This is a genomic window from Halomonas sp. 328 (assembly GCF_015645095.1).
Taxonomy (GTDB): Bacteria; Pseudomonadota; Gammaproteobacteria; order Pseudomonadales; family Halomonadaceae; genus Bisbaumannia.
In genome coordinates this window covers 1-54,394 of sequence record NZ_JADOTW010000022.1, presented here as the reverse complement: position 1 = coordinate 54,394, position 54,394 = coordinate 1, and the positions used below count along the sequence as shown (strand labels likewise).

The 54,394-nt window shown below is 68.3% G+C and carries 57 protein-coding genes; 28 read left to right on the top strand and 29 right to left on the bottom strand.

All coding sequences use genetic code 11. The features are described from left to right. The first annotated feature begins 17 nt into the window (after positions 1-17). From IHD13_RS12410 to IHD13_RS12355, 12 genes are all read left to right on the top strand, one after another. A complete protein-coding gene (locus tag IHD13_RS12410; protein WP_195861367.1) occupies positions 18-1,334 on the top strand; it encodes a TRAP transporter large permease in 1,317 nt (438 codons plus the stop codon). Positions 1,335-1,396: 62 nt separating this feature from the next. Then, positions 1,397-2,959, top strand: a complete 1,563-nt coding sequence (locus IHD13_RS12405; protein WP_195861366.1) for a sulfatase family protein — start codon at positions 1,397-1,399, stop codon at positions 2,957-2,959. 362 nt (positions 2,960-3,321) lie between these two features. Then, positions 3,322-4,134 carry an IclR family transcriptional regulator gene (locus tag IHD13_RS12400; protein WP_195861365.1) on the top strand — a complete coding sequence of 271 codons (813 nt, stop codon included), beginning with the start codon at positions 3,322-3,324 and terminating at the stop codon, positions 4,132-4,134. A 73-nt stretch (positions 4,135-4,207) separates the two neighbouring features. Continuing rightward, positions 4,208-5,140 (top strand): VOC family protein, encoded by a 933-nt coding sequence (locus IHD13_RS12395; protein WP_195861364.1) that lies wholly within the window; start codon positions 4,208-4,210, stop codon positions 5,138-5,140. Between the two features lie 268 nt (positions 5,141-5,408). Beyond that, entirely contained in the window at positions 5,409-5,930 is a 522-nt protein-coding gene (locus tag IHD13_RS12390; protein WP_230086279.1) for a cupin domain-containing protein, read from the top strand. A 31-nt stretch (positions 5,931-5,961) separates the two neighbouring features. After that, a complete protein-coding gene (locus tag IHD13_RS12385; protein WP_195861362.1) occupies positions 5,962-6,795 on the top strand; it encodes an alpha/beta fold hydrolase in 834 nt (277 codons plus the stop codon). A gap of 9 nt (positions 6,796-6,804) precedes the next feature. Beyond that, positions 6,805-7,599 carry an SDR family oxidoreductase gene (locus tag IHD13_RS12380; protein WP_195861361.1) on the top strand — a complete coding sequence of 265 codons (795 nt, stop codon included), beginning with the start codon at positions 6,805-6,807 and terminating at the stop codon, positions 7,597-7,599. 9 nt (positions 7,600-7,608) lie between these two features. Further along, positions 7,609-8,406 carry an aspartate dehydrogenase gene (locus IHD13_RS12375; protein ID WP_195861360.1) on the top strand — a complete coding sequence of 266 codons (798 nt, stop codon included), beginning with the start codon at positions 7,609-7,611 and terminating at the stop codon, positions 8,404-8,406. 17 nt (positions 8,407-8,423) lie between these two features. Then, on the top strand, positions 8,424-9,890 hold the full coding sequence (locus tag IHD13_RS12370) for an aldehyde dehydrogenase (protein ID WP_195861359.1): 1,467 nt from the start codon (positions 8,424-8,426) through the stop codon (positions 9,888-9,890). A 34-nt stretch (positions 9,891-9,924) separates the two neighbouring features. Next, complete coding sequence (locus IHD13_RS12365) at positions 9,925-11,556, top strand: thiamine pyrophosphate-binding protein (protein ID WP_195861358.1); 1,632 nt, start codon at positions 9,925-9,927, stop codon at positions 11,554-11,556. Between the two features lie 158 nt (positions 11,557-11,714). After that, on the top strand, positions 11,715-12,929 hold the full coding sequence (locus IHD13_RS12360) for a DcaP family trimeric outer membrane transporter (RefSeq protein WP_195861357.1): 1,215 nt from the start codon (positions 11,715-11,717) through the stop codon (positions 12,927-12,929). Between the two features lie 151 nt (positions 12,930-13,080). After that, on the top strand, positions 13,081-13,848 hold the full coding sequence (locus tag IHD13_RS12355) for a helix-turn-helix domain-containing protein (RefSeq protein ID WP_195861356.1): 768 nt from the start codon (positions 13,081-13,083) through the stop codon (positions 13,846-13,848). Positions 13,849-13,956: 108 nt separating this feature from the next. On the opposite strand, the gene glnK is transcribed toward IHD13_RS12355, so the two are convergent. The 3 genes from glnK to IHD13_RS12340 form a co-directional block, all read right to left on the bottom strand. Further along, positions 13,957-14,295 carry a P-II family nitrogen regulator gene (gene glnK / locus IHD13_RS12350; RefSeq protein WP_146801703.1) on the bottom strand — a complete coding sequence of 113 codons (339 nt, stop codon included), beginning with the start codon at positions 14,293-14,295 and terminating at the stop codon, positions 13,957-13,959. A gap of 104 nt (positions 14,296-14,399) precedes the next feature. Continuing rightward, the gene (locus tag IHD13_RS12345; protein WP_195861355.1) at positions 14,400-15,722 is read right to left on the bottom strand and encodes an ammonium transporter; all 1,323 of its coding nucleotides are present in this window, start codon (positions 15,720-15,722) and stop codon (positions 14,400-14,402) included. A 53-nt stretch (positions 15,723-15,775) separates the two neighbouring features. Continuing rightward, on the bottom strand, positions 15,776-16,114 hold the full coding sequence (locus IHD13_RS12340) for a P-II family nitrogen regulator (protein WP_195861354.1): 339 nt from the start codon (positions 16,112-16,114) through the stop codon (positions 15,776-15,778). A gap of 272 nt (positions 16,115-16,386) precedes the next feature. Between IHD13_RS12340 and IHD13_RS12335 the strand changes: the two genes are divergently transcribed. Beyond that, on the top strand, positions 16,387-16,713 hold the full coding sequence (locus IHD13_RS12335; protein ID WP_195861353.1) for an accessory factor UbiK family protein: 327 nt from the start codon (positions 16,387-16,389) through the stop codon (positions 16,711-16,713). Positions 16,714-16,773: 60 nt separating this feature from the next. After that, on the top strand, positions 16,774-18,282 hold the full coding sequence (locus tag IHD13_RS12330; RefSeq protein ID WP_195861352.1) for a YifB family Mg chelatase-like AAA ATPase: 1,509 nt from the start codon (positions 16,774-16,776) through the stop codon (positions 18,280-18,282). Between the two features lie 34 nt (positions 18,283-18,316). Here the strand turns inward: IHD13_RS12330 and IHD13_RS12325 are convergent, their stop codons facing one another. Together IHD13_RS12325 and IHD13_RS12320 are read right to left on the bottom strand one after the other, a co-directional pair. After that, positions 18,317-18,802, bottom strand: a complete 486-nt coding sequence (locus IHD13_RS12325; RefSeq protein WP_195861351.1) for a hypothetical protein — start codon at positions 18,800-18,802, stop codon at positions 18,317-18,319. Continuing rightward, positions 18,799-19,755: an alpha/beta hydrolase gene (locus tag IHD13_RS12320; RefSeq protein WP_195861350.1), complete on the bottom strand. Its 957-nt coding sequence runs from the start codon at positions 19,753-19,755 to the stop codon at positions 18,799-18,801. Before IHD13_RS12320 ends, IHD13_RS12325 begins: the two co-directional genes overlap by 4 nt. Before the next feature lie 215 nt (positions 19,756-19,970). Here IHD13_RS12320 and IHD13_RS12315 point away from each other — a divergent pair, with 215 nt between their 5' ends. Together IHD13_RS12315 and IHD13_RS12310 are read left to right on the top strand one after the other, a co-directional pair. Continuing rightward, positions 19,971-22,151: a malate synthase G gene (locus tag IHD13_RS12315; protein WP_195861349.1), complete on the top strand. Its 2,181-nt coding sequence runs from the start codon at positions 19,971-19,973 to the stop codon at positions 22,149-22,151. Positions 22,152-22,298: 147 nt separating this feature from the next. Next, the gene (locus IHD13_RS12310) at positions 22,299-22,712 is read left to right on the top strand and encodes a PaaI family thioesterase (RefSeq protein ID WP_195861348.1); all 414 of its coding nucleotides are present in this window, start codon (positions 22,299-22,301) and stop codon (positions 22,710-22,712) included. Here the strand turns inward: IHD13_RS12310 and IHD13_RS12305 are convergent. Further along, positions 22,709-23,098 carry a DUF423 domain-containing protein gene (locus tag IHD13_RS12305; RefSeq protein ID WP_195861347.1) on the bottom strand — a complete coding sequence of 130 codons (390 nt, stop codon included), beginning with the start codon at positions 23,096-23,098 and terminating at the stop codon, positions 22,709-22,711. The two genes, IHD13_RS12310 and IHD13_RS12305, sit on opposite strands and share 4 nt — an antisense overlap. A 99-nt stretch (positions 23,099-23,197) precedes the next feature. Here IHD13_RS12305 and thiS point away from each other — a divergent pair, with 99 nt between their 5' ends. From thiS to trmB, 3 genes are all read left to right on the top strand, one after another. Then, positions 23,198-23,398: a sulfur carrier protein ThiS gene (gene thiS, locus IHD13_RS12300; RefSeq protein ID WP_195861346.1), complete on the top strand. Its 201-nt coding sequence runs from the start codon at positions 23,198-23,200 to the stop codon at positions 23,396-23,398. Positions 23,399-23,465: 67 nt separating this feature from the next. Beyond that, the gene (locus IHD13_RS12295; RefSeq protein ID WP_195861345.1) at positions 23,466-24,263 is read left to right on the top strand and encodes a thiazole synthase; all 798 of its coding nucleotides are present in this window, start codon (positions 23,466-23,468) and stop codon (positions 24,261-24,263) included. Positions 24,264-24,290: 27 nt separating this feature from the next. Further along, on the top strand, positions 24,291-25,037 hold the full coding sequence (gene trmB / locus IHD13_RS12290; RefSeq protein WP_195861344.1) for a tRNA (guanosine(46)-N7)-methyltransferase TrmB: 747 nt from the start codon (positions 24,291-24,293) through the stop codon (positions 25,035-25,037). Between the two features lie 474 nt (positions 25,038-25,511). On the opposite strand, the gene IHD13_RS12285 is transcribed toward trmB, so the two are convergent. Beyond that, positions 25,512-26,423 (bottom strand): AEC family transporter, encoded by a 912-nt coding sequence (locus tag IHD13_RS12285; protein ID WP_195861343.1) that lies wholly within the window; start codon positions 26,421-26,423, stop codon positions 25,512-25,514. Positions 26,424-26,530: 107 nt separating this feature from the next. Between IHD13_RS12285 and IHD13_RS12280 the strand changes: the two genes are divergently transcribed. Beyond that, a complete protein-coding gene (locus IHD13_RS12280; RefSeq protein WP_195861342.1) occupies positions 26,531-27,124 on the top strand; it encodes an SCO family protein in 594 nt (197 codons plus the stop codon). A gap of 49 nt (positions 27,125-27,173) precedes the next feature. On the opposite strand, the gene IHD13_RS12275 is transcribed toward IHD13_RS12280, so the two are convergent. From IHD13_RS12275 to IHD13_RS12245, 7 genes are all read right to left on the bottom strand, one after another. Beyond that, the gene (locus IHD13_RS12275) at positions 27,174-28,229 is read right to left on the bottom strand and encodes a PHB depolymerase family esterase (protein WP_195861341.1); all 1,056 of its coding nucleotides are present in this window, start codon (positions 28,227-28,229) and stop codon (positions 27,174-27,176) included. Next, a complete protein-coding gene (locus IHD13_RS12270; RefSeq protein ID WP_195861340.1) occupies positions 28,219-28,920 on the bottom strand; it encodes an FKBP-type peptidyl-prolyl cis-trans isomerase in 702 nt (233 codons plus the stop codon). Before IHD13_RS12270 ends, IHD13_RS12275 begins: the two co-directional genes overlap by 11 nt. A gap of 143 nt (positions 28,921-29,063) precedes the next feature. Beyond that, positions 29,064-29,504 carry a universal stress protein gene (locus tag IHD13_RS12265; RefSeq protein ID WP_195861339.1) on the bottom strand — a complete coding sequence of 147 codons (441 nt, stop codon included), beginning with the start codon at positions 29,502-29,504 and terminating at the stop codon, positions 29,064-29,066. Positions 29,505-29,528: 24 nt separating this feature from the next. Then, positions 29,529-30,812, bottom strand: coding sequence for a TRAP transporter large permease (locus IHD13_RS12260; protein WP_195861338.1), 1,284 nt, complete (start codon positions 30,810-30,812; stop codon positions 29,529-29,531). Between the two features lie 28 nt (positions 30,813-30,840). Continuing rightward, a complete protein-coding gene (locus tag IHD13_RS12255) occupies positions 30,841-31,419 on the bottom strand; it encodes a TRAP transporter small permease (protein WP_195861337.1) in 579 nt (192 codons plus the stop codon). 202 nt (positions 31,420-31,621) lie between these two features. Beyond that, on the bottom strand, positions 31,622-32,638 hold the full coding sequence (locus tag IHD13_RS12250) for a TRAP transporter substrate-binding protein (RefSeq protein ID WP_195861336.1): 1,017 nt from the start codon (positions 32,636-32,638) through the stop codon (positions 31,622-31,624). Positions 32,639-32,729: 91 nt separating this feature from the next. Then, the gene (locus IHD13_RS12245; protein WP_230086278.1) at positions 32,730-33,302 is read right to left on the bottom strand and encodes a TIGR02444 family protein; all 573 of its coding nucleotides are present in this window, start codon (positions 33,300-33,302) and stop codon (positions 32,730-32,732) included. A gap of 71 nt (positions 33,303-33,373) precedes the next feature. Between IHD13_RS12245 and IHD13_RS12240 the strand changes: the two genes are divergently transcribed. Together IHD13_RS12240 and bamE are read left to right on the top strand one after the other, a co-directional pair. Next, positions 33,374-35,320, top strand: coding sequence for an ATP-binding cassette domain-containing protein (locus tag IHD13_RS12240; protein ID WP_195861335.1), 1,947 nt, complete (start codon positions 33,374-33,376; stop codon positions 35,318-35,320). A gap of 18 nt (positions 35,321-35,338) precedes the next feature. Beyond that, positions 35,339-35,599 (top strand): outer membrane protein assembly factor BamE domain-containing protein, encoded by a 261-nt coding sequence (gene bamE / locus IHD13_RS12235; protein WP_230086277.1) that lies wholly within the window; start codon positions 35,339-35,341, stop codon positions 35,597-35,599. Positions 35,600-35,610: 11 nt separating this feature from the next. Here the strand turns inward: bamE and dtd are convergent, their stop codons facing one another. The 3 genes from dtd to thiD all read right to left on the bottom strand — a co-directional run bounded on the left by dtd (position 35,611) and on the right by thiD (position 37,874). Next, positions 35,611-36,048, bottom strand: coding sequence for a D-aminoacyl-tRNA deacylase (dtd, locus tag IHD13_RS12230; protein ID WP_195861334.1), 438 nt, complete (start codon positions 36,046-36,048; stop codon positions 35,611-35,613). 95 nt (positions 36,049-36,143) lie between these two features. Then, complete coding sequence (locus IHD13_RS12225) at positions 36,144-36,989, bottom strand: universal stress protein (RefSeq protein WP_195861333.1); 846 nt, start codon at positions 36,987-36,989, stop codon at positions 36,144-36,146. A 72-nt stretch (positions 36,990-37,061) separates the two neighbouring features. Continuing rightward, positions 37,062-37,874, bottom strand: coding sequence for a bifunctional hydroxymethylpyrimidine kinase/phosphomethylpyrimidine kinase (gene thiD, locus IHD13_RS12220; protein ID WP_230086276.1), 813 nt, complete (start codon positions 37,872-37,874; stop codon positions 37,062-37,064). 59 nt (positions 37,875-37,933) lie between these two features. On the opposite strand from thiD, the gene IHD13_RS12215 reads away from it, so the two are divergent. Beyond that, positions 37,934-38,371, top strand: coding sequence for a YqaA family protein (locus tag IHD13_RS12215; protein WP_195861332.1), 438 nt, complete (start codon positions 37,934-37,936; stop codon positions 38,369-38,371). A gap of 33 nt (positions 38,372-38,404) precedes the next feature. On the opposite strand, the gene IHD13_RS12210 is transcribed toward IHD13_RS12215, so the two are convergent. From IHD13_RS12210 to IHD13_RS12190, 5 genes are all read right to left on the bottom strand, one after another. After that, positions 38,405-39,808: a TRAP transporter large permease gene (locus tag IHD13_RS12210; RefSeq protein ID WP_195861331.1), complete on the bottom strand. Its 1,404-nt coding sequence runs from the start codon at positions 39,806-39,808 to the stop codon at positions 38,405-38,407. After that, a complete protein-coding gene (locus IHD13_RS12205) occupies positions 39,808-40,368 on the bottom strand; it encodes a TRAP transporter small permease subunit (protein ID WP_195861330.1) in 561 nt (186 codons plus the stop codon). Before IHD13_RS12205 ends, IHD13_RS12210 begins: the two co-directional genes overlap by 1 nt. Before the next feature lie 83 nt (positions 40,369-40,451). Continuing rightward, positions 40,452-41,273 carry an endonuclease/exonuclease/phosphatase family protein gene (locus tag IHD13_RS12200; protein ID WP_195861329.1) on the bottom strand — a complete coding sequence of 274 codons (822 nt, stop codon included), beginning with the start codon at positions 41,271-41,273 and terminating at the stop codon, positions 40,452-40,454. A 4-nt stretch (positions 41,274-41,277) separates the two neighbouring features. Next, complete coding sequence (locus tag IHD13_RS12195; RefSeq protein WP_195861328.1) at positions 41,278-41,916, bottom strand: thiol:disulfide interchange protein DsbA/DsbL; 639 nt, start codon at positions 41,914-41,916, stop codon at positions 41,278-41,280. Between the two features lie 163 nt (positions 41,917-42,079). After that, positions 42,080-42,694, bottom strand: a complete 615-nt coding sequence (locus tag IHD13_RS12190; RefSeq protein WP_195861327.1) for a c-type cytochrome — start codon at positions 42,692-42,694, stop codon at positions 42,080-42,082. A gap of 374 nt (positions 42,695-43,068) precedes the next feature. Between IHD13_RS12190 and yihA the strand changes: the two genes are divergently transcribed. Continuing rightward, positions 43,069-43,677, top strand: a complete 609-nt coding sequence (gene yihA, locus IHD13_RS12185) for a ribosome biogenesis GTP-binding protein YihA/YsxC (RefSeq protein ID WP_195861326.1) — start codon at positions 43,069-43,071, stop codon at positions 43,675-43,677. A gap of 6 nt (positions 43,678-43,683) precedes the next feature. Here yihA and IHD13_RS12180 read toward each other — a convergent pair whose 3' ends face one another. The 7 genes from IHD13_RS12180 to argH are packed head-to-tail and all read right to left on the bottom strand — an operon-like array spanning position 43,684 to position 49,713. Next, positions 43,684-44,430 (bottom strand): HAD family hydrolase, encoded by a 747-nt coding sequence (locus IHD13_RS12180; RefSeq protein WP_195861325.1) that lies wholly within the window; start codon positions 44,428-44,430, stop codon positions 43,684-43,686. Beyond that, complete coding sequence (locus tag IHD13_RS12175) at positions 44,427-45,347, bottom strand: tyrosine recombinase XerC (RefSeq protein WP_195861324.1); 921 nt, start codon at positions 45,345-45,347, stop codon at positions 44,427-44,429. Before IHD13_RS12175 ends, IHD13_RS12180 begins: the two co-directional genes overlap by 4 nt. Further along, complete coding sequence (locus tag IHD13_RS12170) at positions 45,334-46,062, bottom strand: DUF484 family protein (protein WP_195861323.1); 729 nt, start codon at positions 46,060-46,062, stop codon at positions 45,334-45,336. Before IHD13_RS12170 ends, IHD13_RS12175 begins: the two co-directional genes overlap by 14 nt. A 28-nt stretch (positions 46,063-46,090) precedes the next feature. Next, positions 46,091-46,924 (bottom strand): diaminopimelate epimerase, encoded by an 834-nt coding sequence (dapF, locus tag IHD13_RS12165; protein ID WP_195861322.1) that lies wholly within the window; start codon positions 46,922-46,924, stop codon positions 46,091-46,093. After that, positions 46,924-48,192, bottom strand: coding sequence for a diaminopimelate decarboxylase (lysA, locus tag IHD13_RS12160; RefSeq protein WP_195861321.1), 1,269 nt, complete (start codon positions 48,190-48,192; stop codon positions 46,924-46,926). The genes dapF and lysA overlap by 1 nt, the downstream gene beginning before the upstream one ends. 1 nt (position 48,193) lies before the next feature. Continuing rightward, the gene (lptM, locus tag IHD13_RS18230) at positions 48,194-48,319 is read right to left on the bottom strand and encodes an LPS translocon maturation chaperone LptM (RefSeq protein WP_230086275.1); all 126 of its coding nucleotides are present in this window, start codon (positions 48,317-48,319) and stop codon (positions 48,194-48,196) included. Beyond that, the gene (argH, locus tag IHD13_RS12155) at positions 48,319-49,713 is read right to left on the bottom strand and encodes an argininosuccinate lyase (protein ID WP_195861320.1); all 1,395 of its coding nucleotides are present in this window, start codon (positions 49,711-49,713) and stop codon (positions 48,319-48,321) included. Before argH ends, lptM begins: the two co-directional genes overlap by 1 nt. Positions 49,714-49,938: 225 nt before the next feature. Between argH and hemC the strand changes: the two genes are divergently transcribed. The 4 genes from hemC to IHD13_RS12135 are packed head-to-tail and all read left to right on the top strand — an operon-like array spanning position 49,939 to position 54,307. After that, positions 49,939-50,880, top strand: a complete 942-nt coding sequence (gene hemC / locus IHD13_RS12150) for a hydroxymethylbilane synthase (protein ID WP_326838350.1) — start codon at positions 49,939-49,941, stop codon at positions 50,878-50,880. Beyond that, entirely contained in the window at positions 50,880-51,674 is a 795-nt protein-coding gene (locus tag IHD13_RS12145; RefSeq protein ID WP_195861319.1) for a uroporphyrinogen-III synthase, read from the top strand. The genes hemC and IHD13_RS12145 overlap by 1 nt, the downstream gene beginning before the upstream one ends. 6 nt (positions 51,675-51,680) lie before the next feature. Beyond that, entirely contained in the window at positions 51,681-53,087 is a 1,407-nt protein-coding gene (locus IHD13_RS12140; protein WP_195861318.1) for a uroporphyrinogen-III C-methyltransferase, read from the top strand. Further along, on the top strand, positions 53,084-54,307 hold the full coding sequence (locus tag IHD13_RS12135; RefSeq protein ID WP_195861317.1) for a heme biosynthesis HemY N-terminal domain-containing protein: 1,224 nt from the start codon (positions 53,084-53,086) through the stop codon (positions 54,305-54,307). The genes IHD13_RS12140 and IHD13_RS12135 overlap by 4 nt, the downstream gene beginning before the upstream one ends. Positions 54,308-54,394: the final 87 nt, after the last annotated feature.

Here is a 54,394-nt window from a genome sequence, read left to right as displayed (position 1 = left end):
CCCTGTGGAGGTATGTTATGGATTGGTGGCTAACGCTATCGCTTATTCTCGGCGCCCTGCTGGTATTGATGATGCTGGGGCTGCCGGTGGCCTTTTCCTTTCTGGCGGTGAACCTGGTGGGCGCCTATGTCTTCCTGGGCGGCACCTCCGGTATCGAGCAACTGGTGATCAATACCACCGATGCCCTGACCAGCTTCACCCTGGTGCCCATCGCCATGTTCATGATCATGGGCGAGGTGATGTTCCGCTCCGGCATCGCCAATGACCTGATGGACACCCTCGACAAGTGGTTCGGCAAGCTCAAGGGACGCCTGGCCTTTATGGCGGTGGGCGGTGGGGTGCTGTTCTCCACCCTCACCGGCAACAGCATGGGCGCCATCGCCCTGCTGGGCTCCAGCCTGACCCCGGAGATGGAGCGCCGCGGCTACAAGAAGCCGATGTCGCTGGGGCCGATCATCGGCTCCGCGGGGCTGGCGATCATGATTCCCCCCAGCGCCCTGGCCGTGGTATTGGGGGTGGTGGCGGAGATCTCCATCGGCCGGCTGTTGATCGCCATCATCCTGCCGGGGCTGCTGATGGCGGTGCTCTATTCGCTCTATATCTGGGGACGCTGTACCCTGCAGCCGGACCTGGCGCCCTCCTTCGACGTGGAGCCGACGCCGCTCAGGGTCAAGATGGAGGCGGGGGTGCGCAATATCCTGCCCATCGGCTTTATCGTCTTCGCCGTGGTCGGGGTGATCTTCCTGGGCCTGGCCACGCCCACCGAGGCGGCGGCCTCAGGCGCCGTGGCCACCATCCTGCTGGCCCTGGCCAAGCGCCGCCTGACGCTGGAGAACTTCCGGGTTTCCATGTTCGAGAGTGCCAATATCTCGGTGATGGTGCTGCTGATCGTCGCCGGGGCGGTGGCCTTCAGCCAGCTGCTGGCCTTCACCGGCACCACCTTCGGCATGATGGACGCGGTGCTCTCCCTGCCGGTCAACGACCATATGATCGTGCTGGCCATGGTGCTCACCGTGGTGCTGCTGGGCATGTTCATGGGGCCGCTGCCGATCATGCTGATCACCCTGCCGATCTTCGTGCCGGTGGTGGATCAGTTGGGCTTCGACACCATCTGGTTCGCGGTGCTCTTCCTGCTGGCCATCGAGACCGGCTCCACCTCGCCGCCGCTGGGCGCGGCCCTGTTCGTGATGAAGGCGGTGGCGCCCCAGGGCACCACCATGGGCAGCATCTACAAGGCCGCCATCCCCTTCCTGATCTGCGACTTCCTGGCCATCGGCATCATCTTCGCCTTCCCGCAGATCGTCACCGTGCCGGTCGGCTGGATGTTCGGCTGAATCCCCCTCCCCGGGTCAGGCGTGCTGCCGGGTCCGGGAGGGTGGGTCGTGGAGAGATTCCTATGCGACGCCCCAGTTTCGTGATCTTTATCACCGACCAGCAGCGTGCCGATCACCTGGGCTGCTACGGCAACCCCATGGTGAAGACGCCGCATATCGACGGCCTGGCCGCGGCCGGAGTGCGCTTCACGCGCTTCCACGTGGTCACGCCGATCTGCCAGCCCAACCGGGCGGCGCTGGTCACCGGTCAGATGCCCTCGGTGAATGGGGTGCGCCAGAACGGCATCCCCCTGGGACTCGATAGCCTCACCTTTGCCGAGGTGCTGCGCGGGGAGGGGTACCGCACCGGCTATATCGGCAAGGCGCACTTCCAGAACGTCACCGATATCCCGGCGCCGCCCCGGACCCCGGGGGGGGAGGGCGACACCCCGGGGCTCGCCCTGGCACGACGCGATCAGCGCCAGGGTGACGACTACGGCTGGGAGGTGCGCCGCCGCTGGGCCGAGCAGCCTGGGCTCGCGCTGCCCGGCCCCTACTATGGCTTCGAGCACGCCCGGCTGTGCATCGGCCACGGCGACCTGGTGGATGGCCACTACACCGCCTGGCTGCAGGCGCGCCACCCCGATCCGGATTCTCTGCGCGGCCCTGCCAAGGCCCTGCCGTCCACGGTGACGGCCCCCCAGTGCTGGCGCACCGCGGTGCCCGAGGCGCTCTATCCCACCGCCTATGTTCAGGCGCAGGCCTGCGAGTTTCTCGCCGATCAGGACCCCGAAACGCCCTTCGTGCTGGTGGTCTCCTTTCCCGATCCCCATCACCCCTTTACCCCGCCGGGGCGCTACTGGTCGATGTACGACCCGGACGCGGTGGAGCTGCCGGCCTCCTTCCACCATCCGGTGGAGGCCATCCCGGGGCTGCCCGAGTCCGCCCTGGAGGCCTATCGCTGGGGCGCCGAGGATCCGCAGAGTCACTGGCCCTTCGCGGTGAGCGAGCGCCAGGCCCGGGAGATCATCGCCCTCAACTACGGCAGCATCAGCATGGTGGACGATGCCGTGGGCGAGGTGCTGGCCGTCCTGAAGGCCCGGGGCCTCGCCGACGATACCGTGGTGGCCTTCACCTCGGATCATGGCGACTACATGGGCGATCACGGCAGCATGCTCAAGATGGGCCTGCACTTCCAGAGCGTGCTGCGGGTGCCGCTGATCTGGCATGACCCGCGGCGACCAGGCGAGGGTGAGGTCTGCGGGCGCCTGGGCAGCGCCATCGACCTGGCGCCCACGCTGCTGCAGCGGGCCGGCCTCAAGGTGCCGATCGGCATGCAGGGCCTGGACCTGTTCGGCGCGGCGCCGGCGCCGGACGTGCTGGTGGAGGACCCGGGCATCCAGGTGTTCCGCGACAGCGAGGCGCGGGCGAGCATCATCAGCCTGGTCACCGAGCGCTGGCGGCTGAGCCTCTTCGAAGGCGAGGCGGGGGGCGAGCTCTATGACCTGGTGTCGGACCCTCACGAGCTCAGCAACCGCTGGGACGATCCCGCTTGCCGGGCGGTGCGCCTCGACCTCCAGGCGCGGTTGAGCCAGCGCCTGATCGCCCTGCGCGACCGCAGCCTGGTGGCCACGGCCCGCGCCTGATCCTTCTCCGCCTCTCCCTTCCTCCCCGGTTTTTCTCACAAGCCCTCGGTCATCGCCGGGGGCTTCTATTAATCGCTATATAAATCAGTCAATTACGCTTGACATCTTGCGCCATGGCGAGCCTTGACAAGGGCCCGATAACCACCTATCTTGGTTGTATCAAATAATAAATCGTATTTCATATTTGAAATTATCGAAACGGGCCGCGAGGCCAACCGAGACACCGGACGAGATCGACTCTCCCAGGGCCATGGCCGCGGAAGCGACTCGAGGTGCCAGACGACCGAAGCGCGCAGACATGCCGCGCGACAGAGGCAGGGGTATGCTGGTACCCGAATGGCCAACCAAGGAGAGCACGCCCTATGAGCAATAAAGACGAGCGCAAATACCTGATCCCCGGCCTGGAGCGGGGCCTGACGATCCTGATGGAGCTGAGTCGCAACCACCGCGAGATGAGCTTCGCCGAGATCGCCAAGCGGGTGGACATTCCCAAGGCCACCGCCTACCGGGCCATCCAGACCCTGGAATACATGGGCTTCCTGCGTCGTCACCCCACCACGGGACACTACTCCCTGGGGGTCAATGTGCTGCGCCTGGGCTTCGAGTACGTGGCCTCCCTGGACGTGGTGCAGGTGGGGCAGCCGGTGATCGAGTCGCTGCGCGATGCCACCGGCTGCTCCAGCCATATCGCCATTCGCGATGGCCAGGACGTCATCTACGTGGCTCGGGTCAGCGCCGCCAATGCCACGGTGCGCCGGGTCAGCGTCGGCACCCGGTTGCCGGTGCACCGCACCTCCCTGGGGCGGATGCTGCTCACCGGGCTGAGTCGCGCCGAGTTCGAGGCCCTCTACCCGGATGACGACCTGCCGGATGCCAAGCCGGGGGCACCGGACAGTCGCGAGGCGCTGTGGGAGCTGGTCCAGGAGGATCGCCGCCGGGGCTATGTGGTGGCGGAGTCCTATTTCCAGTTCGGGATCTCCTCCATCGTCTACCCGATCCGCAATGCCGACGGCGAGATCGAGGCGGTGGTCAGCATCATGGTGCCGGTGCATGAGATCCCCGCCGAGGAGCGAGAGCGCCTGCGCGGCCATGTGGCCGAGGCCTCCGAGACCATTTCCGGCCTGCTGGGGTACCAGGGGGATGCCGCCGGCCGGAGCCAGGGGCAGGAGCCCTAGCACGAGAGACAAGGGCCGGCGTCAGACGCCGAGCCACGAGACAACCAGCGCGTCGAGGACGCAGGAGAGAGCGATGAGCATCGTGGGTATCGAAGAGTTGGAGTTCGGCGTCGAGGATCTCGAGGTCGCCAAGCGGTTCCTGGAAGACTTCGGCCTGAGTGCCGCGGGCAGTGATGCCCAGGGGCGGGATGCCTTCGAGACCCTCAATGGCGCGCGCCTCAGCGTGGCCGGCGTGGATCATCCCAGCCTGCCCGCCGCCTTCGAGGAGGGCTCCACCCTGCGCCGCATGACCTGGGGGGTCGTCGATGCTGAGGCCCTGGAGGCCCTCAAGGCGCGCCTGGCCGACCGGCCCGGCTATGTGGACCAGGGCGACGCCATCCAGTGCACCGACCCCAACGGCATGACGGTGCGCATCCGCGTCAGCGCCCTGCGCGACGTTCAGCTCGAGGTGACCCCCATCAACCAGTGGGGCGACATGCGCCGGATCGATGCGCCGAGCCCGGTCTACGAGCGGGCCACCCCGGCCTCCATCGGCCATGCGGTCTTCTTCGTCGATGACCTGGAGGCCACCGAGGCCTTCTATCGCGACACCCTGGGCTTTGCCGTCTCCGATCGCTATACCGATCGCGGTGTCTTCCTGCGCATGCAGGCCCGGGGCGGCCACCACAACCTCTTCCTGCTCAAGCTGCCGCATCGCGGCCGGGGCCTCAATCACGTGGCTTTCACGGTACGCGATATCCACGAGGTGATCGGCGGCGGCCTGGCCATGAATCGCAAGCAGTGGAGCACCTTCCTGGGCCCGGGGCGCCACCCGATCTCCTCCGCCTACTTCTGGTACGTGAACAGCCCCCTGGGCGGGGCCTTCGAGTACTACACCAACGAGGACTACCTCACCGAGGCCTGGGTGCCGCGGGAGATGCAGCACTCGGTGGAGTCCTTTACCGAATGGGCCATCGAGGGCGGCATCGACGCCGAGACCCGGCGCCAGAAGAAGGCCGAGGCATAACGCCGCAATCACGAATTAATAACGACCCTGGCGAACAAGAAAGTACCGACTCGATAACGAGGCAATAACGACCCAGACACTTATTCAAAAGCCTTGATCATTGATTAATGAATAAGCCGATTGCCACTCCGTGGGTGATCAGGGGATGCCTTTGTCTCGAAAAACACGAAAGTGCGGTGAGCCAACACCCGAGTCGTGATGGATAGACCCTAAGGGGTCACGATATTTCCCGGAAACGTCCGTGGACACCGATAAAGAGGAAACGATGATGTCAGAGATGCTCGAAACCTGGAAAAAGCCCGACGACCTCTCCTTCCAAGAGTGGATGGAGACCCGCGTGGCCCGCTTCAAGGGGCGCAAGTACGACTGGAACGCCCTGAAGTTTCAGGCCGACTTCGACCCCAAGTATCGCCGTGCCCAGATGCGTTATATCGGCACCGGTGCCACCGGCGTCAAGGCGGATACCAATACCATTCCCGCCGAGCACTTTACCTTCTCCACCATGGTGCTGCCGGCCAAGTGCGAGGGGCCACTGCATGTGCATGACGATGTGGAAGAGGTCTTCTTCGTGCTCAAGGGCACCATCACCCTCTTCCTCAAGGATGGCGACAATTATATGGAGACGGTGCTCGAGGAGCGTGACGTCATCTCGATTCCGCCGCGCATCTATCGGGGCCTGTTCAACCATGGCGAGGAAGAGGCGCTGATGTGCGTGATGCTGGGGACGAACAAGCCGCAGATCCCCACCTATCCGGAGGATCACCCCCTCTCCAAGGTCAAGCGCAACTAAGCCCGCCATCGGCCACCCGAGGAGGACCACCGTGGACGCCAAACGCCTCAACCTCGACAGCGGAGTCCAGTGCTACCGCGAGCAGACGCGGCCCGAACCGGCCCCGACCCTGGTGCTGCTGCATGGCATCAGCTCCGGCGCCGGCTCCTGGGAGACGCTCGCCGCGCAGTTGCCCGGCTATCGCCTGCTGGCCTGGGACGCCCCGGGCTACGGCGAGAGCCGGCCACTGGAGGCCAAGGCGCCCCGCGCCGCGGACTATGCCGAGCGTCTGGAGGCCTGGCTGGCCGGGCTCGGCGTCCAGCGCTGCGTGCTGGTGGGCCACTCCCTGGGGGCCATGATGGCCGGCGCCTACCTGGCCGCCCATCCGGGCCGTGTGGCCGGGGTGGTACTGGCGGACCCGGCCCAGGGCTATGGCGATGCCGATGAGGCCAAGCGTGACGAGGTCTATCGCAGCCGCTGGACGCAACTGATGGAGCAGGGCCATGGCGCCTATGCCAAGGCCCGGGCGCCGCGGCTGCTGCGCGAGGGCGCCGATCCGGCGGAGATCGCCCGGGTCGAGGCGGAGATGGGCAAGCTCCATGTGGAGGGCTTCGCCCAGGCCGGCTGGATGCTGGCCAATGACCAACTGGGACGCTACCTGGCCGGCACGCCGGCGGTGCCGACCCTGGTGCTGTGCGGCGACGAGGATCGCATCACCCCGCCCGAGGATGCCCGAGCCCTGGCCGATCGTCTGGGGCTGCCCTACCGCGCCATCCCGCGGGCCGGCCACGCCAGTTATATCGATGCCCCCGCGGCCTTCGCCGCGGCCCTCGACGACTTCGCCCGTCCGCTGCTCGGCGCGGCGAATGCCTCAGAGACCCCTTAGGAGAGTCCCATGAGTTTCCTGATCGAACGACGCGTCGCCGTGGTCACCGGCGGTTCCTCCGGCATCGGCCTGGAGGCGGTACGCCTGCTGCTGGCCCAGGGCGCCCGGGTGGCCTTCTGCGGCCGCAATACCGAGCGTCTCGAGGCGGCCCGGGCGGCACTGCTGGAAGCGTTTCCCGACGCCGAGCTGCTGGCCGAGCCTTGCGACGTGCTGGACGAGGCCTCCTGCGCCGACTTCGCCGCCGCGGTGGCCGAGCGCTTCGGTGGCGCCGACATGCTGATCGCCAATGCCGGCCAGGGCTATGTGGCCCACTACGACGACACCCCCAAGGAGGCCTGGCTCGCCGAGGCCAACCTCAAGCTGTTCGGGGTGATCAACCCGCTGAACGCCTTCCGCGCCCAGCTGGCTGCCTCCGAGATCGGCTCCCTGACCTGCGTCAACTCGCTGCTGGCGCTGCAGCCGGAGCCCCACATGATCGCCACCTCGGCGGCCCGGGCGGCGCTGCTCAACCTGACCCACTCCCTGGCCCATGAGCTGATCGACGAGGGCATCCGGGTCAACTCCATCCTGCTGGGCATGGTGGAGTCGGGCCAGTGGCGGCGTCGCTTCGAGGCCCGCGATGACCGCTCCTTGAGCTGGGAGCAGTGGGTCGCCGGCATCGCCGCCAAGCGCGGCATCCCCATGAAGCGCCTGGGGCGCCCCGAAGAGCCGGCCCGCGCCCTGGTGTTCCTGGCCTCGCCCCTGGCCTCCTTCACCACCGGCGCCGCCCTGGACGTTTCCGGTGGCTTCAACCACCACCTCTGAGGACGCGCAATGACCAGCAAACGCTTGATGATCATCGGCTACGGGGCCATGGCCCGGGAAGTGCACCGGCTGCTGCCGGCCGGCCTGGAACTGGCCTGGGTGGTGGTGCCCGAGGCCCAGGTGGCCACCACCCGTGAGCTGCTGGGCAGCGGTATCGAGGTGTTGAGCCGCGTCGACGACTGCGGGGAGCGCCCCGACCTGGTCGTCGAGTGCGCCGGCCAGCCGGGGCTCGCCGAGCACGGCGAGGCGGTACTCTCCCGGGGCCTGACCCTGGCCATCGTGGCCACCGGCGCCCTGGCCGATGAGGGCCTCTATGGCCGCCTGCGCCAGGCCGCGGAGCGCGGCGAGGGACGCATGCTGGTGCTCTCCGGCGCCGTGGCCGGCATGGACGGCCTGGCCGCCGCCCGGGAGGGGGGCCTGGACAGCGTGACCTACGAGGCCTGCAAGGCACCCAAGAGCTGGAAGGGCAGCCATGCCGAGCAACTGGTGGACTTGGACGCCCTGACCGAGGCGACGGTCTTCTACGAGGGCACCGCCGGCGAGGCCGCACGCCTCTTCCCGGCCAACGCCAATGTGGCGGCCACCATCGCCCTGGCCGGCATCGGCATGCAGGCCACCACCGTGCGCCTCACCGCCGATCCGGCAGCCACGCGCAACACCCACCGTATTCATGCCCAGGGGCGCTTCGGCGAGTTCCGTATCGAACTCAATGGCCGGCCCCTGGAGAGCAACCCCAAGACCTCGATGCTCGCCGCCCTGTCGGTGGTTCGCGCCTGTCGCCAGGTGCTGGACCCGGTGACGGTGTGAGCGAAAGGAGCACTCCCATGACGCAACCGATCTTTCTCGCCGGTGAATGGCGCCAGGGCCGCGGCGACCCCATGGCCTCGGTCTTCCCCGCCGATGGCTCCGTCACCGCCCGGCTCAACGCCGCCAGCCTCGAGGACGTGGAAGAGGCCATCGAGGCCGCCGACGCCGCCTGGCGGCGCCCCGAGTGGCGCGACCTGGTGCCCCACCAGCGGGCGGCCATCCTCTACCGGGTGAGCCAGCTGATCGAGTCGCGTCTCGAGGAGCTGGCCGCCCTGCAGACCCGCGACAACGGCAAGCCCCTGGCCGAGACCCGCGCCCTGGTGGCCAGTGCCGCCGGTACCGCCCGCTATTTCGCGGCGGCCTGCGAGACCCTGGAGGGGGAGCTGCCCACTCCGCGCAGCAGCGACCTGATGACCCTGAGCACCTACGAGCCGCTCGGCGTCATCGCCGCCATCACCCCCTGGAACTCGCCCATCGCCAGCGAGATGCAGAAGATCGCCCCGGCCCTTGCCGCCGGCAACGCCGTGGTGGTCAAGCCCGCCGAGGCGACGCCGCTGCTGGCCCTGAAACTGGCCGAGCTGTTCGAGGAGGCGGGCCTGCCCAAGGGGCTGCTCAGCGTGCTGCCGGGGCGTGGCCGGGTGATCGGCGAGGCCATCGTGCGCCATCCCAAGGTGCGCAAGATCTCCTTCACCGGCGGCACCAACACCGGCCGTCACCTGGCGCATATCGCCGCCGACAAGCTGATCGGCACCTCCCTGGAGCTGGGCGGCAAGTCGCCGACCATCGTCTGCGAGGACGCCGATCTGGAAGAGGCCGCCCAGGGCATCGCCTATGGCATCTTCAGCTCCGCCGGCCAGGCCTGCATCGCCGGCTCGCGCCTCTTTATTCCGCGTCGCCGCTACGACGAGGTGATGACCCGCCTGCTGGAGATCACCCGGGGCCTGCGTATCGGTCACCCCGAGACCCCCGGCACCCACCTGGGGCCGCTGATCAGCGAGGCCCATCGCGACAGCGTCGCCGCCTACGTCGACCAGGCCCGCGCCGAGGGCGGCCGGGTATTGTGCGGCGGCCAGGCCCCGCAGGCCCCCGAGCTGGCCGAGGGCAGTTACTACCTGCCGACCATTATCGAGGGGCTGCCCCACGACAGCGCTGTCTGCCAGGAGGAGATCTTCGGCCCGGTGCTGGTGGCCATGGCGTACGACGACGAGGACGAATTGGTGGGGCTGGCCAACGACAACGTCTTCGGCCTGGCCGCCGGCATCTGGACCGCCGACTACCGCCGCGCCCTGCGCCTGGCCGCTCGGCTCGAGGCGGGTACGGTGTGGATCAACACCTACAAGAAATTCGCCATCTCGACCCCCTTCGGCGGCTTCAAGGAGAGCGGCCTGGGGCGCGAGAAGGGGCGCCAGGGCATCCAGGCCTACATGCAGCAGAAGAGCCTCTACCTGGGGCTGGGCAGCGCCCCCATGGGCTGGGCCAACTGACGCCGCGCCGGCAACCACAACAAAGGAAGTCACCATGAGCACCATTACCGTCGGCGAAGCGATCGCCCGTACCCTCGAAGCCTATGCGGTCTCCGCCGTCTATGGCGTGATCTCCATCCATAACCTGCCGATCGCCGACGCCATCGGCCGCCGCGACAAGATTCGCTTCGTGCCGGCCCGTGGCGAAGCCGGGTCGGTGACCATGGCCGACGCCCATACCCGGGTAGGCAGCCTGGGCGTGGCCCTGACCAGCACCGGCGCCGGCGCCGGCAATGCCATCGGCGCCCTGCTCGAGGCCCTCAACGCCGGCACGCCGCTGCTGCATCTCACCGGCCAGGTGGAGAAGGATTACCTGGACCGGGACGCCGGTTTCATCCACGAGACCAAGGATCAGCTCACCTTCCTCAAGGCCAGTTCCAAGGCCGCCTATCGGGTCTGCACCCCGGAGCAGGCGGTGCCTTTGCTGCATCGCGCCATCCGCGAGGCGATGACCCTGCCGCGGGGCCCGGTGAGCCTGGAGATTCCCATCGATATCCAGGCCAGCCCGGTCGAGTGGGTAGAGACCGCCCCGGTGGTCCCGGCCACTCCGGCCCCGGCCAGCGATGCCGAGATCGATGCCCTGGCCGAGCGGCTCAAGGCGGCCAAGCGCCCGCTGTTGTGGATCGGTGGCGGCACTCTGGAGGCCGGGGACGCCGTCGGGCGCCTGGCGGATCTCGGTATCCCGGTGGTCTCCAGCACCCATGCCCGGGGTGTGCTGCCCGACAGCCACCCGCGCAGCCTGCGCGCCTTCCATAACGCCGCTTCGGTGGAGGCGCTGTTCGCCGAGAGCGACCTGATGCTGGTGGCCGGCTCCCGGCTGCGCAGCAACGAGACCAAGACCTACTCCGTGGAGTTGCCGCGCCCCCTGGTGCAGATCGATATCGATCCCGCCGCCGCCCACCGCAACTACCGGGCCGACGCCTTCCTGTGCGGCGACTGTGGCGACGTGCTGGCACGCCTGGCCGAGCGCCTCGAGGGCCGCGAGCCGGATGCCGCCTACGACGCCGCCGTGGCCAAGGCAGTGGTCGAGGCCGAGCAGGCCCTGCGCACCCAGGTGGGCGAATACGCCAAGCTCAGCGACGCGGTACGCGCGGCCCTGCCCGAGGACGGTATCTTCGTGCGTGACATCACCGTCTCCGGCAGCACCTGGGGCAGCCGACTGCTGCCCATCGAGCGGCCGCTGACCAATATCCACTCCCTGGCCGGGGCCATCGGCCTGGGGCTCGCCCATGGCATCGGCTGCGCCGTGGCCCAACCCGAGCGCAAGGTGGTCACCCTGGTCGGTGACGGCGGCCTGGCACTCGGCGTCGGCGAACTGGCGACGATGGCCCAGGAGCACCTGGACATGACCCTGATCGTGATGAACGACGGTGGCTACGGGGTGATGCGCGGCATCCAGGAGAAGTACTTCGAGGGGCGCCAGTACTACAACGAGCTGCATACCCCGGACTTCCAGCAGCTGGCCGATGCCATGGGCATCAAGCGTTGGAAGGTCAGCCACGGCGATGAGTTCGCCGCGGTGCTGGCCGAGGCGGTGGATTATGCGGGCCCGGCCCTGGTGGAAGTGGACATGCCCAGCGTCGGTGAACTCAAGTTCTCCGGCCCGCCCCAGAAGAAACTCTATTAACCCCGGTATTGATCGGTAAGGCCCGGCCACCGGAGGCGAGTCCTTTATCCGGTGGCCGGATATTCCCCGGAAGATTAACGGAGGTAAAACGACAATAACGACTCGGTTAATTCCATAACAACAGCACGAATCCATCATCGTTAAAGGGATAGACTCCAATGAAAACCAACAAGATCTTCGCACTGGCCGCGATGCTGCCGGTGGGGCTGGCTGCTGCCGTGACTTCTCATGCCTTCGACGTGGTTCCCGCCGGTCAGCCGGTGGTCACCGGGGAACCGAGCCGCGTGGGGGCGCCCTGGAATCATCGCTCCACCTTCAATATTCCTGGCACCAATACCGACGTGGCCTTCGGCGGTTACGTGAAGCTGGACGCCTTCTACGACTTCGATTATGACCAGGGGGACGCCACCGACCCGCTGGCGTTGCTCAATCCTGGCAACCGCACCGACGGGCGCACCAACTTCACCGCCTATGAGTCGCGGATCAACTTCCGCACCCAGACCCGTACCGACTACGGCACGGTGAGCACCTTCCTGGAAGGGCACTTCCTGCCCGACGGCAAGTTCAACCTGCGCCACGCCTATGGCGAGTATGGCCCCTTCCTGGCCGGCCAGAGCTGGACCAACTTCATGCACTTCCTGGGCACGCCGCGCAGCCTCAAGCTGGGTGGCCCCATCGGCTATGCCACCGGTCGCCCGGCCCAGGTGCGTTATACCCATAGCGCCGGGCCCAATACCTTCGCGGTCTCCCTGGAGGATCCCTCCTACGCCCTGTCGCCCATTGGTAGCGCCGGCGTGGAGACCGAGAATCGCCTGCCGACCCTGACCGCCCGCTATCAGTTCGGGCGCAATTTCGGCATCTCGGCCCTGGTCAGCGAGTTCTCCACCAACGAAGCCACCACCGGCATGGACGAGAGCACCACCGCCTATGGCGTCGCGGCGCAGCTGGCTCTGCCCCTGGGGGATGCCACCACCTTCAAGGCCAATGCCACCGTCGGCAGCGGTCTGGGCAGCTACCTGAGCTATGTGCCGGATGGCGTGGCCGGGGCGCGCACGCCGGACGCCTATATCGATGCCAACGGCTCCCTGGAGAGCGTCGACTCCCAGGCCTTCGGCGTCTCCCTGGAGCACAACTGGAACAGCGACTGGTCCAGCGCCATCGGCACCGCGCGCTTCAGCCAGGACCTGCCGGACGATATCGCCGGCTTCCAGACCGGGCTCGATCGGGTCCAGTACTCCTTCGTCAACCTGATCTGGGACGTCAATCAGCGCCTCTCCACCGGTATCGAGTACCAGCACTCCGATATCAAGCGCCTCAACGGCGAGTCCGAGGATGCCAGCCGGATTCAGGCCAGCGTGCAGTTCCAGTTCTAGGCGACTCGCCTAGCCGAGGCCGGGGAGGACGCACCGCTCGCCCAGGCGTTGCCCCGGCCGGGCGCCCGGATATCTCGATATGATGCAGTGATTGTGCCGATGGTCTCCATCGGCACTTTTTTATTGATAGGGCGCCGATGAAGGGGGGGAGATGACGACGATTCGTGCCCTAAGGCGTGGGCTGGCGGTGGTCGATTGCCTGGCCGGGCGTGAAGAGCCGTGGAGTCTGGCCGAGCTGCATCGGGCGAGTGGCATCGACAAGAGCACCCTGCTGCGGCTGCTGGCGACCCTGATCGAGCAGGGCTGGGTCTGCCGTGGTTTGGGGGATGGTCGCTATCGGCTGACCACGGCGCTGGCCGCCCTGGGGCAGGGGCTCTCGGAGGACGCGTCCTGGCTGGCATCGGCGACGCCGTTGCTGGCCGAGCTCCACGCTACCCTGAGTTGGCCCTCGGACCTGGCGTTGGTAGACGAGGCAAGCCTGCGGATCATCGAGACCTCGCGCCCCCTGAGCCGACGGATCCGCCATCGCGAGGTGCTGGGCTTCCGTCCCAGCCCATTGCGCTCGGCCCTGGGGCGGGCCTGGCTGGCGGGCAGCGAAGAGAGACGCCGGCAGGCCCTGCTGGAGCGGCTTGCGCGGGGGGCCGGCGAGGCGGCCTGGCTGGCCCGGGACAAGGACTATCTGGCCCGTCTAACCCGGGAGTTCGACGCGCTGGGCCATGCCCGCCGTGACCCCGCCGAGCGCTTGATGGTCTCCGCCGAGGAGCCCGGCTACGCCGCCATCGCTCTGCCCATTCGCCGGGGCGGCGAGGTGCTTGCCTGCCTGAGTGTGGTCTTCGTGCCCGGCGAGGCCGAGGAGACCCCGCTGGCTCAGGGCCTGCGCCGTGTCGTCACCGCCCTCGAGACCCCGGCTTCGCCGTGAGCCGCCAGGACTGCGTCCGGAGCTTGAAGCTGGAAGAAAAAACCGCCTCCGAGGTCTTGCCTCGGAGGCGGTGTTATTTAGGCTGCTATCCAGCTTCCAGCTTCCAGCTTATACGGCGTCCTTGTCGGTTTCGCCGGTACGGATACGGATGACCTGCTCCAGGGCAGAGACGAAGATCTTGCCGTCGCCAATCTTGCCGGTATTCGCGACCTGGGTAATCGCATCGATCACCTGCTCGGCCATGGCATCGTCCACCGCCACTTCCAGCTTCACCTTGGGCAGGAAGTCGACCACATACTCGGCCCCCCGGTAGAGCTCGGTGTGGCCCTTCTGCCGACCGAAGCCCTTGACCTCGGTGACGGTGATGCCCTGTACGCCGATCTCGGAAAGTGCCTCGCGAACGTCGTCGAGCTTGAACGGCTTGATGATGGCGGTCACCAGTTTCATGGTCTGTCTCCTCGCATCCTAAGGGTCGGTCGGCGGTTGCCGGACTTGGCACAAGCATACACCAAGAAAAAAGGCCCCCGAAGGGGCCAGGGGAGCACGCCAGCTCACTCGGTTCGCGTCGACAGACGCTGTGACTGGGTCAGGCCGTCGCTCTGGGGGCGGCCGCTGCCGCCACCGCGCACCTTGGCGACGGTGAATTCGGGGTAGGCCTCCAGGCCGCACTCGGCCAGGTCGACGCCTTCATACTCTTCTTCCTCGCTGACGCGAACGCCCATCACCGCCTTGATGATCAGCCACACGGCCAGGCTGGCGGCGAAGACCCAGACGAAGATGCCGATGATGCCGAGGAACTGGGCGCCGAAGGTGGCATCGCCATTGGTCAGCGGTACCGCCAGCAGGCCCCAGATGCCCACCACGCCATGCACCGAGATGGCACCCACCGGGTCATCGATCTTCAGCTTGTCCAGGCCGACGATGGCGGCCACCACGATGGCACCACCCACGCCACCGATCAGGGTCGCACCCAGGGCGGAGGGAGCCAGGGGCTCGGCGGTGATGGCCACCAGGCCGGCCAGGGCGCCGTTGAGGGCCATGGTCAGGTCGGCCTTGCGGAACCAGAGCTTGGCCAGGATCAGGGCGGCGATCACGCCACCGGCGGCGGCGGCATTGGTGTTGACCAGCACCTGGGCCACGTTATTGGCGGACTCCACATCGGAGACCTTCAGCTCGGAGCCACCATTGAAGCCGAACCAGCCCATCCACAGGATAAAGGTGCCCAGGGTGGCCAGGGGCATGTTGGCACCGGGGATGGCGTAGATGCTGCCGTCCTTGCCGTACTTGCCCTTGCGCGGGCCGAGGATCAGCACGCCGGCCAGGGCGGCGGCGGCACCCGCCATGTGCACGATGCCGGAACCGGCGAAGTCGGAGAAGCCGGCGGCGTCGAGCCAGCCACCGCCCCAGGTCCAGTAGCCGGAGACCGGGTAGATGACGCCGGTCATCACCACCGCGAAGGCCAGGAAGGCCCACAGCTTCATGCGCTCGGCCACGGCCCCGGAGACGATGGACATGGCGGTGGCCACGAACACCACCTGGAAGAAGTAGTCGGCGCGCATGGAGTAGTAGGGGGCGTCGTCACCGCCGGCCAGCACCGCATCGACGCTGTTCTCGCCGCCCAGCAGGAAGCCGAGGTTGGGCAGGAAACCGCCTTCGGCGCTGGAGTACATGATGTAGTAGCCCACCAGCAGGTACATGGTGCAGGCGATGGCGAAGAGGGCGATGTTCTTGGTCAGGATCTCGGCGGTGTTCTTGGAGCGCACCATCCCGGCTTCGAGCATGGAGAAGCCGGCGGCCATCCACATCACCAGGACGCCGCAGATAAGGAAATAGAAGGTATCGAGCGCGTAACTCAGCTCTACTAGATCGGTCATGGTCGGAACTCCTGAGCCAGGCGGGCTGACTGGAAGGGGAAAGAGGGGCGAACTCAGACGGCGTCGGCGCCGCGCTCACCGGTGCGGATACGGATCACATCCTCCAGGCTGGTGACGAACAGCTTGCCGTCACCGATCTTGCCGCTATTGGCGGCGCCGCGGATGGCATCCAGCACCGTCTCGACGCGGGCATCATCGATGGCCACCTCGACCTTCACCTTGGGAAGGAAATCGACGACATATTCGGCGCCGCGATACAGTTCGGTATGGCCCTTCTGCCGACCGAAGCCCTTGACTTCGGTGACGGTGATGCCCTGGACGCCGTTGTCGGCCAGGGCTTCGCGAACGTCGTCGAGCTTGAAGGGTTTGATGATGGCGGTGATGAGTTTCATCCCGGACTCCCTACATCGAAGTTGTCATTGGCGTGCAGCAGGCGGGTGCCTGACTAGTGCAGTGCGCAAAACATGCCAACGAGGGAGTTTTTCCTTGTAAAGCAGATGGCTAGACGACATTCTTCCGCCTCGTCGGGCGAAGGCGAGGCCGCGTCATGCACCAAGCTGGTGCCTGGCGTCCAGGCCGGTGCTTCCTTGGGGCGCATGCGTCCGGGGCTCGCCTTGCGTATCCTGTAGGGCAGTCCATGGCGTTTTTCAGGAGTCGATCAGCGATGATCAATAACGAGCGGATCGGGCGCCTCGCCCAGCAACTGGGCGAGCGCCTGCAGGGAGCCTCCCAGGCCCCGGAGGAGCTGCAACGCAGCGTGCAGCAGGTGGTCAAGGGCGCCTTCGATCGCCTGGAACTGGTGTCCCGGGAGGATTTCGACATCCTGATGGAGGTGCTGCAGCGCACCCGTTCCCGGGTCGAGGCCCTGGAGGGCCAGGTGGCCGAGCTGGAGCGGCTGCTGCAGGCGCGCCTGGAAGCCGAGGCCTCGCCATCGGCGGCGGAGGATGCCGGCGGCGGCGAGACCCAGGACGAGACGCCGCCCCGGGCGTGAGTGGCGTCCTGGCGGCCCTGAGCTAGGGTTAAGGAATCCTCCGCTGCTCAGGGACGAGTCATGACGCTGGCGATCGTGACCACCCGTGCCGCCCTGGGGCTGGAGGCCCCGGAGGTGCGGGTGGAGGTGCATCTGGCCAATGGCCTGCCCGGCATCACCCTGGTGGGGCTGCCGGAGACCGCCGTTCGCGAGAGTCGAGAGCGGGTGCGCAGCGCCCTGCTCAATGCCAATTTCGAGTTTCCCACCACCCGTCGTATCACCCTCAACCTGGCCCCCGCCGACCTGCCCAAGGAGGGCGGGCGCTTCGATCTGCCCATTGCCCTGGGTATCCTCGCCGCCTCCGGCCAGGTGCCCATGGAGGCCCTGAGCGAGGTGGAGTGCCTGGGCGAGCTGGCCCTGGACGGCCGCCTCTGCCCGGTGAGCGGGGTCCTGCCGGCGGCCCTGGCGGCCAAGCGCGCCGGGCGGCGACTGATCCTGCCTCGAGAAAACGCCGCCGAGGCGGCCCTGGTGGAGGGGCTGACGGTCTTGCCGGCGGCGCATCTGCTGGAGGTGGCGGCCCATCTCTGGGGACGCGAGCCATTGGCCCCCCAGCCCGGCACACGCCCCGCCCAGGGCCATCTCGAGATCGCCGACCTGGCCGAGGTGCGCGGCCAGCACCAGGCGCGCCGGGCCCTGGAAGTGGCTGCCGGCGGCGGTCACAACCTGCTTTTCGTGGGCCCGCCGGGCAGCGGCAAGACCATGCTGGCCAGCCGCCTTCCCGGCATCCTGCCACCGCTGGAGGAGGACGAGGCCCTGGCGTTGGCGGCCATTCGCTCGGTGGCGGGGTTGCCGCTGCTCGCCGACTGGGGCCGGCGGCCATTCCGCGCGCCGCATCATACCGCCAGCGCCGCGGCCCTGGTGGGCGGGGGTTCCTCGCCGCGTCCCGGTGAGGTCTCCCTGGCCCACCAGGGGGTGCTCTTCCTGGATGAGCTGCCGGAGTTCAGTCGCAGCGTGCTGGAGGTGCTGCGTCAGCCCCTGGAGGCGGGCTGGGTGGACCTGGCCCGGGCCAAGGTGACGCGGCGTTACCCGAGCCGCTTTCAACTGGTGGCGGCGATGAATCCCTGCCCTTGCGGTCACCTGGGCGACCCTCGCCGCGACTGTCGCTGTACCCCGGGACAGGTACAGCGCTACCAGTCGCGGCTATCGGGCCCCCTGCTCGACCGTATCGACCTGCAGGTGGAGGTGCCGGCACTGCCCGCCGAGCAGCTGACCGCGACGACGGCGGAGGAGGGCTCGGTGCGGGTACGCGAGCGAGTAGTGGCGGCGCGGGCTCGTCAGCGGGAGCGGGGCGGGCTCAATGCCGCCCTCCCCGTGGCGGCCCTGGAGGCGGCCTGCGCGCTGGACGCCGCGGATCGCGCCTGGCTGGCCCAGAGCCTGGAGCGACTGCGCCTCTCGGCCCGGGCCTATCATCGGGTATTGCGGGTCGCCCTGACCCTGGCGGACCTGGGAGGCCTGGAGCGGCCCGGCCGCGATCAGTTGCTGGAGGCCATCGGCTATCGTCAGCTGGAGCGTCTACTGGGACGCCAATAAGGCGTGACGTGCGTGGCCGGGGCGTCGGTAATGGCTAAAGGGCATCCGCATCGAAGGCGCCACTGATGGCCCGTTCCCAGCGTGGCTGGCTGTCTTCCGGGCGGCGCAGGCGGAGTTCCAGCCGGTAGGGCAGCAGGGCGCGATCCGAGAGGCGCAGCTCGGGGCCATCCGCCACCAGGCGGGCATCCAGCAGCCACTGGCCGGCGGGGGCGGTGACATTGCTCATCTGCGGCCGCCAGTCGATCACCTGGGGGCCGGCCGGGTAGGCGAGCAGGGCCCGGGTCAGGCTCTCCTCGAAGCGCGCCTGGCCGATAGGCAGGCTCTCTTCGACCTCGGCATGGGAGAGCAGCAGGGTGATCTCCCTGGCCTCGAGGTCCCAGGCCGGCTCCTCGATCAGCAGGCGGGTGGCTTCTTCGCTGAGCCCCATCAGCGCCTGGCGCAACTGGGTGGGGCGATCCGGCGGGCTGGCGCAGGCCGTCAGCAGGGTGATCATCAGCCATAGGATTGCCAGGCGCCTCATTCGGGCCGCTCCCGGCGTGCCAGAAACGCATCGAGCTCATCGAACAGGGCCTGGCGGATCGGTGCCGTCTCGTTGACCAGGTGGTGGCGGGCCTCCGGGTGGCGATGGACCTCGGCATCGGGAAACTTGCGGGCCAGGATATCCAGGTTCCATTGCCAGTCCACGGTCAGGTCCTGCTCGCCCTGGAGGATCAGCACCGGCAGCTGTGCCGGAGGCAGGGCCAGCAGGCGGGGTATCCAGCGGCGCATGGCGCTGATCCAGGTCACCGAGAGACGGTCCGGCTGCAGGGGGTCCTGCTCGCGGAGGAAGGTGGTGAAGTCATCATCATTGGAGTTGGAGCGGTACTTGCGTGGCAGGCTGCGGATAAAGGGGCTGGCCACCAGGTGCAACCAGCTGGACTGGTTCCAGCCCCAGGGGCGCACCAGCGGCGCCAGCAGGGCCAGGCCGGCCCACTGGCTCTCGTGATTGCGGCTCAGGGCGTCGGTGGCGAGGATGGCGGCGCCGGTACTCTGGCCGATGCCCACCCAGGGACGGGGGGCCAGGCCCTCCAGGCTCAGGCGCTGCTGCAGGGCGGCCAGGCAGCGACCATAGTCGTCGAAATCATCGATGCAGGCCCGCCGTCCGGTGGAGAGCCCGTGTCCCGGCAGGTCCCAGAGCACCACTCGCCAGCCGCCCGCCAGCAGACGCTCCAGCAGGTGGCGATAGAGGCCCAAGTGGTCGAAGTAGCCGTGCACCACGAAGGCGGTGCCGCGCGGCTGGGCCGGGCTCCACACCTGGGTCCAGAGACGGAAGGGCTCGGCCTCGGTGTAGCCCACGTGTAGCCCCACCCGGTCGCCGAACAGCGGCATCAGGCGGTAATGGGCGAGATAGTCTTCCAGATGCGGCAACGCCTGAGGGGCATGCCCGGCGGGCATGATGGGTCCCAGGGTGGTGAGTGGCGTGAAGTCGGTCATGAAGGCCTCCCGTCAGGCGCCAATCCTAGCGTTATGGGCCCCTCCAGGCCATATTGCCGGGAGATGGATTCATCATTTGGTCGAGGCGGGCAGACCAGGCGCCCAAAATCGGGTAGCATATGGAAGGTATTTCCACAAATATATACTGGTTTCGTATTCGAGATAACGATAAGCAGCCGGCGCATGCTGCCGTCTGCAGCGCATCAGGAGGCCCCATGACCGACCGAGTCACTCGCCACCGTCTCCAGGTGGCCAGCGAGCTGGACCATTTCATCAATGAGCAGGCCCTGCCGGGGTCCGGTATCGATGCCGAGGCCTTCTGGTCCGGCGTGGATGCGCTGTTCCACGATTTGACCCCGAAAAATCGTGAATTGCTCGCCGAACGCGAGCGTCTGCAGCGTGAGCTGGATCGCTGGCACCGCGACAACCCTGGCCCGGTGCGTGACATGCCCGCCTATCGCCGCTTCCTCGAGGAGGTCGGTTACCTGGCCGAGGTCCCGGCCAAGGTCGCGGTCAGCACCTCCAAGGTGGATGCCGAGCTGGCCTCCCAGGCCGGCCCCCAGCTGGTGGTGCCGGTGAGCAACGCCCGTTATGCGCTGAATGCGGCCAATGCGCGCTGGGGTAGCCTCTATGATGCGCTCTATGGCACCGATGCGATCAGTGACGACGGCGGCGCCGAGAAGGGCAAGGCCTTCAATCCCAAGCGTGGGGCCAAGGTGATCGCCTATGCCCGCGGGGTGCTGGACCTGGCCGCGCCCCTGGCCACCGGCTCCCACCGTGAGGCGGTCAAGTATGCGATCCGTGACGGCCACCTGGTGGTCACCCTGGAGGGCGGTCGCGAAACCGGCCTCAAGGAGGCCGGCAAGCTGGTGGGCTATCGCGGCGAGGCGGCCTCTCCCGAGGCGGTGCTGCTCAGCAACCACGGCCTGCACCTGGAGATCCAGTTCGATGCCGAGCACTTCATCGGCAAGGACGATCCGGCGCATATCAAGGACCTGCTGATGGAGGCGGCGCTCTCCGCCATCATGGATTGCGAAGACTCCGTGGCCGCGGTGGATGCCGAGGACAAGGTCGGTGTCTATCGCAACTGGCTGGGCCTGATGAAGGGCGATCTGGAAGAGCGTTTCGAGAAAGGCGGCGAGACGGTGGTGCGTCGCCTCAATCCGGATCGTCGTTATACCACGCCGGATGGCGGCAGCCTGACCCTGCCGGGCCGCTCGCTGCTCTTCGTGCGCAACGTGGGCCATCTGATGACCACGCCGGCGGTACTGGACGCCGAGGGCAACGAGGTGCCCGAGGGCATCCTCGACTGCGTGGTGACCAGCCTGATCGCCCTGCGCGATCTGCAGAAGGGGGGCGACGAGCCGCGCAACTCCCGCGAGGGTTCGGTCTATATCGTCAAGCCGAAGATGCACGGTCCCCGGGAAGTGGCCTTCGCCAACGAGCTGTTCGGCCGTGTCGAGGCGCTGCTGGGCATGCCCCGCGATACCCTGAAGATGGGCATCATGGACGAGGAGCGCCGCACCTCCACCAACCTCAAGGCGTGCATCAGCGCCGCCGCCTCCCGGGTGGTGTTCATCAACACCGGCTTCCTCGATCGCACCGGCGACGAGATGCATACCGTGATGCAGGCGGGCCCCATGGTGCGCAAGGGCGACATGAAGCATGCCGCCTGGATCCAGGCCTATGAGCGCAACAACGTGCAGATCGGCCTGGCCTGTGGCCTGCGTGGTCGCGCCCAGATCGGCAAGGGCATGTGGGCCATGCCGGACCTGATGGCCGCCATGCTGGAGCAGAAGGTGGCCCAGCCCAAGGCCGGTGCCAACACCGCCTGGGTGCCGTCACCCACCGCCGCGACCCTGCATGTGCTGCATTACCATCAGGTCGATGTCCAGGCGGTCCAGCACGAGCTGGAGGCCCAGGGCGAGCCCGACTACCTGGACGATCTGCTGACCGTCCCGGTGGCACAGGACCCGAACTGGTCCGATGACGAGATCCAGCAGGAGCTCGACAACAACTGTCAGGGCATCCTCGGCTATGTGGTGCGCTGGGTCGAGCACGGCGTCGGCTGCTCCAAGGTGCCGGACATCCACGACGTGGGCCTGATGGAGGACCGTGCCACCCTGCGGATCTCCAGCCAGCACGTGGCCAACTGGCTGCACCATGGCGTGGTCAGCGCCGAGCGGGTCCGGGAGACCCTGGAGCGCATGGCCAAGGTGGTGGACGAGCAGAACGCCGGCGACCCGCACTATGTGCCGATGAGCCGCGACTTCGCCGCCTCCACCGCCTTCCAGGCGGCCAGCGAGCTGGTCTTCAAGGGCCTCGAGCAGCCCTCCGGCTACACCGAGCCGCTGCTGCACCACTGGCGGGCGGTGCACAAGGCCCGCGCCATCTAAGGGGCCTTGCCCGGCCCACTAGCACAGCGCCCCGGCGGCCCTTGGGCCCCGGGGCGTTGGTGGTTTCGGGCTGGGCCCGGAGGCGGCCTTGCGCTATCTTGTGGCGCAACGCTTGCCACCGTTTCGCCCGCCGCAGGGAGCGCCGCCATGACCGTGATGACCGCCGCCGCCATCGAGGAGTTTCTCGACGAGGTCTTTCCCCATCGCCAGGGCACCATCGAGGGTGTCGACGAGATGCGCGCCACCATGAGCCTGGCCATCGAGGACGAGCACCTCAGGCCAGGGGCCTGCGTCTCCGGGCCGACCCTGATGGGGCTGGCGGATGTCTGCCTCTATGTGGCGATCCTGGCGCAGATCGGCCCGGAACCCATGGCGGTGACCACCGACCTCAACTGTCACTTCCTGCGCCGCGCCCGGGGGGACCGGGATCTGATTGCCAATGCCCGTGTCCTCAAGCTGGGGCGGCGCCTGGCCGTGGGGGAGGTGCAGCTCTTCTCCGCCGGGGACGAGGCGCCGGTGGCCCTGGTAACCGCTACCTATGCGCTACCGGATAGCGACTAGTCGGGCGTCGTGGGGCGAGCGCGCAGCACGCAGGCCCCCAGGGCCAGCCAGCCGCCGATCATCGCCAGGCCACCCAGGGGGGTAATCCACCCCAGGCGCCCCAGGCCGCTGAGCGCCAGGGCATAGAGGGAGCCGGAGAAGAGCGCGATGCCCAGGGCCCAGAGGCCCAGCACCAGGCGTTGGCCGGGTAGCGGCATGGCCGCCCGCCAGGCCAGGACGCCGAGCATCGCCAGGGTATGCCAGGCCTGATAGCGCACCCCGGTCTCGAAGGCCGCCAGCAGGCGCGGCGTCAGTCGTCCCTCCAGGGCATGGGCGCCGAAGGCGCCGGCGATGACCAGCAGGGCTCCCGAGGCGGCCACCAGCAACCACCAGTTGCGATCACGCATCGCTTGTCTCCCGACCATTCATGGCAGGCGCTACCGTACCCCGTGAGGGCCGAACAGGCTACAATATGGCCCCTGCCATCCTGCTATCGAGAGGACGCCATGCAGATCCAGCTCAATGGAGAACCCCAGCCGCTCGATGGCGAGGTGACGATCCAGCAACTGCTCGAGTCCCTGGGGCTCGCCGGGCGGCGCATCGCCGTCGAGGTCAACGAAGAGATCGTCCCCCGCAGCATTCACGCCGAGACTCGCCTCGCCGAAGGCGACCGCGTCGAGATCGTGCACGCCATCGGCGGCGGCTAAGCCCGCGGCGCCCGCATTCGACGACCCGACGCCCTGCGATCCGCGGCCAATCGAGGAAGCCAGACCCATGACTCAAGTACTCAGCGACCAGCCCTTCGTGGTGGCCGGCCGCCCCTTTAATTCCCGCCTGCTGGTGGGCACCGGCAAGTACCAGGATTTCGACGAGACCGCGGCGGCCATCGACGCCAGTGGCGCCGAGATCGTCACCTTCGCGGTGCGGCGCACCAACCTGGGGCAGGACGCCTCGGCGCCCAATCTGCTCGACGTGATCTCGCCGCAGCGCTATACCCTGCTGCCCAACACTGCCGGCTGCTATACCGCCAAGGACGCGGTGCGCACCTGCAAGCTGGCCCGGGAACTGCTCGACGGCCACAACCTGGTCAAGCTCGAGGTGCTGGGCGACGACACCACCCTCTACCCCAATGTGGTGGAGACCCTGAAGGCCGCCGAGGTGCTGCTGGCCGATGGCTTCGACGTGATGGTCTATACCAGCGACGATCCCATCGTGGCCAAGGAGCTGGAGCGCCTGGGTTGCTGCGCGATCATGCCCCTGGGCTCGCTGATCGGCTCCGGCCATGGCCTGCAGAACCCGCACAATACCCGCCTGATCGTGGAACAGGCCGAGGTACCGGTGCTGGTGGACGCGGGCATCGGTACCGCCTCCGACGCCGCCCTGGCCATGGAACTGGGCTGCGATGCGGTGCTGATGAATACCGCCATCGCCCACGCCCGCCAGCCGGTGCTGATGGCCCGGGCCATGAAGCAGGCCGTGGAAGCCGGGCGTCAGGCCTATCTGGCCGGGCGCATGCCGCGTCGCCAGAGCGCCGATCCCTCCTCGCCCTTTGCCGGCCGCATCAACGGCTGAGCCCGACCCAGGAATCGAACGAGGCGTATGAACGACGAACGTACCCCCGAGCCGGAGGCCCAGGCCGCCGGCGAGGCCAATCAGGACACGCTCTACAAGCGTGGTATCAAGAGCTATGTGCTGCGCGCCGGTCGCATGACCGGGGCCCAGACCCGCGGCCTGGAGGAGGTCTGGCCGCGGCTGGGGCTGACCCTGGAGGGTGGGCGCCTGGACCTGGACGCTCTCTTCGGTCGGCGGGCCCGGCGGGTGGTGGAGATCGGGTTCGGCATGGGCGCCTCCCTGATCGAGCAGGCCGAGACCCATCCGGATACCGACTTTATCGGCATCGAGGTGCATGCCCCCGGCGTCGGCAAGCTGCTCGACGAGGCGGACAAGCGAGGCCTCACCAACCTGCGGGTGTTCCGCGAGGATGCGGTGCGGGTGCTCGACGAGTGCTTCCCGCCGGACAGCATCGATACCCTGCAGCTGTTCTTCCCCGATCCCTGGCCGAAGAAGAAGCACCACAAGCGGCGCATCGTGCAGCCCGCCTTCGTGGAGCTGATTCGCCGCCGCCTCAAGGTGGGCGGCACCCTGCATATGGCCACCGACTGGGAGAACTATGCCGAGCATATGGCCGAGGTGATGGCGGCGGCGCCGGGCTACCGCAATACCGCCACCGCGGAGACCGCCCCCTATGTGCCGCGGCCCGAGTTCCGGCCCCTGACCAAGTTCGAGGCCCGCGGCGAACGCCTGGGTCACGGCGTCTGGGATCTGATCTTCGCGCGCAGCGAGTAAGCGAAAACACCGGCCGCGGCCCTGTGCCGCGCCCCGGCTCTCCAGCACCCTGACCGCTGACCCAGTTCGAGGCCCGCGGCGAACGCCTACCAGCAACAAAAGGTTCTTCGCAGATCGGCGTGAAGCCACGACCTGGGAAAGCACCAGTTTGCTAGTGTGGGAGTTTGGCTATGCCGAACGATTGGGCGACGAAGTCGCCCCTAGTGGCAGCCAGAATCGCCCTTCGGGCGATATCGCGCGGAATCCGCGCTCCCACGGCGGCATTCACGCCAGAGTGCGAAGAACCATAAAAAAGCGGCGACTCCGTGGGAGTCGCCGACAAGGACCGTGACTAGCTTGATGAGGAGAAACCATGGCAGGGAACCTGACATTCCCTGCGATGGGTATGGCGTCTGGCCGACGCCATGCAGACAAGATAATCATTCGCATCTGATGGGTCAATAGAAAACGAGAATATTTTTTGTTTGCGGCCTATCAAGCCGTCAGACTCAGCCATAGGGGCAGGCTCAGCATGGCCAGCAGGGTCTGTCCGGTGATCAGCGCCGCCATCAGTTCGGCGTCGCCCCCCAACTGGCGGGCCAGGATATAGGCCGAGGTGGCGGTAGGCAGGGCGGCGAAGAGCAACGCGACGTCGCGACTCACCCCGTCCAGCCCCAGCGCCCAGGCCAGGACCAGCACCAGGGCCGGCATCAGCAGCAGCTTGACGGCATGGGTCGCCCAGACGGCGCGGTCCCGACGCAGCAGGGCCAGGGGGCGCAGCGCCACGCCCACCGCCACCAGGCCCAGGGGGAGGGCGGTACGTCCCAGCAGTTCCATGGCGGGGGCGCTCCAGCCCGGTAGCCCGGCCCCGGAGAGGTTCAGGGCGATGCCGCCCAGGCAGGCCAGGATCAGTGGGTTGCTGGCCAGGGCCCGCAGGCTGCGGCTCAGGCTGCCGGGGCCCAGGGTGCCGGCACCGATAAAGCAGAGCACGCAGAGCACATTGACCACCGGCACCATCAGCGCCACGGCCACCGCCGCCGTGGTGGCGCCAAGGCTGCCGTGCAGGGCGGCCCCGCCGGCCACCCCCACATAGGTATTGAAGCGCAGGCTGCCCTGAAAGAGCGACGTGAAGGTGGCGGCCCGGGGCGCGAGCCGTGGCCGCTGCCACCAGAGCGCGGCGGCAACGATCAGCATGCTGCCCAGCAGCACCAGGGCCAGCCGGGCCACCGGCACCCGGTCGATCTCCGCCTGGGCCAGGGTGCTGACCAGCATGGCCGGGAACAGCAGGTAGTAGATCAGTCGTTCCAGGCGTGGCCAGAAGTCGCCGCCGGGCAGGTCCAGGCGTCCCAGCAGGGCGCCCAGCAGGATCAGCAGGAAGAGCGGCCCCAGGGCGTCGAGGATCTCCATGGTGCGACAAGGCTCCAGGTCACGGTCGTTGGCGAGTGCTGATAAGCTTACCCTGATAGAGACATGGCCCGCGATGGCCGAGACGGAGACGACGAGGGGAGGAGACGATGACGGCGAAGGTCCGCTGGTTAAGCGTGGCATTCCTGGGGCTGGTGCTGCTGGCCCTGGGGACCTGGTTCTGGCTGCCGGGGGGCGACGAGAGCGGGGAGCCCCAGGGCGGCGAGATCGCCCTGGCCTCGACTCAGGGGGAGTTCGCGCTCTCGGCACTCGACGAGGAGCAGTTGGCGGCGATTTACTTCGGCTACACCTACTGTCCGGATGTCTGCCCCATGACCCTGGCGGTGGTGCGCCAGGCCCTGGGGCAGCTGGCGCCGGCGCTCGCCGAGCGGGTGGTGCCGGTGATGATCAGCGTCGACCCGGAGCGGGACACCCTGGAGCGGCTCGAGGAGTACATGGGCTACTTCGGCGAGCGTTTCGTGGGCGCCCGGGGCAGCGAGGCGCAGCTCGAGGATATCGCCGAGCGTTACGGGATCTTCTGGCGCCGGGTGGAGATGGAGGAGTCCGCCATGGGCTATACCGTGGATCACAGCGCCTCGCTCTATCTGGTCGACCGGCACGGGGAGATTCGCCGGCGGGTGCTCTATTCGCCGACGCCCCATGCGCTGATCGAGGCGCTGCGCCAGGAGCTGGGCGATGGGTAGGTCGGATAAACGAGCCTAAGGCGAGCGCATCCGACGCTCCCGGGTGACGTCAATCGCTCGCCTCCGGCGGGCTTAGCAGGCGTTCCACCATGGCGTCCAGGGCCTGAAGCTGGCGGCCGTCACGGCTGTCATGGGCCGGGTCGGGGCGCCAGCTGTTCTCGTCATGACCCCACCAGTCCCAGCAGCCCTGGGGATTGCCCATGCTGCTGCCGGCCTGGGGGTAGAGCACCGCCAGCCGGTGCACATCGGCCCAGGCATTGAGCCCGGCGTAGCGGGCGAAGGCATCGTCGACCTGCTCGCGGCCCATGGCGCAGCCATGCAGGGCCACCACCAGGCCACAGGCCCCGCCGGCCTCACACCCCGGCGGCAGATAGAGATAGCCCCGCTCGTCCAGCTGGCGTGCCCCGCTGGCGACCTCCTGGGAAACGCTGACTAGCTCCCCCGCGGCGGCGTCCGGCGCGGATACCTCGGCCTCGCCATAGAGCCAGGCCAGGGCCTCGCCGGCGCCGTCGTACCCGCAATCGAGCAGGTAGGGGCTGCCCCCCGCCGCGCAATTCACCAGGGGGGCCGAGGAGGGGGCTCGGTCCGCGGCCACCGGCCAGCCGTGGCCGGCGCCCGGCTGGACGACCCGGCGCAGCTGGTCATCGGCATCCGCCAGCCAGCCGCGATACTGCTCGGCGAGCCGCTCCCCCAGCACCGGTAGGACGGTCCCGTCCGCCTCGCCGTGCCACAGGAAGACCCGCTGGCGAGCCAGGTCGGCAGGGTCGCCGACCCGGCCCTCGACCAGATAGGCGGCGTGGCGGCTTGCCAGCTCGTCCAGGTCGGGAATGCCCCGGTGAGTCAGCATGCACTGACCCAGGGCGCGCCCCAGGCTGCCCTGGGCGCAACCCCAGGGGCCGGCGGCGAAGACCCCCAGCCGTCCATAACGCTCGGGATAGGCCACCGCCAACTGGGTGGCCATATAGCCCCCGGAGGAGACCCCCAGAACCGCCAGGCGCTCGCCATCGAGGCCGAGCGCCGGCAAGGGGGGCGGAGTGGTGTCGTCGGCCAGGGCGGCGCCGGAGAGGGCCAGCGCCACCAGCCAGGGGGCGGACTTACTCGGCATCGGGCTCTGCATCGACGCCCAGCAGCTCCACCTTGAAGGTCAGGGTCTCGTAGGGGCCAATGGGGCCGCCGGTGCCGGCCTCGCCGTAGGCCAGGTCGTAGGGCAGGTAGAGCATCCAGGTGTCGCCCACGCTCATCAGCTGCAGGGCCTCCTGCCAGCCCTCGATGACCTGGTCGACCCGGAAGCTGATCGGTTCGCCGCGCTCGTAGGAGCTGTCGAAGACGCTACCGTCCAGCAGGGTACCCTCGTAGTGCACCTCGACTCGGGCGTCGGAGCCCGGGGAGGCGCCATCGCCGGATTCGATCACCTTGTACTGCAGGCCGGAGTCGGTGACCACCACGTCCTCGTTCAGGGCATTCTCGGCCAGGAAGGTCTCGCCGGCCTCGCGGGTCGCCTCGGCCTGGCGCTGGGCCGAGGCCTGACGCTCGGCCATGGCCTGCTGCTGGAACTGCATCAGCGTCGCGGCCATCTCCTCTTCGCTCAGGGCCAGCTCCGCATCGGCATAGACATCGCGGATCGCCTGGGTGAAGGCCTCGATATCCAGGTCATCCACGTCCTGCACCAGGCTCTGACCCAGGGTCACGCCCAGGCTGTAACCGAGCCGTGACTCCTCGCTCTCCAGGTCGGCCAGGGCGAAGGGGGCGGCACACAACAGCGAGCCCAGGGTGGCGGCGCGAACCAGTGTCTTCATGCAGAATCCTCTATCGATGGGGTCATCAAACATCCCTCGGACTCTATCAGGAGTGCTCGGGTTCCGCACCCGCCCGGCCGCCATGAAACGGCAGCGGGCCGGGGGCCGGCACGCTGACTCAGGGAAGGTTTGTTGACGGTGGTTCAGACCACCAGGGTGGGGCACTTGGCCATGCTCGCCACCCGCTGGGAGACGCTGCCCAGCAGGTAGGAGGTCTTGTCGCCGTTGGTGCCCTGGGAGCCGATCACGATCAGGTCGATATCGCGCTTGCGGGCGAAGCGCACGATGGTACTGGAGGGGCGCCCGCCCTTGACGAAGGCGCGCACCTTGGGCGCGCCCCGCTCCAGGGCATCGTGCTTGGCCTGGACGGCGATCTCGGTGGCGTACTCCTTGAGGGCGTCGTCGGGAATATCCAGCTTGTTGGGGCGGACCATGGAGAGGGAGGCCTCCAGCAGGCTGTGGTGCTTGAAGACGCAGAGGATATAGAGCTCGGCGCCGGTCAGCTTGGCCAGGTCCACGGCCTTCTCCAGGGCCTTGAGGGCACCCTTGGAGCCGTCAACCGGCAACAGGATTCTTTCGAACATCGTCGTCTCCTCCTTGAGCCAGGATCAGCGGAACGCCAGATCCCGGAGGAACAGGGCGATTTGCGGGAAGATGATGATCAGGGCGGCGGCCAGCACCAGCATGAAGACGAAGGGCGGCGTGCCACGGATCACCTCCCAGTAGGGGCGCTTGAAGATGGCGATGGCGGTGAAGATATCGCAGCCGAAGGGTGGCGTCGCCGAGCCGATGGCCACCTGCAGGGTGATCAGCACCCCCACCAGCACTGGGTCGAGCCCGGAGGCGGCGATGGCCGGCGCGAAGATCGGCGTCAGCACCAGGATCACCACGATGGGGTCGACGAACATGCAGGCGATAAAGAAGGCCACGCAGATGGCGATCAGCACGCCCACGGGCCCCGCCTCGTTGATGCCTGCGGCCCCCAGCACCGCCTGGGGAATCTGCGCGAAGGAGATGATCCAGGAGAAGCCGTTGCCCGCCGCCACCAGGATAAAGACCACGGCGGTGATCAGGCCGGTGGACTTGGCGATGGCATAGATATCCGGCAGCTTCAGGGAGCGGAAGATGGCGAATTCCAGGATCACCGCATAGAGCACGCAGGCCGCCGCCGCTTCGGTGGGGCTGAAGATGCCGCCATAGATGCCACCCACGATCAGCACCGGGAAGCCCAGCGGCCAGAGGGCGCCCTGTACCGCCAGGGCGCGCTCCTTCCAGCTGCTCCTGGGTTCGGTGGGGACCTTGTTGATGTAGGCGTAGGCGATGCAGTAGACCGAGAACATCGCCAGGATCAGCAGGCCCGGGCCGATGCCGGCGATAAAGAGCTCGCCGATGGAGGTGCCGGAGATGACCCCGTAGATGATCATGCCGATGCTCGGCGGGATCAGGAAGGCGATATCACTGGAGTTGATGATCAGCGCCAGGGTGAAGGGGTCCTTGTAGCCGGCCTTGAGCATGCGCGGGCGCAGCGGCGACCCCACCGCCACCACCGTGGCCTGGGTGGAGCCGGAGACCGCACCGAAGAGGGTGCAGGAGGCGGCGGTGGAGACCGCCAGGCCGCCCTTGATATGGCCCACGAAGCTCATGACCATGTTGATCAGGCGGTTGGCGGACTGGCCCCGGGTCATGATGTCGGCGGCCAGGATAAACATCGGCACGGCGATCAGCGCCGTGGGGCGGATGCCGCCCATCAGCTGTTGCACCAGGGTCTCCATCTGACCGGTCCCGCCGAAGGTCATATAGAAGCCCACGAAGGCCGCCGTCAGCAGGGGCACCATCATGGGAAAGCCCAGCAGCAGCAGCACGATCATGATGGTCAGGATAGTGGCTGTCATGGTTGTGAGTCCTCGCTAGCGTCCGGCATCAGACTTCCGTTTCCGTGTCCTTGTAGCCATCCACCACATGGGTCGAGATATAGACGTCCCGGGAAGTGAGGTTCTTGATGGCGGTGAGCAGGTACTGGATGCCGGTGATGGCGAAGCCCACCGGGACCCAGACGAACATCATCCAGACCGGAATGCTCAGCGAGGGCAGCACCCGGCCACGGCTATAGGTAGTCTGGATATAGCCGATGGAGTAGTAGCAGAGCACGAACATCACCAGGGCGGTGAAGGTGCAGATGATGATCATCAGCCAGCGCCGCCCGCCGGTGGGCAGGGCGTCATAGATGGCCGACATGCGGATATGGCGCCCATGGCGGGCCGCATAGCCGATACCGGCGAAGGTGATCATCACGATCAGGATGCGATTGATCTCCTCGGAGAAGTGCAGACTCTCGCCGAGGGCGAAACGACTGACCACATTGGCGATGGTATTGATGGCCATCAGGATGACCCCCATGGCCAGTATCACCGCCTCCGCCTTGCTGATCCCTGTGTCTATCCAGCCGAGGGGGCCGGGCAGGGTCGAGCGGTAGTTCTTTTCGGATTCTTCTTCGGTCATGTGCCCATGCTCCTGTGGTCTTCCCTGGGCGTTGCGCGCCGCCTGCCCCTCAGGGTATGGCAAGGTCCGTGGCGACGACCTTGCGGTCCGCCAACGCTGATTGGCCGGCGAGCCGAATCGGAGAAGCGGGTGGGAGGAAACAAGCGGGGCAGCCAAGTGGCTGCCCCGGATTCCTCGTGTGACGATCAGGCGCCGGTGGCGCTTAGTCGCCGCTCACGGCTTCCAGGTCGGCCTTGAACTGCTCCAGCAGGGCCGCACCGCGCTCGCCGGTCATCTCGACGAAGCGCTCCTCCACCTGGGGAGCCCGGGCGCGGAAGGCCTCGATCTGCTCCTCGGTGAGGCGTGTCACGGTGACCTCGTCGGAGGCCTCCTGGATCTTGGCCAGGGAGTCGTCCGCCAGCCCGGAGATATGCTCCAGGGTGTGCTCGTAGGCGTGCTGGGCCGCGTCGCGCACCAGTTGCTGCTCATCCTCGGAGAGGCCGTTGAAGAAGTCCTGGTTGGCCATCATGGCGGTGGTGAACCAGCCATGGCCGGTGAACACCAGGTTGGGAGAGACTTCATAGAGGCCGCCGGACTCGATCCAGAAGATCGGGTTCTCCTGCCCCTGGATGATGCCGGTCTGCAGGCCGCCATAGACCTCGCCCCAGGGCAGCGGCGTCGGGGTCGCCCCGAAGGCGCGATAGGTTTCGGAGAGCAGCGGGTTGGTCATGATGCGGATGTTCTTGCCGCGCAGGTCCTCGGGCGCGGTGAAGGGTTCATCCAGGGTGACCACCATCTCGCCTTCCGGGTACATCTTGAGCAGTTCCAGGCCCTGTTCGGCATAGAGCTCGGGGAAGTCCTCGTGGATCGCCTTGCTGTTGTTGAAGAACTCGACGACGGTCTCTTCGTCGGTGGGCAGCAGGTAGGGCACGAAGAAGATCTGTGCCTCGGGAATCAGCGAGCCGGTGAAGCCCGGAGACTGGTTGACGAACTGCAGGATACCCGCCTGGGCCTGCTCCATGATGTCGTCGGATTCACCCAGTTCGCCGAAGCGATAAACCTGTACGGTATTGTCGGAGTTCTCCTCGATATACTCCTTGAAGGCGACGGCGAAGACGTCCTGAACGTCGCCCTCGAACTCCTCGTGGGCATAGCGCCAGTTTGCGGAGTGAGCCGCGGCGGACATGCCCAGCAGCAGGGCGCCAATGCTCGCGGATGTCAGCAGTTTGGTAGCCTTCATTCTTATTTCCCCTTGGCAGTTTCTGGCCGGTCACTCGACCATGATGAGCGGATGAAATTGAAGTAAATCAAGACGCTCCACTCTCTTGAGGCTAGCCGTCGGCGGATAGGGGGTCAAGTTGGGTTTCTAGGGTTTGCAGCGCCCAGAGTTGCGTTTTTTTCTGCATAAGTCCGGCATTTATGAGCCGTTCCGCCAGGCTGGATTCCCCCGTCTGGAGGGGGCGAATGGCGCCGCCGCCAGTGGCCAGGTCGGCCAGTCGGCGCAGGGTTTCCCGTTCGGCCAAGAGTTCGGCCCGCTGCAAGGCTTGCCGTAGCTCGGCGAGTGTCGGGTCGGTAAGGGCTAACTCCTTGAGGGCGCGTCGGCGGTCGCGCAATGGCCGGGTCATCTCGGCCTGCCAGGCGCGAATCGGGGCCAGGTGCGTGGGGGCATCGTCGTCCGGGGTCAAGCCGTGGCGTTCGAGCCAGCAGGCCCAGAGCAGTTCGCAGACATCGACGCCGGCCTGGTCCTGCAGGGCCAGGCAGGCCGCCTCCACGCCGGGGCGTGCATAGAGGGCGAGGGCCTGATCCCAGAGCGACAGGGCCCAGGGGCCGGCCCGGGCGGTCACGCCATGGCGGGCCAGCCAGGCCCGCAAATGGTGGCGCAATTGGGTAGAATGCATGCTCATCGAAGGCTGCTCCTGCGCTAGCGTCCCCGGAGGCGGCGAGGCGGCCCGCCATTCCCGTTATCGGAGCCGGCATGATTGCATTCCGTCAACTCGCCCTGCAACGCGGCACCCAGCCGCTGATCGAAGACGCCGACCTGACCCTGCACGCCGGCCACAAGGCCGGTATCGTGGGGCCCAATGGCGCCGGCAAGTCGAGCCTGTTCAAGCTCCTGCTGGGCGAACTGGCCCCCGACAAGGGGGAGGTGGAGCTGGCCGGCGGGGTGCGCATCGCGCATATGGCCCAGGAGGTGGAGGCGCTGGATCGCCCCATCGTCGACTATGTACTGGATGGCGACCGGGCCCTGCGCGCCACCGAGGCGGCCCTGGCCGCGGCCCAGGACGCCGGCGACGCCCATCGCGAGGCGGAGCTGCATGGCCAGATCGAGGCCCTGGACGGCTACAGCGCGCCGTCTCGGGCCGCCCAGCTGCTGGTCGGGCTGGGCTTTGCCCAGGCCGACCTGTCGCGCCCCCTGGCGGATTTCTCCGGGGGCTGGCGGATGCGCGTCAACCTGGCGCGCACCCTCTTCATGCCCTCCGACCTGCTGCTGCTCGACGAGCCCACCAACCACCTGGACCTGGATGCCCTGCTATGGCTGGAGCAGTGGCTGATCCGCTACCCGGGCACCCTGCTGTTGATCTCCCACGACCGCGACTTCCTGGACGCGGTCTGCGACCATATTGTGCACTTCGACCGGCGCCGCCTGGTGCTCTATCGGGGCAACTACAGTGCCTTCGAGCGCAGCCGTGCCGAGAAGCTCGCCCAGCAGCAGGCCGAGGCTGCCAAGCAGCAGGCCCGTCGCGAGGAGATCGAGCAGTTCGTGGCGCGCTTCCGGGCCAAGGCCACCAAGGCGCGCCAGGCTCAGAGCCGCCTGAAGATGCTCGAGCGCATGGAGACCATCGCCGTGGCCCATGTGGACTCGCCCTTCCATTTCACCCTGCCCGCCGCCGAGAAGACCTCCCACCCCTTGCTGGTGCTGGACGAGGCGCGCCTGGGCTACCGTAGCGAGGCCGGCGAGACGGTGCAGCTCGACGAGGTCAAGCTGAGCCTGCTGCCGGGGCAGCGCATCGGCCTGCTGGGCCCGAACGGGGCCGGCAAGTCGACCCTGATCAAGTCGCTGACCGGCGAGCTGCCCCTGCTGGGCGGCACGCGTATCGAGGGGGAACACCTGGCGGTGGGCTATTTCGCCCAGCATCAGCTGGAGGGGCTGGATCTCTCCGCCTCACCCTTCCTGCATGTGCAGCGTCTCTCGCCCCGGGCCAGCGACCAGGAGATCCGCAACTTCCTGGGCGGCTTCGGCTTCCGCGGCGACGATGCCTTCGCCGAGGTGGCCAACTTCTCCGGCGGCGAGAAGGCGCGCCTGGCCCTGGCCCTGGTGGCCTGGCGGCGTCCCAACCTGCTGCTGCTCGACGAGCCCACCAACCACCTGGATCTGGAGATGCGCGAGGCCCTCACCGAGGCCCTGGCCGGCTTCGAGGGGGCGGTGATCCTGGTCTCCCACGATCGCCACCTGCTGCGTGCCACCGTGGACGAGTTCTGGCGGGTGGCGGATCACCGCCTCGAGCCCTTCGATGGCGACCTGGAGGATTACCGGGCCTGGCTCAAGGCGCGCCTGGAGGGAGAGCGCCGCGAGGCCCGGGCCGAGAAGGGCGAGCGCCAGGCGGAGGCCGCGGCCCCCAAGGAGGACCGCAAGGCGGCCCGCCGCGCCGCCGCCGAGCTGCGCGAGAAGCTGCGCCCGCTGAAGCGCCAGCGCGACAAGGCGGAGCAGGCCATGGAGAAGGCCCAGGCCGCCCTGGGCGAGGTGGAGGAACGCCTGGCGGATGCCACGCTCTATACGGAGGCGAGCCGCAAGGCGGAACTCACCGAGTTGCTGGGCCGCCAGGGCGAGCTCAAGTCGCGCCTCGAGACGCTGGAAGCGGAGTGGCTGGCCGCCGAGGAGGCGCTGGAGGCCATGGAAGCCGAGCTGTTGGCGGCGGAATAACTCCCGAGGAGGTGCCCCATGATCCTGCGATTCGTGCCGGTCGCGCTGCTGTTGGTCGCCCTGGTCGGCTGCGCCAATCCGCGACTGACTCTGGACAACTACCAGCGCCTGGAGGTCGGCATGAGCCGGGCCCAGGTCGAGGCGATCCTCGGTTCGCCCAAGGAGTGCCACGGCGCCCTGATGGTGGACCTCTGCACCTGGGGAAGAGGGGCGCGGACCATCCATGCCCAGTTCCTGGGTGGCGAGGCCCTGGCCTTCCAGTATCAGGGGCTCAACTGAGAGGGCCCGGCTCAGCTCTCCAGCAGGAAGGTCACCGGGCCGTCATTGATCAGCTCCACCTGCATCTCGGCGCCGAACTCGCCGGTGGCGACCCGTGGCCAGGCGGCCCGGGCCTGGCTCACCAGGTAGTCGAACAGCGCTTCGCCCTCGGCGGGGGGCGCGGCGCTGGAGAAGCTGGGACGCAGCCCCTTGCGGGTATCCGCGGCCAGGGTGAACTGGGAGACCAGCAGCAGGCCGCCCGCCACCTGCTGCAGGTCGCGATTCATCTTGCCGTCGTCGTCGGCGAAGACCCGATAGTGCAGCAGCTTGTGCAGCAGCTTGTCGGCTCGAGCCCGATCATCGCCCTTTTCCACCCCCACCAGGGCCAGCAGGCCCTGGTCGATGGCGCCCACTTCCTGGCCCGCCACCACCACCCGGGCGTGGCGTACCCGCTGAATCAAGGCTCGCATTGGCTCTCCTCCTGAGTGTCGGCGCAGGAGGGTAGCATGCTCATCGATCAGCGGCCCAGCAGGGCTCGAAATGGAATAAGGAATAACGGCCTACTCTACCAGGCGCGACACACCATGATGTCGCAATGGGGTTCGGCGAGCAGTTGAGCGGTCAGGCGGCGCTGCTGGCCGCGACGCCCGCGGTAGCCCAGGGCCAGCAGGTCCGGGGGCTGGCGCCGCAGCCGGGTCAGCAGCACCTCCAGGGGGTCGCCCTGCTCCAGCTCCAGGCTCAGCTCCGGGACCGACTCCACCTCGTTCATCAACTGATCCACTTCCCGCTCGAGCTGTTCGCGCAGCCGGGCCAGCTCGCCATCCCGCCAGCGGGCGAAGTCGCCGCTGGAGCCCAGCTCCCGCTCACCGGGGATATCCCAGGCGTGCAGCAGGGTCAGCCGTGACTCGGGGAAGCGCTTGAGGGTCTCGCGCAGGGTATGGCGACAGGTCAGCGAGAAGTCCACCGGTACGAGGATATCCCGCCACTCCTGGGTCACCGGGTGGATGGCCGAGATCACCGGGCAGGGGGCGCCACGGATCACCCGGGCCAGGGTGGTACCGGCCACCAGTTCCGGTTCGCCGCGCTTGCGATGCCCGCCGAGCAGGATCAGGTCGGCCTGGCGTTCGTGGGCCTCGCGGATGATCTCCTCGAAGGGCGTGCCGGCCACGGTCTGCAGCAGCACCTGGGGGGCGGGCAGCGCATAGTCTTCGCGGATATCGGTGAGCAGGCGCTCCATCTCCGCCACCACCGCCGGCTCCAGGTCGTGCAGCGCCTGGCGCGGCAGGTGGGGGTCGAGCACGTGCAGGGCATCGAGGCGGGCCCCGCTGTCCACCGCCAGTTGGATGGCTCGGCCGAAGGCGGCACGGTTCTCCGCCGACAGGTCACAGGCGAACAGCAGGGTGCGGGTCATGGTCTCTCCCTCCCTCGGGTAGTGGCGATGCCTCACCTCAGGATGGTGGCTTAACCGCTCCCCCGCAAGGCGTTACCACCAGGCGTGGAAGTGGTGCACCGGCCCCTGGCCGCGGCCGACGCCCAGCCGATGGCTCTCGGCCAGGGCCCGCTCCAGCCAGGCCTTGGCCTCGGTCACCGCCGCCAGGGGGGCGTCGCGATGGGCCAGGCAGGCGGCGATGGCCGAGGAGAGCGAGCAGCCGGTGCCGTGCAGGTTGGGAGTGGCGATACGTGGCCCATCGAGCCACTGGGCGCCATGCTCGTCCACCAGCAGGTCCGGGCAGCGCTCGCCGCGCAGGTGGCCGCCCTTGAGCAGCACCCGGGGGGCGCCCAGGGCCTGCAGCCGGGGCAGCAGCGCCTCCATGCCTTCGGCGTCGTCCGGGACCGGGGCGTCCAGCAGCACCGCCGCCTCCGGCAGGTTGGGGGTGATCAGGTCGGCCAGGGGCACCAGCAGCTCGCGTACCGCGCGGATGCCGGCGTCATCCACCAGCACATCGCCGCTCTTGGCCACCATCACCGGGTCGAGCACGACCCAGCGCGGGCGCCGTTGGGTCAGCGCCGCGCGGATCGCCTCGGCCACCTCGCGGCTGGCCACCATGCCGATCTTCACGGCGTCGATGGCGATATCGTCGAGCAGGGTCTCCAGCTGGGCGGCGATAAAGTCCGCCGGCACCGGATACACCCCGGTCACCCCCTGGGTGTTCTGGGCGGTCAGGGCGGTGATCACGCTGGTACCATAGGCACCCAGCGCCGAGAAGGTCTTGAGGTCGGCCTGGATGCCGGCGCCACCACTGGGATCGGAGCCGGCGATGGTCAGCAGCTTGGGAATCGGGGGAGTGTCGTTCATGGGGAGGTCTTGTCGTTGATGTCGCGGTCTAGCCTACTGCAAGGGGTGGGGGGCTCGCCATGCTGAGCCTCTTTTTAGTGGCCCTGGTCAGTGCCACCCTGCTGCCCGGCGGCTCCGAGGTGTGGCTGGCCCGGCTCTGGTGCATCGGCGAGCCGGCCCTGCTGCTCTGGGCGGTGGCCACCGCCGGCAACACCCTGGGCAGCCTGATCAATGTGTGGATGGGGCGCTATGCGCGGCGCTTCCAGGATCGCCGCTGGTTTCCCGCCTCGCCGGCGGGGCTGGCCCGGGCCGAGCGCTGGTATCACCGCTTCGGCGAATGGAGCCTGCTGCTCTCCTGGGCGCCGGTGATCGGCGATCCACTGACGGTGCTGGCCGGGGTCTTTCGCCTGCCCTGGTGGCGCGCCATCCTGCTGATCACCCTGGCCAAGGGCACCCGCTACGCGGTGGTGCTGCTGCTGGCCCAGCAGTGGCTGGCACCGCTTTGCGGCGGCGCCTGAGGGAAGCGGGGCCGGCAGCGCCGGCCCCACGGCTTACAGAATCGAGGGCAGCCAGGTGGCCAGTCCCGGGAAGGCGGCCAGGGCCAGCAGCATGCTGAGTTGCAGCAGGATAAAGGGAATCACCCCGCGATAGATGGCCGAGGTGGGGACCGAGTCCGGCGTCACCCCGCGCAGGTAGAAGAGCGCGAAGCCGAAGGGCGGGGTGAGGAAGGAGGTCTGCAGGTTGATGGCGATCATCACCCCCAGCCAGATGGGGTCAATGCCCATGGCCAGCAGCACCGGGCCGACGATGGGCACCACCACGAAGGTGATCTCGATGAAATCGAGGATAAAGCCCAGCAGGAACATCACCAGCATCACGATCAGCATGGCCCCCACCACGCCGCCGGGCATCGCCTCGAACAGCTCGGTGACCAGCTCCTCGCCACCATAGGCACGGAACACCAGGGAGAAGAGGGTGGCGCCGATCAGGATCAGGAACACCATGCTGGTGACCTGGGTGGTGGTGCGGGCCACCTCCTTGAGCATGGTCGGGGTCACCCGGCCCTTGACCCCGGCCAGTACCAGGGCACCGAAGGCCCCTACCGCCGAGGCCTCGGTGGGGGTGGCGAAGCCGCCGAGGATCGAGCCCAGCACGGCGACGATCAGCACCACCGGCGGTACCAGGCCCTTGAGCAGCAGCGGCCAGATGCTGCCGCGGTGGCCGAGCTCCTGCATCAGCGCCTGGCGGTCGGCGGGGGGCGCCAGCTGTGGCTTGAGCCAGGCGGTGATCGCCACATAGGCGATATAGGCCACCACCAGGATCAGTCCCGGGACCAGGGCGCCGACGAAGAGGTCGCCCACCGATACCGTCTTGGGGCTCCACACCCCCATGGAGAGCTGCGCCTGCTGGTAGGCGTTGGAGAGCACGTCGCCCAGCAGCACCAGGGCGATGGAGGGGGGGATGATCTGGCCCAGGGTGCCGGTGGCGCAGATGGTGCCGGTGGCCAGTGCCGGGGAGTAGCCGCGCTTGAGCATGGTGGGCAGCGACAGCAGGCCCATGGTCACCACGGTGGCGCCGACGATGCCGGTGGAGGCGGCCAGCAGCATGCCGACCAGGATCACCGCGATGCCCAGGCCGCCGCGCAGGGCTCCGAAGGCCAGGGCCATGGCATCGAGCAGGGTCTCGGCGACCCGCGACTTCTCCAGCAGCACCCCCATCAGCACGAAGAGCGGTACCGCCAGCAGGGTCTGGTTGGTCATGATGCCGTAGACCCGGTTGGGCATGGCGGCGAGGAAGTTGGATTCGAAGTGCAGCGCCACGCCCAGGGCCTCCAGGCCCAGGCCGAGGCCGGCGAAGGCCAGGGCGGTGCCGGCCAGGGCCAGCGCCACCGGGTAGCCGAGCATTAGCACGATGCAGATGGTCGCGAACAGGAAGAGCGGCATGTAGTCGAGCACTAGAGCACCTCCTCGTGCTCGGGGTCAGGGGCCGCCAGGCGGCCGCGCAGGATCAGCACCTGGCGAATCAGCAGGGCGATGCCCTGGATCAGCAGCAGCAGGGCCATCAGCGGAATCAGGCTCTTGACCAGGTAGACCACCGGCAGGTTGGCGTCCGAGGTGCGTTCCAGGATGGCCCAGCTGCTGCGCACGTACTTGAGGCTGCCGAGGCCGATGAAGAGCACCACCGGAATCAGCAGGAAGAGGGTGCCGGCCAGGTCGATCCAGGCGCGGCCCTTGGCGGAGAGGCGGCGATAGAAGATGTCCACCCGCACATGGCCGTCATGCTTGAGGGTATAGGCGGCCCCCAGCATGAAGACGATGGCGTGCATGATCATTACCGACTCCTGCATGGCCATGCTGTGGATGCCCAGGGCGTAGCGCATCACCACTAGCACGAACTGCACCAGCATCATCGCCAGGGTCAGCCAGGCGATGGCCCGGCCGAGGGTCTCGATCACGCCCTCGATCCACCCGAGCCACACCGGTTCGCGGCCCGTCGGTTCGCGAGTCGTTGTCATGGGAAGGTCTCGTTATTGTTCAACGGAAGGCGGCATCATCGCCGATTCGACGCCGGACGTCATCCGCTGCCCTCAACGAGGTATCAGTTCTTGGTGGCCTGGATATGCTGATAGAGGGCGAGCTGGCAGGCGTTTGGCAGGTGAACGTCCACCGCCACCGGCAGGTGATCCGAGAAGAGGTGATCCAGGACGCGCACCTCCTCGGCCACCAGGGAGTCGGATAGCAGAATATGGTCCAGGGCCCGGCGGGGCTGCCAGGAGGGGTAGCTGAGCAGCGGCTTGACCGGATGCAGGGGCAGGGCCGCGCAGAAGTTGGGGTGGGCGTGGATCTGGTCCGGGGTGCAGTTGAGATCCCCCATCACCACCACATGGCGCAAGGGGGTAATCAGCTCGCTGAGGTAGTCGAGCTGGCGCATGCGACCGCGGTGACTCAGGGCCAGGTGAGCGACGAAGAGGTGCAGGGCGTCGGGGCCCTCGCCGTAGCGGGCATGGATGGCGCCGCGGCCGGGCAGGGTGCCGGGCAGGCGGTGCTCCTCGATATGCGCCGGCGGCAGCCGCGACAGCAGGCCGTTGCTGTGCTGGGCGAAGCGTCCCAGGTTGCGATTGAGCTGCTGGAAGTGGTGGGGGAAGCCGGCTCGTTGCGCCAGGTACTCCACCTGATTGATCTGGCTGGAACGGAAGCTGCCCCCGTCGACCTCCTGGAGGCCGACGATATCGAACTGCCCGAGGACCTCGCCGACCATGTCCAGGCGCCCCCGCCGCTTGGGGTGGGGCAGCAGGTGCTGCCAGCTGCGGGTCAGGTAGTGGTGATAGGCCGAGGTATGAATGCCCACCTGCATATTGAAGGTGAGCAGGCGAAGATGGTCCGGCTGATGGAAGGGTCTCATGGCCTCGGCCTGGGTCATGGGGTTACTCGCCTCGCTCCTGACGCACCTTGTCGATCAGGGCCTCGGCGATCTGCGGCATGTTTTCCAGGCTGCCCGCGCTGGAGGGGCTGACCAGGTAACGACCGTCGATGATCAGGGCCGGGACTCCCATCAGGCGCATGGCGCGCATGCGGCTATGGGCCTGGTTGACCCGGGAGCGGACGCCGAAGGAGGTCAGCGCCTCTCGAGCCTCCGCCTCGTCGACCCCATGCTCGGCGAAGAAGGCGGCCACGTCGTCGGTATCGGTGAGGCGTTTGCCCCGCTGGTGGATGGCGTCGAAGATCTCGGCATGCACCTCGTCGAGGATGCCCAGGGCCTCGGCGGCATAGTAGACCCCGGCGTGGAGGTTCCAGTCGCCGCCCATGGTGGCGGGCATGTGCACCACGCTGACGTCGTCCTCCAGGGTGGGGTACCACTCGCTCACGCTCGGCTGCAGGCGATAGCAGTGGGGACAGCCATACCAGAAGGCCTCGGTGACCTCGATCTGCCCCTCGTCCACCACCGTTTCCACCGGGCTGGGCAGCCGCTCGTAGTGCTGGCCCTCCACCAGGGGGGTGGACTGGGCCTGGGCCAGGCCGGCCAGGCCGAAGATCGCCAGGGATGCCATCAGGGGCTTGAGCATGCGAGAACTCCTTGGAGCATGAATAGGGGTAAAGGTAACAGGATTCGCCGCCCCTTGCCGGGCGCGTCGCTGGGTTTGAGCGCGATGGGGCGGCGGGGTTCCCAAACGACCGGGGGCGGCCATCTGGCCGCCCCCGGTCGTGAAGCGCTAGGCCGGCACGGCCTCAGTGCAGGCCCAGCACATAGTTGGCCACCGCTTCCATGTCGCGGTCGCTCATCTTGGCGGCGATATCGCGCATGATGCCGTTGGGGTCATTGGCGCGCTCACCGCGGGCGAAGTCCTGCAGGGTGGCCACGGTGTAGTCGGCGAACTGGCCGCTCAGGGCCGGGTAGACGGCGGAGCCGATGCCCTGGCCGGTGGGGGTGTGGCAGGCGGCACAGGCCGGGATGCCCTTGCCCATGTCGCCGGCACGGTAGAGCTCGCGCCCACGGGCCACCAGCTCCTCGTCCGGGTCGGCCTGCCCCAGGTTGGCGTCCTGCTGGGCGAAGAAGGCCGCCACGTCCCAGGCATCCTGGTCGCTGAAGTTGTCCACCTGACCGGCCATCTGCGGCACCGGGCGCTCGCCGTCACGGATATCCATGATCTGCTTGGCCAGGTAGGAGGCCTGCTGGCCCGCCAGGTGCGGGAAGGCCGGAGAGGGGCTGATGCCCGTCTGGCCGTGACAGGCGGCGCAGGTCTGCGCCTTCTCGCGACCCGCGGCGGGGTCGCCCTGGAGGTCGGCGTGGGCCACGCCCACTGCGCCCATGGTCAGGGCCAGGCTTGCCAGTAACTTTCTCATCGCTAATCCACTATGCCGTTGATTGTTGACCGGAACGTATCCTGGGCGCCGCCCGCTGTCCATGCTGCGCCTCTATCGGGCGCGGTTCGTTGTCGGCGAGAGCAGGGTGGTACACTAACGTGCCCCAGGTCGCTGAAAAATACAGGGCATTATAACGACTCGCCGGGGTGAGGTGAATCTGTGCCCGACCTGCCACCTAAAGGAAACACCGCATAAATGGCTGCACGGGTGAATCACTGCGTTGCGCGGTGCTCGAAATCCTCACCTATACCCCATAGGCTCCGGTTTCTGTGCGCCGTGCGCCTTGTGCTTCATTCCGCTCGCCGATTTATTCAATGTTTCCCCTAAGCCGAACTTTCGCCAGGATCCCTTCCATGCCGTCTCTTAACTACCAGACCGCCCGCTTTCTCACCAGTGCGCCGACCCTGGCCCAGTGCCCGCCGGACGAGGGGCGCGAGGTGGCCTTCGCCGGCCGCTCCAACGCCGGAAAGTCCAGTGCCATCAACACCTTGACCCAGCAGAAGGCACTGGCACGCACCTCCAAGACCCCCGGGCGCACCCAGTTGATCAACTTCTTCACCCTGGGGGAGGAAACCGGACGGCGCCTGGTGGACCTGCCCGGTTACGGCTTCGCCAAGGTGCCGGAGAAGGTCAAGCTGGAGTGGCAGCGCCACCTGGGCGAGTACCTGCGCGGGCGGGCCTGCCTGGCCGGCCTGGTGCTGGTGATGGACGTGCGCCACCCGCTCACCGAGTTCGACCAGATGATGCTGGGCTGGGCCGACGAGCAGTCGATGCCGGTGCATATCCTGCTGACCAAGGCCGACAAGCTGAAGAGCGGTGCCGCCAAGGCGGCCCTGCTGCAGGTGCGTCAGCGCCTGCGCGAGTGGGAGGACCTGGTCAGCGTGCAGCTCTTCTCGGCCCTCAAGCGCGAGGGCGTCGAGGAGGCCCGGGCACGGCTGGATGGCTGGTTGGCGGCCGAGTAACGGCCGTCAGGCCTGGCCCTGGAGCCGGGCCAGCAACGCCGGCAGCTCGCGCACATGGGTGAGGCGGTGGACCCCCGCCGGCAGCGCCTCATCCGCGGCCTGGCCATGACGATCGATCCAGGCCACCCGCATGCCCAGGCGGCGTGCCGGCAGCACGTCTTCCTTCCAGGAATCGCCCACGTGCAGGGCCCGTGATGGGGCGCTGTCGAGTCGCGCCAGGGCGGCCAGGAAGGGGCGGGCGTCGGGCTTGGGGGCGAGCAGCTCGCCGGCGATGATCGACACCGGGAAGTGACGCACCAGGGGCAGTCGATTGAGGTCCACGTTGCCGTTGGTGATGGTGGCCAATCGGTATTCTCCCGCCAGTGCCTCCAGCAGGCCATCCACTTCTGGGTAGGGATCGAGGCGGTGGCGCAGTTCCAGGAAACGCTCCATGGCGGCGGTGGCCCACATCTCGGCTTCCTGGGAGGCGAGGCCATAGGCCTCCAGCAGTTCATAGAGGCTACGGCGGCGAATCCAGGTGAAGTCGCCGCGGCGCAGCGGGAAGCGCCGCGCCACCTCGCCGCGATGCTGTACATAGGTGGGCAGCGGGAAGCGCTCGCCATAGCGACCCAGCTCGGCCAATCGGGCCTCCAGCCAGGTGCTCAGGGCGCTGTCCAGCCAGTGGTAGTGGCCCTGTTCTGCGTGCTCCATCACCGGGCCGTTGTCCCACAGGGTGTCATCCAGATCGAAGGTCAGGGTATCGAGGCGCGTCATGGGTCATCCTGGCCGCCCTCGGGGCGGCGGCGTGCGCGTGGGTGGGCGGCATCGTAGCTGGCGGCCAGGTGCTGCCAGTCGAGGCGGGTATAGACCTGGGTGGTGCTCAGGTTGGCATGGCCCAGCAGTTCCTGCACCGCGCGCAGGTCCTGGCTCGATTCGAGCAGGTGGCTGGCGAAGGAGTGACGCAGGCGGTGGGGGTGCAGGTGCTCGGCGAGGCCGCGCTCCCGGGCCAGCCTGGCCAGGCGCAGCTGGATGGCGCGATGCCCCAGGCGGCTGCCCCGCTGGCCGACGAAGAGCGCCGGCTCACCCTCCCGGGCCAGCTGGCCACGCACCCGTAGCCAGGCATCCAGGGCCTGGCGGGCCCGCCGGCCGATGGGCAGCTGGCGCGGCTTGGCGCCCTTGCCCAATACCCTCAGGCGACGGGGCTGGAGGTCGTCCAGGTCGAGCCCGGCCAGCTCCGCCAGGCGCAGGCCGCAGGAGTAGAAGAGCTCCAGCATGGCCTGGTCGCGGCGGGCTAGGGGTGAGTCGTCGTGGGGGGCGTCGAGGAAGCGTGCCAACTGGTCCACGTCCACCGGCCTGGGCAGGTGGCGGGGCTGGCGGGGCGCCTGGGAGAGGCGCACCGGATCGTGATCCAGGCGATCCTCCTCCACCAGGTGGGCCACGAAGCGTGACAGGGCGGCGCGGCGCCGGGCCAGGCTGCGCGGCGCCAGGCCCCGGGCCCGCTCCTGACCCAGGAAGCGCCGCACCAGGGCGGCATCGAGCTGACCCCAGTCGGCCAGCGCCGCGGCCTCGGCGAAGGCCAGGAAGGCGCTCAGGTCGCGGCGATAGGCGGCCAGGGTGGCCGGGCTTGCCTCTCGCGCCAGGGCGCCGAGGAAGGCCTCGAGTTCGTCGGCGAGGGCCTCAGCGGGGGGCATCCCCGGCCCTCCCGTGATGCACCAGCAGGCGTGCCACCACCTCGCCGAGGTACTCGGTGAAGAGGGTGTCGAGGCTGGCGCGGAAGTGTTCGGTGTCGTGGCTGGCCAGCACCAGGTAGCCCAGCGGCTCGCCCAGAGTCAGCCGGGTGATCACGCAGGAGCCGGCCTGGGCCGGCGCCTTGGCATGGGGCAGCAGCAGCTTCCAGTCGGTGGCGGAGAGCCGGGTGCAGCGACTGTTGCGCCCCTCCAGCAGGGCCCCCAGGCGTTGCCCGGCGGTGTCGTCGAGCACCTGGCGGGGCGCCTGGGGCGGGTGCGGTTCGCGGTCGGTGAGGCTGGCCGGGCACCACAGGGCCACGGCGCTGGTCTGAAACTGCTCGGCGAGCTGCGTGGCCAGGGTCTGGCCCAGGGCGTCGCCATCCTCGGCCTCCAGCAGGGCCAGTACCAGGGCCCGGGTGCGGCGATACTGCCCCTCGTTATGGCGGGCCGAGTCGAGCAGCTGTTCCAGCCGCCATTCGGCGGTCTCGGCCCGCTCGCGCAGGTCATGAACCAGGCGCTCCAGCAGCGAGATGGCGCCGCGCCCCTCCGGGTGGGGCACCTTGAGCTGTTGTAGGAGCCCCTCGCGGCCGACGAAGAAGTCGGGATGACGGGCCAGCCAGTGGGCGACCCGTTCCGGGTCGAGGGTCTGGCGGGGCTCGGGGGCCTGGGCGCGCGTCATGGGCAACTCCTCGTCGTGGTGGTGGGGGTCAGTTCAGGGGAACCCGGCCCTCGAAGACCCGCTCCGCGGGACCGGTCATGATCAGGGGCGCGCCGTCGCCGGCCCACTCGATGGTTAGCTCGCCACCGGGCAGGCGCACCGTCACCGGGCTCTCCAGCAGCCCCTGACGGATGCCGCTGGCCACCGCGGCGCAGGCACCGGTGCCGCAGGCCAGGGTCTCGCCGCTGCCCCGCTCGTAGACCCGCAGGCGGATCTCGTGGGGCGAGACCACCTGCATGAAGCCGGCGTTGACCCGCCGGGGGAAGCGCGGGTGGGACTCGATGGCCGGGCCCAGCCGCGCCACCGGGGCGCTGTCCACGTCATCGACCCGTAGTACCGCATGGGGGTTGCCCATGGAGACCACGCCGATCTCGAGGGTTTCGCCCTCCACCGTCAGGGGGTGGCGCAGCTGGTCCGTCGCGGCCTCGAAGGGCAGTGCCTCGGGGGCGAAGCGGGGCGGGCCCATGTCGACGCTGACCCGGCCATCCTCCTGGACCACCAGGGTCAGGGGACCGCCGGCGGTCTCGACGCGAATCTTGTGCTTGTGGGTCAGGCGCTGGTCACGCACGAAGCGGGCGAAGCAGCGCGCGCCGTTGCCGCAGTTCTCCACCTCGCTGCCGTCGGCGTTGTAGATGCGGTAGCGGAAATCCAGGTCCGGGTCCCGGGGCGGCTCGACGATCAGCAGCTGATCGAAGCCGATGCCGAAGTGGCGATCGGCGAGCTGGCGGATCTGCTCGTCGCGCAGCCGGGCCCGCTGGGTGACCAGGTCAACGACCATGAAGTCGTTGCCCAGGCCGTGCATCTTGGTGAAGTGCAGCAGCATCAGCGGGCCTCCGGCAGCAGGGCCTCACCCTCCCAGAGGGCCTCCAGGCGCTCGCGGCGGCGCACCAGGTGCACCTGGTCGCCATCCACCATCACCTCGGCGGGGCGCGGGCGGCTGTTGTAGGTGGAGGCCATGACGAAGCCGTAGGCACCGGCGGAGCGCACCGCCAGCAGGTCGCCCTCGGCGATGGCCAGTTCCCGCTCCTTGCCCAGGAAGTCGCCGGTCTCGCACACCGGGCCCACCACGTCATAGGTGGCGCTCTCCCGGGGTGGGCGGGTGTCCACCGGCAGGATGCGCTGCCAGGCCTGGTAGAGGGCGGGGCGGATCAGGTCGTTCATGCCGGCGTCGACGATGGCGAAGTTCTTGGTCTCGCCGGGCTTGAGGTACTCGACCCGGGTCAGCAACACCCCGGCATTGGCGGCGATGGAGCGCCCCGGCTCGAACAGCAGGGTGAGGCGCTCGCCGCCGGGCCAGGCGGCCAGGCGCTCGAGCAGGGCACGGGCGTAGTCGAAGGGCGCCGGTGGGCGCTCGTCCCGGTAGGGCACGCCGAGGCCGCCGCCGAGGTCCAGGTGGTCGATCTCGATGCCCGCCTCGCGCAGTCGCTCGAGCAGCACCAGCAGGCGATCCAGGGCGTCGAGGAAGGGGGCGAGCTCGGTGAGCTGGGAGCCGATATGGCAGTCCAGGCCGCTGATGCGGATATTCGGCAGGCGCGCGGCCAGCTCGTAGACGCCCAGGGCCTCATCCACCGGGATGCCGAACTTGTTGTCCTTGAGGCCGGTGGAGATATAGGGGTGGGTGCCGGCGTCCACGTCCGGATTGACCCGCAGCGAGACCGGCGCCACCTTGCCGAGGCGTCCGGCCACGGCGTCGAGCCGCTCGAGCTCCGGGCGCGACTCGACGTTGAAGCACTTGATGCCGGCCTCCAGGGCGCGAGCCATCTCGGCCTCCTGCTTGGCGACCCCGGAGAAGACCACCTTGGCCGGGTCGCCGCCGGCGGCCAGCACCCGTTCCAGCTCGCCCACCGAGACGATATCGAAGCCGGCGCCGAGGCGAGCCAGCAGGCCCAGCACCGCCAGGTTGGCGTTGGCCTTGACCGCATAGCAGATCAGGTGGGGGTGGCTGCCCAGCGCCTCGGTATAGGCGCGGAAGTGGCGCTCCAGGGTGGCCCGGGAGTAGACATAGCAGGGGGTGCCGAAGCGCTCGGCGATCGCCGCCAGGGGCACGTCCTCGGCATGCAGGACGCCGTCGCGGTAGTCGAAGTGATCCATCTCAGGCCTCGTTATCGGTGGGGGCGGCCGCCTCGGCGGGCGGCGTCTCCGGCAAATACAGCGGGCCCTGCTGGCCGCAGGCGGTCAGCAGCATCAGCAGCAGGGCGCCCAGGGCCAGCCGGGCCATCAGCGCAGCGCCTTCAGGGCGTCGCGGGCCCGCTGGGCCGCGGCGCGCACCTGGTCGGGGGCGGTGCCGCCGATATGGTTACGGGCCGCCACCGAGCCTTCCAGGGTCAGTACCTCGAAGACGTCCGCCTCGATCACCTCGGAGAACTGGCGCAGCTCGTCGAGGCTCATCTCGGAGAGGTCCTTGGCCTCGCGGATGCCGAAGGCCACCGACTCGCCGACGATCTCGTGGGCGTCGCGGAAGGCCACGCCCTTGCGCACCAGGTAGTCCGCCAGGTCGGTGGCGGTGGAGAAGCCCTTGCGGGCCGCCTCGCGCATGCTGTCGGCCTTGGCCTCGATGGCCGGCACCATGTCGGCGAAGGCCTTGAGGCAGTCCTTGACGGTGTCCAGGGTGTCGAACAGGGGTTCCTTGTCTTCCTGGTTGTCCTTGTTGTAGGCCAGCGGCTGGGACTTCATCAGGGTCAGCAGGCCCATCAGGTGGCCGTAGACCCGGCCCGACTTGCCGCGCACCAGCTCCGGCACGTCCGGGTTCTTCTTCTGCGGCATGATGGAGGAACCGGTGCAGAAGCGGTCGGGAAGGTCGATGAAGTCGAACTGGGCGCTGGTCCACAGCACCAGCTCCTCGCTCATCCGCGACATGTGCATCAGCAGCAGGCTGGCGAAGCTGGTGAACTCGATGGCGAAGTCGCGATCGCTCACCGCGTCCAGGCTGTTCTCCGCCGGGCGCTCGAAGCCCAGCAGCTCGGCGGTGACGTGGCGGTCGATGGGGTAGGTGGTGCCGGCCAGCGCCGCCGCGCCTAGGGGCATGACGTTGACCCGCTTGCGACAGTCGAGCAGGCGCTCGTGGTCCCGGGCCAGCATCTCCTGCCAGGCCAGCAGGTGGTGGCCGAAGGTCACCGGCTGGGCGGTCTGCAGATGGGTGAAGCCGGGCATGATGGTGTCGGCCTCACGGTCGGCCAGGGTGATCAGCCCCTCGCGCAGGCGCGCCAGTTCGGCGGCGACGATATCGATCTCGTCGCGCAGGAAAAGGCGGATATCGGTGGCCACCTGGTCGTTGCGGGAACGGCCGGTATGCAGCTTCTTGCCGGTGATGCCGATCTTGTCGGTGAGCCGTGCCTCGATGTTCATGTGCACGTCTTCGAGCTTCACCGACCAGGGGAAGTCGCCGCGGCGGATCTCCTCGTCGATCTCGCCCAGGCCGGCGACGATGGCATCGCGCTCGGCGTCGGTGAGCACGCCGACCCGGGCCAGCATGGTGGCGTGGGCGATGGAGCCCTGGATATCGTGATGGGCCAGGCGTTGGTCGAAGTCCACCGAGGCGGTGAAGCGTTCGACGAAGGCATCGGTGGGCTCGCTGAAACGGCCGCCCCAGGACTGGTTGGTCGACTTCGTCATCGGAGGAGAAATCCTGCAAGTTGGCTGACAAGGTAATGCCTGGCAGTGTACCAGAGTCGACGGGGCAGGCCATGCCAGCGTCGCTCGTCGCAGGCACGACGCCAGGGGCGTTTTTCCTTATCTGGCGACTGCTTTATGATGGGGTAATAAAAGCGGGGCTCGATCCCGCGCCAACGATTCATGGGAACGCCCGCCAAGGTGCGGGCCCCGCGACGGGAGAATCACGTGTCCGCCATCACTACCCTGCGCATCGCCACCCGCAAGAGCCTGCTGGCCCTGTGGCAGGCCGAGCATGTCCGCGACCGCCTCCAGGCGATCCACCCCGGCCTCGAGGTGGAGCTGGTGGCCATGTCCACCCGCGGCGATCAGATCCTCGATGCGCCCCTGGCCAAGGTCGGCGGCAAGGGGCTCTTCGTCAAGGAACTGGAGGAGGCGATGCTGGACGGGCGGGCCGATATCGCCGTGCACTCCATGAAGGACGTGCCCATGCACTTTCCCGAAGGGCTGGGGCTGTCGGTGATCCTCGCCGGTGCCGAACCTACCGACGCCTTCGTCTCCAACCAGTATGCTAGCCTCGACGAGCTGCCCGAAGGGTCGCGGATCGGCACCTCCAGCCTGCGGCGCGGCCTGCAGATGAAGGAGGCGCGTCCGGACCTGGAGATCCTCAACCTGCGAGGCAACGTCCAGACCCGCCTGGGCAAGCTCGATGCCGGCGAGTTCGACGCCATCATTCTCGCCACCTCCGGGCTGCGCCGCCTGGGCCTGGGCGAGCGCATCGCCATGGAACTGCCCCCGGAGGTGTGCTTGCCGGCCTGCGGTCAGGGGGCCCTGGGCATCGAGTGCCGCACCCACGACGCCGATCTGGTGGCGCTGCTGGCGCCCCTGGATGACGCCGAGACCGCCACCCGGGTGCGCGCCGAGCGGGCCATGAATACCCGCCTGGAAGGGGGCTGCCAGGTGCCCATCGGCGGTCATGCGATCCTCGAGGACGATGGCCGTACCCTCTGGCTGCGGGCCCTGGTGGGCAGTCCCGATGGCACCCGGGTGCTGCGCGCCGAGGGCCGCGGCTCGGCCTTCGAACCGGAGACCCTGGGGATTCGGGTCGCCGAGGACCTGCTCGCCCAGGGCGCCGGCGAGATCCTCGCCGAGGTTTACGGCGACGCCTGATGGAGGCGGCATCGCGGGTCCTGATTACCCGGCCGGGGGAGCGGGCCCGGCCCCTGCGAGAGGCCCTGGACGCCCTCGGGGTGGCGAACGTCGCCCTGGAGGTGATGCGCCTGCAGGCCCTGCCGGAAACTCAGGCGCAGCGTAGCGTCTGGCTCGACTTCGATGCGTTTCAGCATGTCATCGTGGTCAGCCCCTTCGCCGCCGACTGCCTGGCCGAGGCCCTCGACCGCTACTGGCCCCAGCTGCCGCTGGGGCCACGCTTTTATGCGGTGGGCAGCGCCACCGCCGAACGCCTGCATCAACGGCTCGGGGTGCGGGTCCGGGTGCCGCCGCCGGGCCAGGGGGATACCAGCGAGGCGCTGCTGAGCCTGGCCGGGCTGCGTCGGCTCGATGAGCAGAAGGTACTGCTGGTGGCCGGCGAGGGAGGGCGGCCGCTGCTGGCCGAGACCCTGGGTGCCCGTGGCGCCCGGGTCACGCGTCTGGCACTCTATCGACGAGAGTGCCTGCCGCCCGCGCCCGAGGCGGCGGCCTGGCTGGCCCGGGGGGAGTACCGGGCGCTGGTGGTCACCAGCGGCGAGCTGCTGGAGCACCTCGCCCCCTGGTGTGGCGAGGCGGCGTTGAACCAACCGCTAATCGTTTCGAGCCCCCGCCTGGCTACACTGGCCGGTAGCCTGGGGTTCACCAAGCTTCATACGGCTACGGGAGCCACCCCGGCCGCCTTGGCGGCCGCCGTGGCCGGGGCCTGCAACCTGGATGGCGCCGAACCCGATCATGACGATCTCGACAAGGGCTAGCGATAGATGAGCAAGCAACCACACGATCAGGACGAACGGCCGGCGCCCGGCGCCGCTTCCCAAGAGCCCGCCGATCAGGCGGGCGCGGCCGCGGAGCAGGAGAAGGGCAATCGCGGCGGGCGACGCCGGCGCGGCGGACAGGGGCAGTCGGCGAGTGCCAAGGCAGGTGCCGCGGCGTCGGCCCCGGCGTCCGGTGAAAGCGAGGCCTCGTCCGACAAGGCCGGCACTTCGGCCCCTGGCAAGTCGACCTCCAGCAAGCCGGCGTCCGGCGGCAAGTCGGCTCCCCAGGGCTCGGCCGGCGCCGGCAAGCCAGGCAGCGCCAAGCAGGGAACCGGCAAGGCCGCGGCGGGTGGCGGTGGCCAGGGCGGGAGCCCGCCCGCCCAGGGGCAGGGACGCGGTGGCAAGGCGGGCCTGATCGCCCTGGTGCTGGTGGTGCTGCTGGCCCTGGTCGGCCTGTGGCTGGGCTGGATGGGCTGGCAGACCCTGGGCGAGCAGCGCGAGCGGCTGGCCGCCGCCGAGGCGCAGGTGCAGTCCCTGAGCGACCTCGAAGGACGCCTCGAGGCGCGCGCCGACGAGAGCCGGGCCGCCCTCGACAGTGCCCTGAGTGGCCTGGAGGGCGACTTCCGCGACTATCGCGGCGAGGTGGACGAGGCCCTGGATCGGGTCCTGGCGGAACTGGCTCGGGAGCAGAATGCCGACGAGCGCGAGTGGTTGCATGCCGAGGCGGCCTATCTGCTGCGCCTGGCCAACCAGCGGGTGCAGCTGGAGCGTGACCCGGAAGGCGCCGCGGCCCTGCTGCGCACCGCCGATGCGCGCCTGAGCGAGGCCGACAACCCGGCCCTGCTGCCGGTGCGTCGCGCCCTGGCCAGCGAGCTGGCCGCCCTGGAGGCGGTGCCGCGGGTCGATCGCACCGGCCTCTACCTGGCCCTGGACGCCCAGCAGCAGCAGCTGGCGACCCTGCCACTGGCCCAGGATGTGGAAGAGCTGGCGCTGGAGATCGGCAATGGCGGCGCGCCGACCGGCGGCTGGCGCGAGCAGCTGGGGCGCTTCGCCGGCGAGCTGACCTCCCTGGTGACGGTGCGCCATCACGACCAGGCCCTGGAGGCGCTGATCGCCCCGGAGCAGGAGGCCTACCTGCGCCAGAACGTGCGGCTGCTGCTCGAGCAGGCGCAGCTGGCCCTGCTCAAGGAGGAGGAGGCCCTCTATCGAGCCAGCCTCGACAAGGCCATCACCCTGGTGGAGGGCTACTACGCCACCGACCGGGACGGCGTCCGGAACACCCTGGCGCGCCTGGCCGAACTGCGCGAGCGGGCCATCCGCCCCGAGCTGCCCGATATCAGCGGCTCCCAGCAGGCCCTGAACCGTTTCATCGATAGTCGCTTCGGCGGCGCCGGGGAGGCGGGCGAGTCATGAGAAAATTGATCCTGCTCATCGTCGTCGGCCTGGCCCTCGGCGCCCTCTTCGGCCAACTGATGCAATCCTTCCCGGGCTACTGGCTGATCCGGGTCGGCGACACCTCCGTACAGACCTCCTTCTGGTTCGGCCTGGTGCTGCTGCTGGTGGCCTTCCTGGTGCTGCACTTCGCGCTGCGCATCCTGGTGCGGCTGCGCCGCCCGGTGAGTCGTCTCAAGCTGTGGAACAGCCGCACCCGCAACCGCAACGCCATGAAGCGCACCGTGCGCGGCCTGGTGGCGCTGGCCGAGGGTCGCTGGAAGAAGGCCGAGAAGTCCCTGGTCAAGGCCGCCGAGGACTCCAGCACACCCCTGGTCAATTACCTCTCGGCGGCCCTGGCGGCCCACTACCAGGGCAACTTCGATCAGGCCGACACCCTGCTCAAGCGGGCGCACCTGAGTACCGAGGGGGCCGATACCGCGGTGGGCATGATGCAGGCGCAACTGATGCTGGATCGCCAGCAGTTCGAGGAGGCCCTGGCCACCCTGACCCGCCTCGACAAGCAGTTGCCCAATCACCCCCAGGTGCTCAAGCAGCTCAAGCAGGCCTACCTCAGCGTCAGTGACTGGGATGGCCTGCGCCGCTTGATGCCGCGGCTCGCCGCCCAGCAGTTGATCGCCGAGGAGGAGCGCTTCGAACTGGAGAGGCGCGCTTACCGGGAGCTGCTGACCCAGGCCGCCCGTCACCCCGAGGACGTGGAGCGGGTGCGCAACCTCTGGGCCGACATGCCGGATAGCCTGCGCGGCGACGTGGGGCTGGTGGTGCTCTATGCGGAGGCGCTGGTGCGTGGCAAGCAGGAGGGCATCGCCGAGCGCCTGCTGCGTCACTCCCTGAAGGAGTGCTGGGACCCGCGACTGGTGCTGCGCTACGGGCTGCTCAGCGTCGATCCGGCCCGCCAGCTGGTGTATGCCGAGAAGTGGCTGCAGGAGCGCCCCAACGACCCGGACCTGCTGCTGACCCTGGGCCGACTGTCGCTGCGCAACGCCTACTGGGGCAAGGCCCAGGAGTACTTCGAGGCGAGCCAGCGCCAGCGCCCCAGCGGCGTGGTCTGCGCGGAGCTGGCCCGGCTCTATGCCAACCTGGGCGAGCATAACAAGAGCCAGCTCTACTACCGCCAGAGCGTCGAGCTGCTCGACAAGTCGCTGCCGGCGTTGCCCCAGCCCAGCGATCAGGACGACTGATCCCACCCTAATTCGCTTTGCTCTCCTGGGCGCCTGCGGGCGCCCTTTTTTCTACGGAGCCAGCCGTACTCTCTATCAGGCCGCCAG

Excerpts from the sequence above, each read along its gene's own strand:
- IHD13_RS12330 (WP_195861352.1), top strand. The coding sequence starts at position 16,774 with ATGACGCTGGCGATCGTGACCACCCGTGCCGCCCTGGGGCTGGAGGCC.
- IHD13_RS12200 (WP_195861329.1), bottom strand. The coding sequence starts at position 41,273 with ATGACCCAGGCCGAGGCCATGAGACCCTTCCATCAGCCGGACCATCTT.
- IHD13_RS12320 (WP_195861350.1), bottom strand. The coding sequence starts at position 19,755 with ATGACCGACTTCACGCCACTCACCACCCTGGGACCCATCATGCCCGCC.
- trmB (WP_195861344.1), top strand. The coding sequence starts at position 24,291 with ATGAACGACGAACGTACCCCCGAGCCGGAGGCCCAGGCCGCCGGCGAG.
- IHD13_RS12355 (WP_195861356.1), top strand. The coding sequence starts at position 13,081 with ATGACGACGATTCGTGCCCTAAGGCGTGGGCTGGCGGTGGTCGATTGC.
- thiS (WP_195861346.1), top strand. The coding sequence starts at position 23,198 with ATGCAGATCCAGCTCAATGGAGAACCCCAGCCGCTCGATGGCGAGGTG.
- IHD13_RS12310 (WP_195861348.1), top strand. The coding sequence starts at position 22,299 with ATGACCGTGATGACCGCCGCCGCCATCGAGGAGTTTCTCGACGAGGTC.
- IHD13_RS12365 (WP_195861358.1), top strand. The coding sequence starts at position 9,925 with ATGAGCACCATTACCGTCGGCGAAGCGATCGCCCGTACCCTCGAAGCC.
- IHD13_RS12240 (WP_195861335.1), top strand. The coding sequence starts at position 33,374 with ATGATTGCATTCCGTCAACTCGCCCTGCAACGCGGCACCCAGCCGCTG.
- IHD13_RS12315 (WP_195861349.1), top strand. The coding sequence starts at position 19,971 with ATGACCGACCGAGTCACTCGCCACCGTCTCCAGGTGGCCAGCGAGCTG.
- IHD13_RS12380 (WP_195861361.1), top strand. The coding sequence starts at position 6,805 with ATGAGTTTCCTGATCGAACGACGCGTCGCCGTGGTCACCGGCGGTTCC.
- IHD13_RS12400 (WP_195861365.1), top strand. The coding sequence starts at position 3,322 with ATGAGCAATAAAGACGAGCGCAAATACCTGATCCCCGGCCTGGAGCGG.
- IHD13_RS12140 (WP_195861318.1), top strand. The coding sequence starts at position 51,681 with ATGAGCAAGCAACCACACGATCAGGACGAACGGCCGGCGCCCGGCGCC.
- IHD13_RS12295 (WP_195861345.1), top strand. The coding sequence starts at position 23,466 with ATGACTCAAGTACTCAGCGACCAGCCCTTCGTGGTGGCCGGCCGCCCC.
- IHD13_RS12270 (WP_195861340.1), bottom strand. The coding sequence starts at position 28,920 with ATGAAGACACTGGTTCGCGCCGCCACCCTGGGCTCGCTGTTGTGTGCC.
- IHD13_RS12305 (WP_195861347.1), bottom strand. The coding sequence starts at position 23,098 with ATGCGTGATCGCAACTGGTGGTTGCTGGTGGCCGCCTCGGGAGCCCTG.
- IHD13_RS12360 (WP_195861357.1), top strand. The coding sequence starts at position 11,715 with ATGAAAACCAACAAGATCTTCGCACTGGCCGCGATGCTGCCGGTGGGG.
- IHD13_RS12345 (WP_195861355.1), bottom strand. The coding sequence starts at position 15,722 with ATGACCGATCTAGTAGAGCTGAGTTACGCGCTCGATACCTTCTATTTC.
- IHD13_RS12280 (WP_195861342.1), top strand. The coding sequence starts at position 26,531 with ATGACGGCGAAGGTCCGCTGGTTAAGCGTGGCATTCCTGGGGCTGGTG.
- IHD13_RS12205 (WP_195861330.1), bottom strand. The coding sequence starts at position 40,368 with ATGACAACGACTCGCGAACCGACGGGCCGCGAACCGGTGTGGCTCGGG.
- IHD13_RS12195 (WP_195861328.1), bottom strand. The coding sequence starts at position 41,916 with ATGCTCAAGCCCCTGATGGCATCCCTGGCGATCTTCGGCCTGGCCGGC.
- IHD13_RS12275 (WP_195861341.1), bottom strand. The coding sequence starts at position 28,229 with ATGCCGAGTAAGTCCGCCCCCTGGCTGGTGGCGCTGGCCCTCTCCGGC.
- IHD13_RS12325 (WP_195861351.1), bottom strand. The coding sequence starts at position 18,802 with ATGAGGCGCCTGGCAATCCTATGGCTGATGATCACCCTGCTGACGGCC.
- IHD13_RS12145 (WP_195861319.1), top strand. The coding sequence starts at position 50,880 with ATGGAGGCGGCATCGCGGGTCCTGATTACCCGGCCGGGGGAGCGGGCC.
- IHD13_RS12335 (WP_195861353.1), top strand. The coding sequence starts at position 16,387 with ATGATCAATAACGAGCGGATCGGGCGCCTCGCCCAGCAACTGGGCGAG.
- IHD13_RS12390 (WP_230086279.1), top strand. The coding sequence starts at position 5,409 with ATGTCAGAGATGCTCGAAACCTGGAAAAAGCCCGACGACCTCTCCTTC.
- IHD13_RS12180 (WP_195861325.1), bottom strand. The coding sequence starts at position 44,430 with ATGACGCGCCTCGATACCCTGACCTTCGATCTGGATGACACCCTGTGG.
- IHD13_RS12395 (WP_195861364.1), top strand. The coding sequence starts at position 4,208 with ATGAGCATCGTGGGTATCGAAGAGTTGGAGTTCGGCGTCGAGGATCTC.
- IHD13_RS12250 (WP_195861336.1), bottom strand. The coding sequence starts at position 32,638 with ATGAAGGCTACCAAACTGCTGACATCCGCGAGCATTGGCGCCCTGCTG.
- IHD13_RS12190 (WP_195861327.1), bottom strand. The coding sequence starts at position 42,694 with ATGAGAAAGTTACTGGCAAGCCTGGCCCTGACCATGGGCGCAGTGGGC.
- IHD13_RS12375 (WP_195861360.1), top strand. The coding sequence starts at position 7,609 with ATGACCAGCAAACGCTTGATGATCATCGGCTACGGGGCCATGGCCCGG.
- thiD (WP_230086276.1), bottom strand. The coding sequence starts at position 37,874 with ATGAACGACACTCCCCCGATTCCCAAGCTGCTGACCATCGCCGGCTCC.
- IHD13_RS12260 (WP_195861338.1), bottom strand. The coding sequence starts at position 30,812 with ATGACAGCCACTATCCTGACCATCATGATCGTGCTGCTGCTGCTGGGC.
- IHD13_RS12225 (WP_195861333.1), bottom strand. The coding sequence starts at position 36,989 with ATGACCCGCACCCTGCTGTTCGCCTGTGACCTGTCGGCGGAGAACCGT.
- IHD13_RS12245 (WP_230086278.1), bottom strand. The coding sequence starts at position 33,302 with ATGAGCATGCATTCTACCCAATTGCGCCACCATTTGCGGGCCTGGCTG.
- IHD13_RS12135 (WP_195861317.1), top strand. The coding sequence starts at position 53,084 with ATGAGAAAATTGATCCTGCTCATCGTCGTCGGCCTGGCCCTCGGCGCC.
- glnK (WP_146801703.1), bottom strand. The coding sequence starts at position 14,295 with ATGAAACTGGTGACCGCCATCATCAAGCCGTTCAAGCTCGACGACGTT.
- argH (WP_195861320.1), bottom strand. The coding sequence starts at position 49,713 with ATGACGAAGTCGACCAACCAGTCCTGGGGCGGCCGTTTCAGCGAGCCC.
- lysA (WP_195861321.1), bottom strand. The coding sequence starts at position 48,192 with ATGGATCACTTCGACTACCGCGACGGCGTCCTGCATGCCGAGGACGTG.
- IHD13_RS12265 (WP_195861339.1), bottom strand. The coding sequence starts at position 29,504 with ATGTTCGAAAGAATCCTGTTGCCGGTTGACGGCTCCAAGGGTGCCCTC.
- IHD13_RS12370 (WP_195861359.1), top strand. The coding sequence starts at position 8,424 with ATGACGCAACCGATCTTTCTCGCCGGTGAATGGCGCCAGGGCCGCGGC.
- IHD13_RS12170 (WP_195861323.1), bottom strand. The coding sequence starts at position 46,062 with ATGACGCGCGCCCAGGCCCCCGAGCCCCGCCAGACCCTCGACCCGGAA.
- IHD13_RS12175 (WP_195861324.1), bottom strand. The coding sequence starts at position 45,347 with ATGCCCCCCGCTGAGGCCCTCGCCGACGAACTCGAGGCCTTCCTCGGC.
- yihA (WP_195861326.1), top strand. The coding sequence starts at position 43,069 with ATGCCGTCTCTTAACTACCAGACCGCCCGCTTTCTCACCAGTGCGCCG.
- dapF (WP_195861322.1), bottom strand. The coding sequence starts at position 46,924 with ATGCTGCTGCACTTCACCAAGATGCACGGCCTGGGCAACGACTTCATG.
- IHD13_RS12285 (WP_195861343.1), bottom strand. The coding sequence starts at position 26,423 with ATGGAGATCCTCGACGCCCTGGGGCCGCTCTTCCTGCTGATCCTGCTG.
- lptM (WP_230086275.1), bottom strand. The coding sequence starts at position 48,319 with ATGGCCCGGCTGGCCCTGGGCGCCCTGCTGCTGATGCTGCTGACCGCC.
- IHD13_RS12255 (WP_195861337.1), bottom strand. The coding sequence starts at position 31,419 with ATGACCGAAGAAGAATCCGAAAAGAACTACCGCTCGACCCTGCCCGGC.
- IHD13_RS12410 (WP_195861367.1), top strand. The coding sequence starts at position 18 with ATGGATTGGTGGCTAACGCTATCGCTTATTCTCGGCGCCCTGCTGGTA.
- IHD13_RS12215 (WP_195861332.1), top strand. The coding sequence starts at position 37,934 with ATGCTGAGCCTCTTTTTAGTGGCCCTGGTCAGTGCCACCCTGCTGCCC.
- bamE (WP_230086277.1), top strand. The coding sequence starts at position 35,339 with ATGATCCTGCGATTCGTGCCGGTCGCGCTGCTGTTGGTCGCCCTGGTC.
- IHD13_RS12340 (WP_195861354.1), bottom strand. The coding sequence starts at position 16,114 with ATGAAACTCATCACCGCCATCATCAAACCCTTCAAGCTCGACGACGTT.
- dtd (WP_195861334.1), bottom strand. The coding sequence starts at position 36,048 with ATGCGAGCCTTGATTCAGCGGGTACGCCACGCCCGGGTGGTGGTGGCG.
- IHD13_RS12405 (WP_195861366.1), top strand. The coding sequence starts at position 1,397 with ATGCGACGCCCCAGTTTCGTGATCTTTATCACCGACCAGCAGCGTGCC.